The organism is Youxingia wuxianensis, assembly GCF_014385085.1.
GTDB lineage: Bacteria > Bacillota > Clostridia > Oscillospirales > Ruminococcaceae > Youxingia > Youxingia wuxianensis.
Window position 1 is genome coordinate 55,995 of record NZ_JACRTD010000007.1, and the last position, 56,834, is coordinate 112,828.

Below are 56,834 nucleotides of genomic sequence, written 5' to 3' on the forward strand. Positions count from 1 at the left end.
CTGCGAGGATATGCCCAGGGTAATGAAAGGTCTTGGCACTGCCATCCTTTCCACCAATAAGGGCGTTATGACCGACAAGGCCGCGAGAGCTGCCAACGTTGGCGGCGAAGTCCTTGCGTTTATTTGGTAAGGGGGTGCACAGTAGATGAGTAGAATTGGAAGAAAGCCCATCGCTGTCCCGGCCGGCGTTGATGTAAAAATCGACGGCAGCACCGTGACTGTAAAAGGACCAAAAGGGACCCTTAGCAGAACCTTTCATCCTTTGATGAGCATCGCGTTGGAAAATAATGAACTTACTGTTACAAGACCCAGCGACGAAAAGCTTCACAAAAGTCTCCATGGACTTACCAGAACCTTGCTTGCAAACATGGTTCACGGTGTGACCGAGGAGTTTAAGAAAGAGCTTGAAATTAACGGCGTCGGTTACCGTGCGGCCAAGCAGGGCAAACAGCTGGTTATGAACTTGGGATATTCCCATCAGGTGTTCATGAGCGATACCGACGACATCACAATTGACGTACCTGCCCCGAATAAGATTATTATCCATGGCCCTGATAAGCAGAAGGTTGGTCAGTTTGCGGCGGAAGTCCGCGAAAAACGTCCGCCGGAACCTTACAAAGGCAAGGGTATTAAGTATATCGACGAAGTTATCATCCGCAAGGAAGGTAAGGCAGGTAAGGGCAAGAAGTAAACGAAGGAGTGAATTGACATGGTAACTAGGCCTGACAGAAATGCAAACCGTCTGAAACGGCATGTAAGAGTCAGAGCGAAGATCAGCGGCACCCCTGAGTGCCCTCGTCTTAATGTTTTCCGCTCCGCTAAACACATTTACGCCCAGATTATTGACGATGTCAATGGTGTTACACTGTGTGCGGCATCTTCAATGGACAAAGAAATCGAAGGTTTTGGCGGTAACAAGGAAGCAGCAAAAAAAGTCGGCGCAGCGCTTGCAAAGAAAGCTGCCGACAAAGGAATCCAGGCGGTTGTGTTTGACCGCGGCGGATATATTTATCACGGCCGTGTAAAAGAATTGGCAGAAGCGGCTCGTGAAGGCGGCCTCAAATTCTAAAAAGGAGGGATACTTTTGGCTCTTATAGATGCATCGACGCTCGATCTGAAAGAGAGAGTAGTAGCAATTAACCGTGTTTCCAAAACGGTTAAAGGCGGACGTATTTTCAAGTTCGCTGCTCTGGTTGTTGTAGGCGACGGTAACGGAACTGTTGGCTACGGCCTGGGCAAAGCCTCCGAGGTACCCGACGCAATCCGCAAAGGTATTGAGGACGCAAAGAAAAACTTAAAGAAAATTTCCCTGAAGGGAACTACGATTCCCCATGAAGTTATCGGCGTTTACGGCGCGGGCAGAGTTCTGATGAAACCGGCTCCTCAGGGTACCGGCGTTATCGCGGGCGGCCCGGTGCGTGCGGTATTGGAAGTTGCAGGCATCAGAGATATCCGAACAAAATCTCTGCGCTCGAACAATCCATGTAACGTAGTAAGCGCAACCATCAACGGCTTGGCTTCCCTGCGGGATGTAGAGCAGGTTGCCGCGGTTCGCGGGAAATCTGTAACGGATATTTTAGGATAAGGAGATGGCGAACATGGCACAGCTTAAGATTAAACTCGTAAAGAGCCTTGTCGGAAGAAAAGATGACCAGATTGCCACTGTTTATTCTCTGGGCCTGCGCAAAGTGGGTTCTGAGGTTATCCAGCCCGACAATGACGCCACCAAAGGCAAAATCGCAAAGATTTCCCACCTCATTGAGGTTACTGATGCATAAAGCAAGGAGGTGCAGGTAAGATGAAATTGCATGAACTTTCTCCAGCACCCGGCTCTACCAAGGACGTATATCGCAAGGGAAGAGGCGCGGGTTCCGGCAACGGCAAAACCGCCGGCAAGGGACACAAGGGCCAGAAAGCCCGTTCCGGCGGCGGCGTAAGACCGGGATTTGAAGGCGGCCAGATGCCCCTTCAGAGACGTTTGCCGAAAAGAGGATTTGTAAATATCTTCGCTACCAAATATGCTACAATCAACGTTTCCGATCTGGAAAAATTTGAGGATGGCGCGGTAGTAGACGCCCAGGCCATTGTTGACGCGGGACTGCTTAAAAAGACTCTCGATGGCGTGAAGGTTCTCGGCAGAGGTGAAATTACAAAGAAACTTACAGTAAACGTAGCAGCTTTTTCAGCGTCTGCCAAAGAGAAAATCGAGAAAGCAGGCGGAAAGGCTGAGGTGAAATAGGATGTTTGCAACGTTAAAGAACGCATGGCATATTGCGGATATCAGAAAGAAACTTCTGTATACGCTGATGATCCTGGTGCTGTTCAGACTTGGCGCGGCGGTTCCGGTACCGTTTCTTGATACCACCGTTCTGCAGGGTCTGATCTCCCAGGGAGGAAACCTGCTGGGATATTTGGATATCCTCTCCGGCGGTTCCTTCTCCCAAGCGACCGTATTTGCCCTTTCGATCACCCCATACATCACTTCCTCCATTGTGATCCAGCTGCTGACAGTTGCGATCCCGGCGTTGGAAAGGTTGGCAAAAGAGGGCGAGGAAGGAAGAAAGAAAATCAACAAGATCACCCGTTATACTACGGTAGGTCTGGCGTTGGTTCAGGCGTTTGCCTATTACACCATGCTCAAAAACCAGCATGCGGTTTCTTATACCAGCGGCTGGGAAGGCGTATTCGCTGCATTTATCATTGTTTTGACCTTTACGGCAGGCGCCATGCTCATTGTATATTTGGGCGAGCGCATTGACGAAAAGGGCATTGGCAACGGTATTTCCATGATCCTGTTTGCAGGTATCGTATCCAGAGGCCCCGCTGCTATCCGCAAGCTGTGGACTTATATCCAGCTTGCTAACGCAGGGGAAACTCTTTACTACTTTACAGTTCCGCTGGTAGTTGTACTGTTTGTCGCTTTGATTGTGGTGATCATCATCATGACCAACGCGGAACGCCGTATTCCGGTACAGTACGCTAAGAAAGTGGTTGGACGCAAAATGTATGGCGGCCAGTCTACCTTTATTCCCATTAAGGTAAACATGTCCGGCGTGCTGCCGATTATCTTTGCGAGCTCCCTGCTTGCCATTCCGGGTACCATCAAAGCGTTTGTGGATCCTCAGGCAACAGGTACGCTGGGCAAGATTTTAGGCGCATTTGATTACAACCGTCCTTTGTACGCTATTTTATACTTTATACTGATCCTGGCGTTTAACTATTTCTATGTGGCTATTCAGTATAATCCCATTGAAATGGCGAACAATCTGCGCAACAACAGCGGTACGATCCCGGGGATTCGTCCGGGCAGACCAACTTCTGATTTTATTTCAAGAATTATTTCCAAGATTACCCTGTTAGGCGGTATTTTCTTAGCGCTGGTAGCGGTTCTGCCTATTGGCGTAGGCGCTATTACTAAGATGAACATCGCCCTTGGCGGTACTTCTATTATCATCGTTGTCGGCGTGGCGCTTGACACCTTCCGGCAGCTGGAATCCCAGATGATGATGCGCCACTACAAAGGCTTCTTAGAGTAAGAGAGGTAAAGTTTATGAAACTGATACTCCTCGGCGCTCCAGGCGCCGGAAAAGGGACACAGGCAGAGATTATCTGCGGGCATTTGAACATCCCAACAATCAGCACGGGCAATATCATCCGTGAAGCTTTAAAAAACGGCACTGAAATGGGTGTTCGGGCCAAATCCTATATGGATGAGGGGAAACTTGTTCCGGATGATGTGGTGATTGGAATTATCAAAGAGCGTCTTGCCAAAGACGACTGTAAAAACGGGTTTATCCTGGATGGATTTCCCCGTACAGTTCCTCAGGCGCAGGCGCTGGATGATATGGGAGTGATGATCGATAAGGTAATCGATCTGGAGGTTGCCGACGAGGCGATCGAAGGACGGTTAACCGGAAGACGTGTATGCGAAGCGTGCGGCGCCAGCTATCATACGGAGCATAAGCCTGCGAAAACCGAAGGCGTATGCGACAAATGCGGCGGCAGACTGGTGATCCGTAAAGATGACCAGCCGGACACGGTCAAAGGACGTCTAAAAGTATATCATGAGCAGACAGAGCCGCTGAAGGATTACTATGCCAAAACTGGCAAATTAGTAATTGTGCAGGGCCAGGAGAGAATTGAGGAAACCACCAAATTAGTTCTCGCTGCTCTGGAGGCGTAATTGTATGATTGTGCTTAAAACATCAAAAGAGCTTTCCGCCCTGCGGCGGGCAGGTCAAATAACAGCACAAGCACTACAGGTGGGGGGTAAGGCGGTTGTCCCGGGGGCAACCACGGGAGAGATTGACCGCATTATCAAAGAGTTTATTGTTTCAAAGGGCGCCAAACCCTCGTTTTTAGGGTATGATGGTTTTCCGGGAAGCGCGTGTATTTCAGTCAACGACCAGGTAATCCACGGCATTCCTGGCAAGCGTAAAATTGAGGAAGGCGATATCGTAAGCATCGATGTGGGAGCGTTTTTTGACGGTTACCACGGAGACAGCGCCGCGACTTTCGCGGCGGGAAATGCCGACGAAAACGCCAAAGCCTTGATGGAAGCAACCGAAAAAAGCCTGCGGGCGGGTATTGCCGCCGCACAGGCGGGCGCGCGTATCGGTGATATCGGTCACGCGGTGCAGTCGTTGGTAGAGCCTTTGGGCTATGGCGTGGTCAGAGAGTTTGTGGGCCACGGGGTAGGAAAAGATCTCCATGAAGCCCCGGAAGTTCCAAACTACGGACGTGCCGGTCATGGACCAAGGCTGATGCCCGGCATGGTAATCGCAATCGAGCCGATGATCAATGAAAAATCGCCGGCGATCAAGGTGCTGGACGACGGATGGACGGTGGTTACCGCCGATCGCGGGCTGTCCGCTCACTTTGAACACACTATCGCAATTACCGAGACTGGCCCGGTAATTCTTACCTTGCCGTAAGGAGGTGCCAGAAGCCTTGCCGATTGGGATAGGGTGTGTGGTGAAAGCGACCGCCGGACGCGACGCAGATGGGTTTTACGTAGTATGCGGGATAGAAAACGGATTTGTTTTGCTTGCCGACGGCAAGCGAAGGAAACTGGAAAAACCCAAAAAGAAAAACGTAAAACATGTACGGAAAACCAACATGCAGCTGGATTTAAATGTTATTACAACAGATAAAGGTTTAAGAAGGGCGTTGTCCCCCTTAAACGTAAACGAGGGAGGTAATCAGCTTGTCTAAAGAAGATGTAATTGAAATTGAAGGCACCGTAGTAGAAAGTTTGCCCAATGCTCAATTTTTAGTTGAGCTGCCCAATGGACACAGGCTTTTAGCTCATATATCAGGCAAGCTGCGGATGAATTTTATCCGCATTCTGCCGGGAGATAAGGTCACATTGGAGATGTCTCCGTACGACCTGACCAAGGGACGCATTACCTGGCGTTCCAAGTAAACCGATAAGGGATTTTAAGGAGGTAGTTTCAGATGAAAGTAAGACCTTCCGTTAAGCCCATTTGCGAGAAGTGTAAGATCATCAAGCGCAAGGGCCGCATTATGGTGATATGCTCAAACCCAAAGCACAAACAGCGTCAGGGCTAAGTGCAAACCAAGTAATGGAGGTGCAACAGAAGTATGGCTCGTATAGCTGGCGTTGACCTGCCGAGAGAAAAGCGGGTCGAGATTGGACTGACCTATATTTATGGTATAGGCCGCACGACGGCACATCAGATCCTCGAAGCCACCGGCGTAAACCCAGACATCCGCGTCCGGGATTTAACCGAGGACGACGTATCCAAACTGCGTGAATATATCGATCATAACATCCATGTGGAAGGCGATCTTCGCAGAGAAGTAGCGCTGAACATCAAACGTATGGTTGAGATCGGTTGTTACCGGGGCGTGCGTCATAGAAAAGGTCTGCCTGTACGTGGACAGCGCACAAAAACCAACGCGCGCACAAGAAAAGGACCAAAGAAAACCATTGCGAATAAGAAGAAGTAATTAGGGAGGGATATACACGATGGCGAAAGCTACTACAAAAAAGGCCACTCGTAGGCGTCGTGAACGCAAGAATATCGAGCGTGGCGCCGCACATATCCAATCTACCTTTAACAACACCATTGTTACCATTACCGATACCCAGGGTAACGCTCTTTCTTGGGCGTCTGCCGGCGGGTTAGGCTTCAGAGGTTCCAGAAAGAGCACTCCGTTTGCCGCACAGACCGCTGCAGAAACCGCTGCGAAAGCTGCGATGGAGCATGGCCTGAAAATGGTAGAGGTTTATGTTAAAGGTCCGGGTTCCGGACGTGAGGCTGCTATCCGTGCACTGCAGGCAGCAGGACTGGAAGTAAGCATGATTAAAGATGTTACTCCTATCCCGCACAATGGCTGCCGCCCGCCTAAGAGAAGGCGTGTATAATATTCACATTAGGAGGTGCAAGAAATGGCAAGATATACCGGTGCTGTATGCAGACTTTGCCGCAGAGAGAATAAAAAACTGTTCCTCAAGGGCGAAAGATGCTACACCGACAAATGTGCTGTAAGCCGCAGAGCTTCTGCTCCCGGACAGCACGGAAAAGCTCGCAAAAAGGTATCTGAATATGGTATCCAGCTCAGAGCCAAACAGCAGGCCAGACGTTACTATGGCGTACTGGAGAGCCAGTTCGAAAAATACTTCGATATGGCGGAACGCAAATCTGGTATGACTGGTGAAAACCTGCTTCGGATTTTGGAAAGCCGTCTTGATAACGTTGTTTACAGACTGGGCTTCGCTTCTTCCAGAAAAGAGGCCAGACAGCTGGTACGGCATAACCACTTTACTCTCAATGGCAAAAAGGCAAATATTCCGTCTATTCTGCTTAAACCAGGGGATGTGGTTGCAGTTGCCGCGGGCAGCAAGAGCAGCGATAAGTTCAAAGGCGTAGTAGAAGCATTTTCTGCTCGTCCGGTTGCCAAATGGCTGGACTGCGACAAAACTAATATGACTGGACGGGTAATTGAACTTCCCAACCGTGAAGATATCGATCTTGACGTGGAAGAACATCTCATCGTCGAGTTGTACAGCAAATAATGCCGCTGCTGCATTATGTACTTTGGCATTATGGCTGTGCCGGCAGGTAGGATTGCCGGTATGGCGGATCTACAGGGAAACGAGAATGATAGGACAGGCGTTTGCCTGTCAGTGAAGGAGGGTCCATTATGGTTAAAATCATAGAGCCCAAGATAGAAACGGTCGAGCTCAAATCCGACGGAAGTTACGGAAAATTTGTAGCGGAACCGCTGGACAGAGGGTTTGGTACAACCTTGGGAAACAGCCTAAGACGCGTGCTTTTATCCTCTCTTCCTGGTGTTGCGGTCATCTCTGTGAAGATTGACGGCGTTCAACACGAATTCTCGACAATCCCGGGCGTTAAAGAAGATGTAACTGAAATCATCCTCAACATCAAAGGTCTTACAGCGAAACTGTATTGTGATGAACCTAAGACAGTGAGAATCGATGCTCAGGGCGAATGTGAAGTTACCGCGGGAAGCATTGAATGTGATTCCGAGGTAGAAATCCTGGATCCAAGCATGCATATTGCTACCTTGGATACGGGCGCGAAACTCTCCATGGAGATTACCCTGAAAAAAGGCCAGGGCTATGTTTCCGCAGAGCGCAACAAACACAGCGAGCTTGAGAAAGCGCCTGTGGGCACCATTGCGGTGGACAGTATCTACACCCCGGTTCTCAAGGTAAACTACTTTGTGGAAAACACCCGTGTAGAGCAGATAACCGACTATGATAAACTCACGATTGAAGTCTGGACAGACGGGACCATCTCCGCGAAAGAGGCGGTTAGTCTGGCGGCCAAGATCCTCAATAGACAACTCAATCACTTTGTGGATTTATCCGACGAAGTGAGTGCCACTGAAATCATGGACAAGAAAGAGGACACAGGAAAAGATAAACTCCTTGAGATGACCATTGAAGAGCTTGACTTATCTGTTCGTGCATTTAACTGTCTGAAGAGGGCCGGCGTCAATACAGTAAACGACTTGATCAACAAATCCCCGGATGAGATGATGAAAGTGCGTAATCTGGGGAAAAAATCGTTGGAAGAGGTTATCTGGAAGTTACAATCACTGGGATTTGACCTTTCTAAGGACGAAGAATAATTGGGTGCAGACGAAACAGTGTCTGCCACGGCTTCCCCTGCAAATGGGAAGGTGAAACGTGTGCTATAGGTTGGCTATAGCAACTACCTAAAAAGCTAAGGTAAGGAGTGAATTTCGATGCCAGGCACCAGAAAACTCGGCAGGACAACAAGCCATAGAATGGCAATGCTCAGAGCGATGGTAACCTTTTTGCTGGAGAACGGCAAAATTGAAACCACTGTGACCAGAGCGAAAGAGGTTAGGGCAATGGCCGAGAAGATGATTACTACGGCTAAAAATGCTGACCTCCACTCCAAGCGTCAGATTTATTCTTTCATTACGAAAGAAGACGTTGCGAAGAAATTGATCGATGAAATCGGCCCGAAGTACAAAGAAACCAACGGCGGATATACTCGCATCATTAAAATCGGACCTCGTCGCGGCGACGCTGCGGAGATGGCTATCATTGAGCTTGTGTAATTGCTCGATATAATCATTGCAGTAAACCCCGCATCCTGTCTGGGATGCGGGGTTTTTGTACGGAAAGAAAAGTTAACATTTGCAGTGTTGAAAGACGAGGGTATTTCTGATAAACTGCTAACAGAGAAAAGGCAAAGGATGAGATGATGAAAAAAACGCTGGCCATCCTGTTGGCATTAATACTGCTGCTTTCTGCCTGCGGTTCCGGGGACGGAAGCGGGCAGATCATACGATATGACATCCCTGCGGGGGTAAGCAATCTGGACCCCCAGTTTGCTGTAGACGCCACCGCACGGATGATTATTTCCAACACCTTTGAAGGGCTGTTCCGTCAGCTTCCTTCCGGGGAGGTCGTTCCCTGCCTGGCAAAAAGCTATGAGACGTCGCCCGATGGACTGACCTATACTTTTTATCTGCGGGAGGATGCGAAATGGTCCAAGATCAAAGGGGTGTGGGAAGAAGATACTCCGGTGACTGCCCATGACTTTGTATTCGCTATTCGCAGGCTGTTTGACGCTACTGCCAGCAGTCCTTATGCCAGTGACTTCCTTTGTATAAAAAACGCTTCTGCGGTCCTTTCCGGGGCGCTGAAGGCTACTGCTTTGGGGGTAAGCGCACCGGAGGATTATACGCTGCAAATCCAACTAGATACCCCCAACCGGCTGCTGCCGGAACTGTTGGCTTCCACCTCGGCTATGCCCTGCAATGAGGAGTTTTTCCTTTCCACCAAGGCGAGATATGGAATGGACCTAAAAAGCCTGCTGTTCAATGGGCCCTTTTACATAAAAAGCTGGGGGGAAACGGATTATATTACCTTGCGTCAAAACACAAACTATTCGTCCCAGGACCCGGTGATTGCCGGCGGCGTAAATTTTTATATTAACAGGGAAGGTGCAAAATCCTCCTCATCCAGCGCCCAAGAGGGGGATGCCTGGGCGGACACCCCCACCCGGTTTTTACAAGGAAAGGTAGACGCCAGTAAAATTGATTATGAAAATCTTTCCCAAATTACTGACCAGGGCGGAGATTATGACGCATTTGACGATACGGTATGGGTAATTGTATTTAATGGGGAAATGGAATACCTGGCCAATGAGGAAGTGAGGAAGGCGCTCACCTATTCGGTGGACCGGAGCTTATTTTCGGGGTATGTGCCGGGCAATATGATGACTGCCCAGGTGCTGGTTCCGCCGGCGGTCAGCGCTATGGGAGGAAATTACCGGCAGTATGCCGGGCTTATCTCCCCGGTGATCTACTCCCCGGAGATTGCCAAACGGTATTTGGTATCCGCTATGGAGGATCTGGGAATTTCCCAGCTGCCGTTCAATGATCTCTTGGTATGCGATGAAAACAATCTGCCTCTTTTGGCCGGATTTGTACAGCAAAATTGGCAGAGATATTTGTCCTTGTACACAGGCTTGACCGTACTTCCCAGAGAAGAAGTACTGGAGCGGGTGGCCCTGGGAGAGTTTCAGGCGGCGCTTATTCCGTTGAGCGCTTCTTACGCCTCCCCCAGCAGCGTACTGTCGTATTTTAAAACGGGGTCTGTCTTAAATCAGTTTAGTTATTCCAACGAAGAAGTTGACCGGCTTCTGGAGAAAACCGCCTCCTCCGATGGGCAGACGGCCTTTGAGATATATAAGCAGGCGGAAGATGCGGTATTATTGGATGGAGCGGCCATTCCCTTATTCTTTGAAACTACCTATTACGCCATGGCGCCGCAGGTTTCCGGTGTGGAATTTTCTCCCTTTCTCCCGGGAGTTTACTTTAAATATGCGAAAAAATCCGATTGAAAAAGCGGAAGGAGTTTCCTCCTTCCGCTTTTATTAATATACAAGATATTGTGGTCAACATTATTAAAAATACTAAAAAATGTGGTTTTGCCATTGACAGCGCATTGATTTTCCAGTAGAATAATATTTGCAGCAATTTTTAGTTAAAGAGAGAGTTATGGAGGGTCCACCATGATAAGCACCATTGTAAAACGAGATGGAAGATGCGTACTGTTTGACATCGATAAGATTGCCCAGGCGATTTTTAAAGCGGCGCAGGTATTGGGGGGAAAAGACTATGATATGGCATGCAGTCTGGCCCAGCAGGTGGTAGATTACCTGGAAAACGACCTGAAAATTACCAATCCAAGCGTAGAACAAATTCAGGATGCGGTGGAGCATGTGCTTATCGAAAACGGCCATGCCCGTACGGCAAAGGAATTTATCCTTTACCGCTCGGAGCGCACAAAGGTCCGGGAAATGAATACCCGGCTGATGAAAACTTATGAAGATTTGACATATAAGCCCGCGTTGGAAAACGATGTAAAGAGAGAAAACGCCAACATCGACGGGGATACTGCCATGGGGACCATGCTTAAATACGGCTCGGAAGGCGCCAAACAGTTTTATCACATGTTTGTGCTCAACCCAGCCCATTCGAAGGCCCATCTGGCGGGGGATATCCATATTCATGACTTGGATTTCCTTACCCTGACCACGACCTGCTGCCAGATTGATCTGGACAAGCTGTTTACCGGCGGATTTTGTACTGGCCACGGCTTTTTGCGGGAGCCGAATGATATCCAGAGCTATGCTGCTTTGGCATGTATCGCCGTTCAATCCAACCAAAACGACCAGCATGGAGGACAGAGTATTCCCAACTTTGATTATGGGATGGCGAAGGGAGTAGCAAAAACCTACCGCAAACGCTATATTCAAAATGTGGCCAAGGCTCTGGCGCTGTTCGGCGATGTGGATAATTCCGACCAGGTAGCAAAAGAACTGTGTGAAACCATCGAGAGGGTACATCAGGTATCCCCGATTTTAAGCAATGAAAACGATTATTGCAGTTATGAAAAAGAACTGCTCAGTTCCTATGTGGAGGAAGCAGCCGCCGAAAAAATTCAGAAATTTGCATTAAAAGAGGCCTATAAAGAAACCGATCGGGCCACCTATCAGGCGATGGAAGCATTTGTACATAATTTGAATACCATGCATTCCCGCGCAGGGGCGCAGATTCCTTTCAGCTCCATCAACTATGGAATGGATACCTCTCCGGAAGGCCGTATGGTGATGGAAAAGGTGATGCTTGCTACAGAAGCCGGCCTTGGAAATGGGGAAACCGCTATTTTCCCAATTCATATTTTTAAAGTAAAAGAAGGGGTTAATTTTAATCCCGGTGATCCGAACTATGATCTGTTTAAACTGGCCTGCCGGGTATCGGCCAAACGCCTGTTCCCCAACTTTTCTTTTTTGGACGCTCCGTTTAACCTGCAGTATTACAAACCCGGCCGCCCGGAGACAGAAATCGCATATATGGGCTGCCGTACCCGCGTTATCGGAAATGTATATGACCCAGCCAGGGAGATCGTCAATGGCAGAGGAAATTTAAGTTTTACTTCGGTCAATCTGCCCAGAATTGCGATCCGTTCAAAAGGGGATGTGGATTTCTTTTTCGAGGAGCTGGACCGCAAGATTGATATGATAATTGACCAGCTGATGGAACGATATAAAATCCAGGCGAAAAAGAAAGTGCGCAACTACCCGTTCTTAATGGGACAGGGAATTTGGCTGGACAGCGATAAGCTGGGCCCGGACGATGAAGTAGGGGAAGTGCTTAAACACGGTACCTTAACAATGGGCTTTATTGGCTTGGCAGAAACCTTAAAAGCGCTGATCGGCGCACATCATGGACAGTCCCAGCAGGCGCAAAATCTAGGGCTGGAAATTGTAGGACATATGCGCAAACGGATGGACGAAGCCACCAAAGCCACAGGGATGAACTTTTCCCTGATCGCTACTCCGGCAGAAGGCTTATCCGGGCGTTTCGTGCGGCTGGACCGTAAGCTGTACGGGGAAATAGAGGGAGTAACTGATCACGATTTTTATACCAATTCCTTTCATATTCCGGTATATTATAGTATTTCGGCCAGCGAAAAAATTCGGTTGGAAGCGCCTTATCACGCCCTCACCAACGGCGGACATATCACCTATATCGAATTGGACGGAGATCCGCTGAAAAACCTGGAGGCCTTTGAGCAGGTGGTCCGTTATATGAAGGAATGTGGAATCGGCTATGGTTCCATCAACCACCCAGTGGACCGGGATCCGGTGTGCGGTTACACCGGCATTATCGACGAGGTTTGTCCCAGATGCGGCCGCCGGGAAGGGGAAGGAGTCAGCGTGGCCAAGTTGAGAGAATTGGGCTGTTGGAATGAACATGCCGGCAATACCGGCTATTATGGCGACGCGAAAGAAGAGGCCAGCCGGACGGCTAATCCAGTGGACTAAAAATTTTTGAAAGATAGAGGAGGACTTTGGCATGGAAAATGTACATGTGCAGGAAAACGATCGTATGGTAGGCGAAGGTGTGAAATTTGAGCGCATCCGCAGAATTACCGGCTATCTGGTGGGGACGCTCGATCGTTTTAACGACGCCAAACGGGCGGAAGAAAGGGAACGTGTAAAACATAATGTTTCCAAAGAAATTAAAATATGAGCGCCCCTTTGAGACTTTCTGGAGTAATTCCGGAATCGATTGTGGACGGCCCTGGTATGCGGTATGTGGTGTTTGTACAGGGCTGCCCTCATCATTGTCCCGGCTGCCATAACCCTCAAACCCATGACTTTAAGGGAGGATACGATGGGGATATACAGGCGATTGTAAACCAGATCAAGGGGGATCCGCTTCTTTCAGGGGTGACATTTTCCGGAGGCGAGCCGTTTTGTCAGGCAGGGGCTCTGTGTCAGCTTGCGGAAAAAGTGAAGGCGCTTGGAAAGAATATTGTGGTGTATTCGGGTTATACTTTAGGACAGTTAAAAGAGCTGGGGAAAAAGGACCCGGACATTCTGCAGCTGCTGCGGCTGGCGGATACTCTGATCGACGGACCGTATGTAGAAGCTAAACGGGATCTGACATTACAGTACCGGGGCAGTTCCAATCAAAGAATTATCAATTTAAAAGAGGAAGACCTGTAAAAGGTCTTCCTCTTCTTTCTTGTGTTTTCCCAAAAGGGAGAGAAAATATTTATCCGGTCCGCCCTTAGAGAGTCAGCGCGGGCGGTATGTATAGATCTGCAAGGGGGTTGGCGCCTCTTGGCGGAATACAAATTAGACCCGAAGCAGGATATCGGTATAGCTGGGAATGGGCCAGTATTGGTCGTCTGTAATCGTCTCAGCCGCGTCGCAGGCCGTGCGAAGGCTATCCATACGCACCTTCAAAACATCCCGCAAATACAGCGCGTGCTCCCGGATATTCTCAATAGAATGGCTGCGAACATACGCTTCCCGCACTCCTTCGATCTCACTGTCGATCTGGTCGATAATGTCGTTTAGGGAATGAAGGTGTTTTGTGGATGACCAGGCGGAAACCCCAGCGGTTTTCATCTCATTGACCGACCGGGCTACCTCCCCCGCATATCGAACCAAAGCGGGATAAATCTGGCGGCGCACCATTTCCAGCATAGTAGCGGCCTCGATAGAAACCACATGGATATAGTTTTCCAGCAAAATTTCATAGCGGGAGGAACATTCCACCGGGGTGAATACTCCCTGCCGGGAAAACAAATCAATATTTTTTTGATCCAGCAGACATTCAAAGGCATCCAGAGAGGTGTTTAAAATAGGAAGCCCGCGTTTTTTAGCCTCCTCCACCCAAGCCTGAGAATAATTGTTGCCATTAAAAATAATACGGCCATGTTCTTTTACCACGTCGGCGATAATCGCTCTGATTTCATGGCGGATATCCCCAGCCTTTTCCAAACGCTTGCAAAAATCTTCAAACACGTCCGCTAACGCGCAGTTGAGCACAGTATTGGTAAAGGCAATCGACTGAGAAGATCCCAGCATACGAAACTCAAACTTATTACCAGTAAAGGCGAAGGGGGAGGTCCTGTTGCGGTCGGAATCATCTTTGACTAAATCCGGCAGGGTAGAAACGCCGGTTTTCAGCATTTTATGTTCTTCCTTGCCGCATCCGCCCCCATTTCCAGCGGCGCACAGAGACTGGGTAAGATTTTCACCCAGGAAGATAGAAATGATCGCCGGCGGGGCTTCAAATCCGCCAAGGCGGTGGTCGTTGCCCGCGCTGGCGGCAGAAGCACGCAAAAGATCGGCATACTGATCAACTGCGCTGACAAAAGCGGCCAGCATTAAAAGAAAATGCAGATTTTCCTCTGGATCTTTGGAAGAGGCCAACAGGTTTAAACCATCATCGGTACAAAGGGAATAGTTATTATGTTTACCACTTCCGTTGATACCAGCGAACGGCTTTTCATGTAAAAGGCAGGCCAGCCCCTGTTGTTTGGCCACCACCCGCATTACTTCCATCGTCAACTGGTTATGATCACAGGCTACATTGGCGGAATCAAACACCGGCGCCAATTCATGCTGGGCAGGAGCCACTTCATTATGTTTGGTTTTACTGGACACCCCAAGAGACCACAATTCTTCATCCAGAGCGCGCATGTACTCGGCCACCCGCAGGCGGATGCGTCCGCAGTAATGATCATCCAGCTCCTGGCCCTTTGGAGGCCGGGAACCCAAAAGAGTGCGTCCGCAGATTTTTAAATCCAGGCGCTGCTCATAAGCATCCCGGTCGATCAAAAAATATTCCTGTTCTGCGCCTACAGTGGGGGTAACATAGTTGGTTTTTGTATTCCCCAGCAGCCGTAAAAGGCGAAGGCACTGTTTGTTTAACGCCTCCATTGAACGCAGAAGAGGAGTTTTCTGATCCAGCGCTTCCCCTGTATACGAATAAAACGCCGTGGGGATATATAGGGTACCGTCCCTTACAAAGGCCGGAGAAGTGGGGTCCCAGGCGGTATATCCCCGGGCTTCAAAGGTAGCCCGAAGGCCGCCCGAAGGAAAGGAGGAAGCGTCCGGCTCCCCCTTGATCAAGGCCTTTGGGGAAAATTCCAAAATAATTTTTCCGTTGCCAGCAGGTTCAATAAAAGAATCATGTTTGCCGGCGGTAATGTTCGTCAGCGGCTGGAACCAGTGGGTATAATGAGTAGCGCCGTGGGAAACGGCCCAATCTTTCATGCCCTCCGCGACCGCAGCGGCAATATTTTCCTCCAGGGGAAGTCCGGTGTCCTGGGTACGCTTTAGGCTTTCATACACTTCACGGGACAGGTTTTCCCGCATAGCCTCATCACCGAACACCTTGCAGCCAAATAATTTTGTTAAATCCATAGCGGCCTCCTAACGTATTAGATAAACACAAACCCACATAATTATAACAGATGGATTCCTCTTGCTTCACATTGATCGATCATATCCTCCGGCCAGGCAGACGCCTGGACCTCGCCAATATGAGCCTTCTGCAAAAGAGCCATACAAATTCTTGACTGGCCGATACCGCCGCCCATGGTCAGGGGAAGCTCATCGTTTAAAAGCATCTTATGGAAAGGAAGATGTCTGCGCTGCTCGCAGCCAGCAAGGGTCAGCTGTTTTTCCAAAGCGGCGGAATCTACACGAATTCCCATAGAGCTAATCTCAAACGCCCGTTCCAAAATAGGATACCACAAAATGATATCGCCATTTAAACTCCAGTCATCGTAGTCCGGGGCGCGTCCGTCATGAGGCTTTCCGCTGCGCAGCGCTCCGCCGATTTGACGGATAAACACCGCTCCATGTTTTTTGGAGATAGCATCCTCCCGCTGTTTTGGACTGAGCTGCGGATACATATCTTCCAGCTCCTGGCTGGTAATAAAATAAATTTTTTCCGGCAGATACCGTTCCAAAGCGGGGAACTGTCGGGCTAAAATATCCTGGGTTTTACGAAGCACTTCCCAAATAGACACCACCGTATCCTGGAGCACCTGAACCGTGCGTTCCTTAGAGGTAATGACCTTTTCCCAATCCCACTGGTCCACATACACCGAATGCAGGTTATCCAGCACCTCATCCCGGCGGATGGCGTTCATATCCGTATACAGGCCGGTATGGGGACGAAAGCCATAACGCTTTAAAGCCATTCGTTTCCATTTCGCCAGGGAATGAACAATCTGTACCTGGGCGCCGATATCCATAATATCAAACTGGACCGGACGCTCCACCCCGTTTAAATCGTCATTAAGCCCGGTTTCCGGACGGACAAACAAGGGGGCGGAAACGCGGGTCAGAGTTAAAGCGCTGGCAAGCTCCCGTTCAAAGGTATCCTTCGCCAGTTTAATAGCAACTTCTGTTTCCAAAATATCCAATTTGGGGAAATAATGCTCCGGCAGGAGCAGTTGAGCCACAGACATGAATAAACAATCCTTTCAAAAGCCGGTTGCCGGCAGGGAATAAGAACAAAACAAAGCAGAAAAAAGCGCATAAAAAGCCCATCTGCATTACTTGACTATTTTACCATCTCATGGGTAAACTTGCAATACGCATTCCTATACAGAATTAAAATTCCAGTTGACGAAAAAGCTAACAGTTGTTACAATTATAAATAATAAACGGCAGCCCAAAGGAGGTGCTTGCATGCAGAGGAACGTGTGGCTGGCGCTCAGCTATAACGTACCCATAAACCCCTCAAAAATACGGGTCTATGTCTGGCGTAAATTAAAAGAGTTCGGGGCGGAATATTTTAAACAAGGGGTGGCGCTGCTTCCCAACACGCCTCAAAGCATGCAGCAGTTTACCGCTCTTGCCAATAAAATCCGGCAGATGGGAGGGGAAGCGTCCATTGTAGAGCTGCGCTTTACCGACCCTGCGGATGAAATTCAAATGACAGCAAAATTTCAGCTGTCCATTGAAGATGAGTATAAAGAGCTGCTGGCCGATTGCGCCAACGCTTTGGGAGAACTGAAAAAACGCCGGGACAAACAGCAGGTGTCCCAGCAGGAAGCAGAACACCTAAAAAAAATGATCAAACGTTACCGTAAAACCAAGTCCCGGGATTACTTTAAAGCTTCCCAGGTGCGGGAGCTGGAGGAGGATATCTACGAGGTGATCGACAGCGTGCTTGAAGTTGCTGGCGATTTTGGAAAACAGCTGAAAAAACTTATGGAAACATAATAAAAGGCAGGCGCCCGGCGCCTGCCTTTTTCATCTATGATCCTAACAGTTGATTTAGAAATGCCGCCGCTGCCGGACTTAAACGTCCGCCAGCTCACAGATAATCCCGTTGGAGACCAAAAATCCATCCACAGTGAGGCGGATCCTTTCATCATCCATAGTGAGAAGCCCCGCTTTTTCAAATGGACGGGCCTTCTTTCGAAGAAGTTGGAGATCGCTTTGAGGATAACGCTTTGACAGGGTTTTAAACGAAATTCCTTCGCACAGCCGCAGCCGCAGCATAAGATATTCGGACAGATCCCCGCCTGTCCCATCGTCCTGCAAAAGATCCCAGGGATTTGCGGCAGCAAGAAAACCCGCCAGATCCCGGGGAAAATACCGCCGCCGGCCGTCTATAAAGCTGTGGGCGGAGGGTCCTATTCCTAAATAGGGCTGACAGTCCCAATACTTCATATTGTGCCGGGAAATATGCCCGTTTCGGGAAAAATTGCTGATTTCATACTGCTGATACCCGGCGCTCTCCAGCGCCTTTACCGCATATTGATACAGGTCCGCCTGCCGGTCCTCATCGGGGCACAGGGCGGCGGTATTGTTTTTACTAAACGGCGTGCCTTCTTCAATCTTCAGAAGATAGGAGGATACATGCTCCACACCCAGCCTGCTGCACAGGCTTACGGCGGCGTCAATATGAGAAAACTCCTGTCCTGGGGTGGCCAGCATCAAATCCAGGGAAATATGCTCCACTCCAGCCTGCTGCGCCGCCGTTACCGCAGAAGAAACTTCTGCGACGGTGTGGAGCCGGCCTAGAAGCTTGAGATGCTCATCGCTAGCCGACTGCATTCCAAAGGACAGACGGTTCACCCCTGCCGAACGCATAAGCTTGATCTCTTCCTTTAAAGCGGAGTGGGGGTTGCATTCTACAGTGATTTCCGCGCCGGGAAGGATAGGAAAACTCTTGGACGCCCCGTCCAGTATTCGGGCAATCCCCCCTCCGCCCAGCAAGGAAGGCGTACCGCCGCCGAAATAAATCGTATCGACGCTATCCACAAAAAAAGGAACCTGCCTTAGACTCTCCAGCACTGCCCGCGTATAAAGCTCCTGTTGGCCCTGGGCGGGCACTGCCGAATAGAAATCGCAGTAGGGGCATTTACGCTGACAAAAGGGTACATGGATATACAGTCCGATGGGCATGTTCCTTCTCCTTTTTTGGGGAGATTAATCGTCTCCCAGCTTGAGCACCGCCATAAAGGCTTCCTGGGGTACGGAAACCGTACCCAGCTGGCGCATACGTTTTTTTCCTTCCTTTTGCTTTTCCAAAAGTTTTTTCTTACGGGTAATATCGCCCCCGTAACATTTTGCCAATACGTCCTTGCGCATCGCTTTTACTGTTTCACGGGCGATAATTTTTCCGCCTATGGCCGCTTGGATAGGCACTTCAAACATCTGGCGGGGAATATGCTCCTTGAGCCGCTCCGCCATCCGGCGGGCCCGAGGATAGGCGCTGTCAGCGAACACAATAAAGGACAGGGCGTCTACAATATCCCCGTTTAACAGAATGTCCAGTTTAACCAGCTTGGAAGGACGGTAGCCGTCCAGCTCGTAGTCAAAAGAAGCGTATCCTTTGGTGCGGGACTTTAAGCTGTCAAAAAAGTCGTATACAATTTCATTGAGGGGAAGTTCATAATGCAGCTCCACCCGGTCGGTATCCAGATACTTTGTATCCAGATAAATTCCCCGCCGCTCCTGGCAAAGCTCCATAATATTGCCGATATAAGCGCTGGGGGTAAAAATACTGGCCTTTACAAACGGTTCCTCCGCGCTTTGAATCAGCGCCGGATCCGGATAGTTGGTAGGGTTGTCAATGGTGATCTTCTCCCCATTGGTCAAGGTGATGTTATACTCCACGCTAGGCGCGGTCGTGATCAAATCCAGATTATATTCCCGTTCTAAGCGCTCCTGAATAATTTCCATGTGCAGCAGCCCCAAAAAGCCGCAGCGAAAACCGAACCCTAAAGCCACGGAGGTTTCCGGCTGGAAGGAGAGGGAAGCGTCGTTGAGCTGCAATTTTTCCAAAGCGTCCCGCAGGTCAGGATATTTGGCTCCGTCCGCGGGATAAACCCCGGAGAATACCATGGGCTTTACTTCCCGGTAACCGGGCAGAGGCTCCTGCGCCGGACGGGTGGCGTCGGTAACGGTATCGCCTACTTTGGTATCCTTTACGGATTTAATGCTGGCGGCGATATATCCTACCTGTCCCGCGAACAACTCTTTCTGGGGGACCAAGGTGGTGGCTCCTAAAAAGCCGGTTTCCACGACAGTAAACTCCGCCCCAGAGCTCATCATTCGGATGGTCATTCCCGGTTTTACCACCCCATCCATTACCCGCACATAGACAATAACACCCCGGTAGCTGTCATAATAGGAGTCAAAAATCAGTGCTTTGAGGGGGGCGTCCTCCTCTCCTTTGGGAGAAGGAATATCGGTCACAATCCGCTCTAACACCTCATGGATATTAATACCGGTTTTAGCAGAAATACGAGGCGCGTCCATGCAGGGAATACCAATAATATCCTCCACTTCATGGGCAACCCGCTCCGGGTCCGCCGCAGGCAGATCGATTTTGTTAAGCACCGGCGTCACTTCCAGATCGTGTTCGATTGCCAAATAGGTATTGGCCAACGTTTGGGCCTCAATCCCCTGGGAAGCGTCCACCACCAGCACGGCGCCTTCACAGGCCGCCAAAGAGCGGGACACCTCATAATTAAAGTCCACATGGCCTGGGGTATCGATCAGATTAAAAGAATAGGTCTCCCCATCGTCCGCTTTGTAGGTAAGCTGCACCGCCCGGGCTTTGATAGTAATACCCCGTTCCCGTTCGATATCCATATTATCTAAAATCTGATCTTCCATATCCCGTAAACTTACAGTGGAAGTTTGCTCCAATATCCGATCGGCTAACGTACTTTTTCCATGATCGATATGCGCAATAATACAAAAATTGCGTATATTTTTTCTTCTATCTGACATGTTTTGTTACCACCATTTCCTACGATCTCTCAATTAATCCATCATACAATAGTATCAATATAATAATATACCATAATATTGTTAATTTTTGCAATTAAAAAATACCCTTTCTTGAAACGCGGATACCGCTGTGCTAAAATAGGCCCATTGAAACTTTCGCGGAGGTGGGGGATGAAGGTAATAGTTGTAGATTATACTCCCAGTTGGGCGGAAAATATCAGCAGGAAGCCCAAAAATAAGACGGATCCTGGGGGAAAATCTAGCGGAGATTTATCACATAGGAAGCACCGCCGTACCCGGTTTGAAGGCGAAGCCGATTATCGATATTATGCCGGTAGTGTACGACCTTTGCCAGGTGGATCAAAAAAACATAGAATTTGAAAAATTAGGTTACGAGTGCATGGGGGAATTTGGAATTGCGGGCCGAAGATATTTTCGCAAAGGAAAAGAAAACCGCACCCATCAAATTCATGTGTTTGCAGCGGAAAGCGACGCGGATATCCGACGGCATTTAGCCGTGCGGGATTATCTGCGCGCCTTTCAGGAAACGGCGCGGGAGTATGGGCTTCTCAAAGAAAAACTCGCAAAAAAATATCCTCGGGATATTGAAGGGTACTGCGACGGAAAAGACGCGTTTGTTAAAAAACTGGAAAAAGAGGCCCTTTCCTGGTATAAGGACAATTAACAAGCAGGCGGCGCAGGGAAGTTCCCCTTACGCCGCCTGCTTGCTGACTGATTTTTCATAAAGATATTCTTTGTATTGATTTGTAAGGTATCGCCAGGCATAAACCCCGTACGCATATGCCTGCTCCAGCAAAAGCACTTTTCGGGGAGTGACAAGACAAGCGTGATCTTTGCGCCAGCCTTCCAGCTCATCCAGCTGCTGGAGGGTTAAGACATACTGATCTCCTAAAAAGGATACGTCGTAATTCAGGGGATCAATTTGATCAATTGCCAGTGCGGGGTCCAGCTGGCCGTTTTCATAGCGGGAACTGGTGGAATCCACCACTAGAAATCCCGTAAAGGCCCCGAATAAAATCAGCGTAATAAAAAATCCGCCGAAAAACAGCCGTAAATCTTGTTTGGACATCCATTCTCATACCTTTATTTTTATTTTTCCTTCACCGGCGCTAACAGTTTTCCCAAGGACTTTCCAACTAGATTGGCAGTATAAATACTCTCCTCCAGTGTATTGGCATTAGAGCCCACTTCAAACAGCAGGGAACCGGTAGTTAAATCCATATTATATTTCCGATAGCAAAAAAAGATCGGACGGGTGAGAGTGGGATAATCCTGCTCCAGCTGATCCTGGACCGCGGCGGCGAACCGCAAATTTTCCCGCCAATGGGGGATATTCATAGTCCCGTCGTCGCTCCCGGTAATAATCATCAGCTGGGCGGCTTTTTTTCCATCAATCTCTGTAACCGGCTTTACAATTAAATCCTCTTCCCGCTGAATAGCGTCCCGATGAACGTCCAGGCAGACCTTAATTGAAGGATATTTTTCCAGATAGGATTTGATTGTCTCTGCACTTCGTTCATAAGATCCGTTATAGGAGGGGTAATCATGCTGGGTGGTGTCGTGGATCACGCCGATTCCGGCGGCTTTGAGCTGCGCTTCCAAAGCGTTGCCCACAGCTACCATATTATTATTGTTGTCGGTTGTGCGCCAATTATTCCGTGTGTCATAAGTATCGCTGTCATAGGGTTCATAACTTTCTGTCGCATGGGTATGAAAGATCAGCACTTGGGGCTCTGTGGTGTCCTCCAGCTGAATGTTATTGCCTTTTTTCATAATAGTTTCAATTTCCTCATCGGAGAACTCTGTATAATTGCGCAGATAACCGGCGCCGTAAGTAAGCAGGCCTTCCCGGTAACCCGCCATATTCTCCTGGACGATCGTACCCCGGTAGCGCTGGGGGATTACATGGGTGGTATCTGTAGCGGGAGAAGGCGCTTTTGGGACAGCGTTTTTCTCGGAGGCGGAAGAAGAGGACGTTTCTCCTTCCTCTTGGGGCGCAGAGGATTCCATCTGAGGATACGGCATATTATAAGGGGTAATATCCTCCCGGTTTTCCGGCGCTTCGCCGTAATAGCCGTCCTCATAGGCCTCTTTTTCAGAAAGCTTATCCCGGAACCTGTCCTCTAATAAAGCAAGAGAACCTTCCGGCATATTCACCATGGCGGAAACCAGGGCGGTTTTTTCTGCCAGGGAAAGCATATCTACTGTGGATAGCGCATAAAAAGAACAAGGCAGGATGACTGCCGCTGTACAGAGAAGCATGATTATTCTTGCAGTATTTTTTCGTTTACGACCGTTGTGTTTCAGTTTCCTCGCCCCCTACTGTCAATTGCACAGTACCCAGAGCTGTAAAAACCAGCTCTTCGCTTCCTAAAATTTATGCGGGACGCGGCGGATTTATGCTAAAAGGAAAAGGAGACGGCAATAAAAAGATGCGAATTAGGACACCAGATAAGTGATATCCTCCAGGGAAAGCTGAGGCTGCAGAGCTTTATTGATGGCAAGAGATAGATTTTTTGCTCCCCGCTCAATAATTACATCGATGTCTCTGGGAGTAACCATGACTGTCTGGGCTTGTTTTTTCATGGGAAGATTTTCTTTTTCCACAAGGTCCTGAACCAAGGTTGCTCCGTCCACCACAGTGGGGATACCTACGGAAATTACCGGGACGCCAAGGGTTTCACGGCTTAACTCTTTGCGGGAATTAAGCACGCCGGAACCAGGGGAAATTCCGTTGTCTGAGAGCTGGATCGTACGCCCCATCCGTTCCAATGACCGGGCGGCTAAAGCGTCGATGACAACCACCGCCCCAGGATGGATATCCGTTACAATGGAATGAATAATCTCCCCGGTTTCGATCCCGGTTTGTCCTAAAACCCCAGGGGCCAGCGCCGCTACCGGCCGAAGATTTTCAAGTCCGCTTTCTTTTGCCACCTGGTCGGGAATATGGCGGGTGGCAAGAATTTGATGGACAGTCTGAGGCCCCAGGGCGTCGGGAGTGATGTGAATGTTGCCAAGGCCCACCACCAAAACCATCCCCTCTTTGGGAAGCAAAGCGGAAATTTCCTGCGCCAGCAGATGGGTGACGTCGTCGGCAGGCTCTGCCCCGGCAGTGGCCAGAGGAATATCAATAGTAATATATTTTCCTTTGTTTTTGCCGGTGAGCTTTACGCCTTCCTCACTGACAACCTCCACACGGGTAATTTTGAGCCCGGCCTTTTCTTCCTGGGAAAGAGAAAGTCCCTCGGGAAGGTTATTCTTATAAAATTCCGTTTGTTCCATTGCCAGATCGGTACGGACCGCTTGCATCGCAGACGCCTCCTGATTGTTAAATTTTTGTGTTCGGTTGTAAAAACAACCTGGTTGGTGTATATTAATTATACGTATGGAAAACAAGGGCATCCTTTTTTAAAAGGATGAATAGGAGATAAATAAAAATGACAAGAAGAAAATTTGGGCTTCTGATTTTAGGAGCTGGGATAGTCATATTGTTGATCGCTTTGCTGCTTTTATTCAATACCAATTCTGTCTGGGCGCTTATCACTTTGGGCCTGTCGATTGTAATCAATACCACAGGACTGAGTGTGATTATTGCAAAAGACCCGGAGGAGAGGTAACCGAAATTAATCAACGAATGAGAGGACGCTTTGTAAGATGGATTATTTAAGGCGCAGCTGGGCGCAGATTGATCTAGACGCGATAAAAGCCAACTATCACGAACTGAAAAAGCAGGTGAGCGCCGCCTGTAAAACAATGGCGATTGTAAAAGCGGACGCCTACGGCCATGGGGATGGTTATGTTTCCCGGGCGCTTCAGGAGGAAGGAGCCGACTGGTTCGGCGTTTCCAATATCAATGAAGCCGTGTCCCTTCGCCGGCAGGGAATTACCAAGCCAATTTTGATTTTAGGATTTACCCCGCCTGCCTTAGCGGGAAAGCTGGCGGCCCAAAACATTACGCAGACGGTTTACAGCCTGGACTATGCACAAGAGCTGTCAAAAGAGGCGGTAAAGCAGCAGGTGAAGGTGAACTGCCATGTTAAAGTGGATACCGGGATGAGCCGAATCGGCTTTTTTGCCCAGAGCGGCCATGGGGAACAGGCCGCTCAGGAAATCGCGCGTACAGCGCGCCTGCCGGGGCTTTCCTGTACCGGGATTTTTACCCATTTTTCCTGTTCGGATGAAACTGCTGTAAGCTCCCGGGAATTTACCCGGCGCCAGTTTAACATTTTCATGGATACTATCGGCCGGCTGAAAAATCAAGATATTTTGTTTGAACTTCACCACTGCTGCAACAGCGCCGGGGTGATCTGTTACCCTCAGATGCACCTGGATATGGTGCGCCTGGGAAACGCGCTGTACGGGTTGGATCCTTCCGATGACTGCAAGGGAATGATTAAGCTTGTCCCCGCAATGTCCTTGTATACCACAGTGACCATGGTCAAACAGGTGCAGCAGGGGGCCCAGGTAAGCTATGGAAGACGGTATACGGCCCAGGAGGGCGAGGCGGTTGCCTCTTTAGCCATTGGCTACGCCGACGGATACCGGCGCAATCTTTCCAACAAAGGCAGAGTCATCCTTCATGGACAGTACGCCCCTATTATCGGCACGGTATGTATGGACCAGACGATGGTGGATGTTACTGGAATAGAGGGAGTGGCTTCCGGGGATACAGTTACGTTGGTTGGGGAAGAAAATGGGAAAAAAGTCACCTTGGATGATTTTGCAAAGATCAACGGGACGATTAACTATGAGGAGGCCTGCCTGATTGGGCGAAGGGTTCCCAGGGTATACATACAAGGCGGAAAAGAAGTGGCCGCTGTGGATTATATTATTCAAAATTTCTAAAGGAAAAGCAGGGAAACTTTGCGTTTCCCTGCTTTTTTTACATTTTTCCCAAGAGAGGCAAATATATTAAATAGTAAAGGCCCACAACCGACGTAAACTCCCTTGATAATTTTTGGAAAGGCGAATATAATAAAAGGGTTATATTTGTAAGTTTTGCCGGTGGATCATTGGCGCAGCAGATAGATGGAGGCAGGAAAATGGACAGCAGAGTACAGAGATTTTTTGAACAGATCAAAGGGAAAAAAGTTACGGTTATTGGAATTGGAGTCAGTCACTCCGACCTGATCAGCTTACTGGCGGAAAAGGGAGCCAAGGTCACCGCTTGTGACAAGCACACCCGAGAGCAGCTGGGGGAGGCTATTTGCAACAATTTTGAGGCCAGAGGGATTTCCCTGAAGCTGGGGGAGGACTATCTGGAGGGGGTAGACGCGGATATTGTGCTGCGCACCCCGGGGATGAAATATCATCACCCCCTGTTGGATGGCCTGCGGGAAAAGGGCGTAGTTGTTACCAGTGAGATGGAGCTTTTTTTTGACTTGTGCCCTTGTAAGATTATCGCGGTAACCGGTTCAGATGGAAAAACCACCACCACTACCCTGATCGCTGAAATACTCAAAGAATCTGGACATAAGGTTCATTTAGGGGGAAATATCGGCCGGGCGCTTATGCCGATGATTCAGGATATCCGCCCCAATGATTACGCGGTGGTGGAGCTTTCCAGCTTTCAGCTGATTTCTATGAGAAAAAGCCCGGATGTGGCAGTGATCACCAATATCACCCCCAATCATCTGGATATGCATAAGGACATGCAGGAGTATGTGGATGCCAAACTGAATATTATCGCCCACCAGGGGGCGTTTTCCCGCACGGTGCTGGGCGCAGACAACCCGTTGACCGCTTCTTTTACAGACCGCACCAGAGGAGAGACTTTTTTGTTTTCCCGGAAACATCCGGTAAAATCCGGGGCCTTTTTAGGGGAGGATGGGATCGTCTATATGGCGCTTAATGGAAAGAAAACTAAAATTATGCATCAAAGCGAGATTAAACTGCCGGGACTGCATAATGTGGAGAATTATCTGGCGGCGATCAGTGCGGTTTGGGGAGATGCGGACATTCAGGCGATTGCGGATGTGGCCAATGAGTTTGGCGGTGTGGAGCATCGGATTGAGCTGGTGCGGGAGCTGGATGGAGTGAAGTATTACAACGATTCTATCGCGACCACCCCAACCCGGACGATTGCCGGGCTGGATAGCTTTTCACAGAAACTGATCGTCATCGCCGGCGGATACGATAAAAAAATTCCTTTTGAACCCCTAGCGCCTAAGCTTATGGAAAAGAGCAAGGTGCTTATATTGACCGGCGCTACTGCGGATAAGATTGAAACGGCAGTAAAATCTTATGCAGGATACGACCCCAATGAGCTGAAGATACTGCGGGCGAAAGATCTGGCTCAGGCGGTGCAGATTGCCCATGAACAGGCAAGGGCGGGAGATATTGTGTCCTTGTCGCCGGCCTGCGCCAGTTTCGACTGTTATCCCAACTTCGAAGCCAGGGGACGGCATTTTAAGGAATTGGTAAAAGCGCTGTAACTTAGGGAAAGGAAAGAATTTATATGGATACATCAACTATGATTTTAGAGCTGTCTCAAGCCACCGGAATTGTTGGAATGGAAGCCGGGGCGGTAAAGACAGCGGAAAAAATGCTGGAAGGGTGCGGGGACTGTTCGGTGTCTGCTCTGGGATCGCTGATCTGCCGGGTGAAAACCGCCCCGGCGGACAAGCCTCATATAATGCTGACCGCCCATATCGATGAAATCGGATTGGTGGTTACTTATATTGATGAAAAAGGCTTTCTGCGGGTTTCCGGCTGCGGAGGAATCGATCTGGGAATAATTTTGGCCGCGCAGGTGCTGGTTCACACCAAACAGGGAGACCTTCCAGGGGTTGTGTGTACCGTTCCCCCCCATTTGCAGCCGGATGATACAAAGCTTCCAAAGGTGGAAGATATCTGTATCGACGTGGGGCTTTCCCAAGAACAGGCAAAACAAAAAATCGCACTGGGGGACCGGGTTTCTTTTGTGAATAAAGCCGGCAGGATGTTAAACGGGCAGGTAAGCGGAAAAGCAATCGACGACCGGGGCGGCTGCACGTCGGTTATTTTGGCGGCCCGGGAGCTGGCGAAATGCGATTTGGATTGTTCGCTTACGGTTATGCTCTCAACATTGGAAGAGATCGGAAGCCAGGGAGCGAAAACCGCTGCAGAAGAGATTATGCCTACTCATGCGATTGTAGTGGATGTAGCCTTTGGACATACCCCCGACGCCCCAAGACATCAATGCGGCGAACTGGGAAAAGGCGCGATGATAGGAGTCGCTCCTGTTTTGGACAACGATATGAGCCGTCAGCTGGTGGAAACGGCGAAAAAGCATAAGATCCCTTATCAAATGGATGTGCAGGGCGGAAGAACCGGTACAGATTCCGATGAAGTGGCTGTATGCGGCGCCGGTGTGCGCACCGCGCTGGTCTCCATTCCCCAGAAATTTATGCATACCCCCATTGAAACGGTGATGGTTTCAGATGTGGAGGCGGTAGGCAAGTTAATGGCTTTGTATATAAAAGATATCTTTGGAGGTGAACGGTAATGTTTGCTATGTTGGAAAAACTTGCCGGGATCCCTGGCGTTTCTGGTCAGGAAGGCCAGGTTGCCAAAGAAATTTGCCAATTGATCCACGGTTACTGCGACTATCATATAGACGCCTTAGGAAATATTATCGCTTTTAAAAAAGGGCAGAAAACACCGGTGCACAAGCTGATGCTTTCCGCTCATATGGACGAAGTAGGTCTGATCATTGTTTCTGCCGAGGATAACGGGTTGTTAAAATTCGCACCGGTAGGCGGTATTGATAAGCGGGTATTTGTTGGGAAGTCCGTCATGATTGGACAGGTACACGGGGTAATCGGAACCAAAGCGCTGCATATGAAAAAAGGCGACGAAAAAGAGAAAACGCCCGAAATTGACGGGTTGTATATTGATATTGGGGCAAAGGATAAAGAAGAGGCCCTTTCCCATGTGAATCTGGGGGATCGGGCGGTATTTACTTCGGTATACACCCCGTTTGGCGATGGCTTTTTAAGGGGACGGGCGCTGGATGACCGGGCGGGCTGTGTTTTGCTGATCCAGCTTATCCGGGCGCAATTACAGTATGATACTTGGTTTGCCTTTACCGTCCAGGAAGAAACCGGGACCACTGGGGCAAAAACGGCGGCTTATCAAATTGCTCCGGAGCGGGCTATTACAGTAGAGACCACAACTGCTTGTGATATTCCTCAGGTGAAAGAGGACAAACAGGTTTGTGCGCTGGGAAAAGGACCGGTAGTTTCTTTTATGGATAAAGGAACCGTTTATGATATGGACTTGTATACGAAAGCGATGGCCTGCGCTCAACGCAATAACATTCCATGTCAAGCCAAAGCCGGTGTTTACGGCGGGAACGAATCCCGTTCCGTACAGGTAGCGGGGAAAGGATGCCGCGTGCTGGCAGTCTCTGTTCCCTGCCGATATCTGCATACCCCCTCCTGTGTGATCAAAGAGGAGGATATGGAAAATACCCTGCGCTTGCTGGAGGCTCTCTTGGATGAGTTTGGCGCATGATCCAGTATGTTGCGGCAAACAATCAGGGACTGTTTGAGAAAATTTGCGGGACATCAGGTATATTTGGAAGTAAAATATACTTTCAGTATAAACAATATGAAGGGGAAGGCCCCCTGGATTTTTGGGTGGCTTGGGACGAACAATGGCCTGGGGCGGCGGTGGTTTCCATCTGCGAGGGAAACTTTGCCGTAGGCAATACCGCTGATTTTATCAGCGGCACCGCCGCCCCAGGCCCCCAGGAACTGGCATATTTTTTGCAAACGATGGGGTTTGGATCCGTAAGCGGGGAGCTGCCGCTAATAGAGCAGCTGCATGGTTTATTAGGCGGTAAAATGGGATCTTCCTACATTATGAACTATACAGCGCAGCGCACCCCGGGTCGACCAGCGGCTGAAATACGCTCTGCCCAACGGCTAGAAGAAGTGTACCGGCTGTTATGTTTGTGCGATCCGATTTTTCAGGCGTCCTCACGATACGACGCCTGGCTGGTGGACGCTTCTTATAAAATCCGGCATGAATTGGGAAATATATATGCACTATATGTAGAAAATATATTAATATCTACAATTTGTATAAATTTTAGTCCTCTAAAACACGCGATCATTACATCTTTGGCTACCCATCCGGACTTTCGCGGTAAAGGATATGGGAAACAGTTGGTAACCTATGCCACCAGAGAAGTTTTGTCCAGGGGACAGATCCCTACCCTGCTTACAGCCAACGAGAGGCTGGGAGAATTTTATGAACAATGCGGTTATAACATAACCGGCCGATGGGCAAGTATTCTTTCACAGAAAAATAAATAAAGAGAAATAAGAAAAGGAGTAATAACATGATATCCGACTTTTTTAACATTGATCCGTACATACAGGACCTGGCGGTGAAAGCGGAAAAGAAGTGTAAGGAGCCGTTTGAACGAATCGATGAAATAGCGGAATATAATGCATGCAAGGTGCTGGCGTCATTTATTGAAAATGGTGTAAGTGAAAGTCACTTTACAGAGTCTACCGGCTACGGATATGGCGATCGGGGGCGGGAGGTTTTGGATAAGGTGTTCGCCCAGGCAGTAGGGGCACAGGACGCTTTAGTGCGGCATAATTTTGTATGCGGCACCCATGCCATAACTACCGCGCTGTTTGGGCTGCTGCGGCCGGGGGATTTGATGGTTTCTCTTGCAGGGAAGCCGTATGACACCCTGGAAGAAGTGATTGGTATTCGGGAAAGCAGTGGTTCCTTAAGGGAATTTGGCGTAAAATATAAAATGCTTGATCTGCTGCCGGACGCAACGCCGGACTTCGATGGCATCGCCGATGCAGTCCAGGGGGCGAAGGTGGCTCATATCCAACGTTCCAGAGGATATTCCTTGCGGGAATCCTTGTCCATTTCTCAGTTGGAAAAAATGATTAATCTGGCAAAACAGGCAAATCCTGATATTATTGTTTTTGTGGATAACTGCTACGGAGAATTTGTAGAAAAAAAAGAGCCTACGCAAGTAGGCGCAGATATCATGGCGGGTTCCCTGATCAAAAATCCTGGCGGGGGGATTGCGAAAACCGGCGGATACATTGCTGGACGACATGATCTAGTAGAGGAATGCTCCTATCGTTTGACCTGTCCCGGTGCAGGGAGGGAAGTGGGCTGCACCTTGGGAGAAAACAGAAGTATGTTTTTGGGTTTATTCCATGCGCCCACCGTCACAGCCAGTGCAGTAAAAACCGCGGTATTTACTGCGGCATTGTTTGATATGCTGGGATATCCTGTATATCCGGCCTATGATTATCCTCGGACAGATATCATTCAGGCAGTGGAATTAGGTTCCGAAAAAGGACTGACTGCATTTTGCCAAGGAGTACAAAAGGGCGCGCCGATAGACGCTTTCGTTGTCCCGGAAGCTTGGGATATGCCTGGTTATGAAAGCAAAGTGATTATGGCGGCGGGGGCCTTTACCTTGGGAGCCTCTATTGAATTGTCCGCGGATGGGCCGATGCGTCAACCTTATGCGGCCTGGCTTCAGGGGGGAATCACTTACCCCAGTGGAAAAACAGGAGTTGTGTTGGCGGCTCAGTCGATGCTGGAACAAAATTTGATTAAGAAACCATAAGCGCATTGACTCAAGTTGTTAAATAAGGTATAATAAGTAGCGTCGCATTTGCGGCGCTATCTGCGGATATGGCGGAATTGGCAGACGCGCCAGATTTAGGATCTGGTGTCTCAGACGTGCAGGTTCAAGTCCTGTTATCCGCACCACGTCGGAATGGACTGTGCTCCATTCAAAAAGCCCAGCCGTAAGGCTGGGCTTTTCTCATACCGCTCCGTCATTCCTCCTCTTCCGCAAAAGGTCACGCTCGGCTCGCCTGCTCGGTTGTAAACGCCCTCGCAACGGATCCCTGTCGCTGCCAACCTTTTGCGGGCCTGCCTGCGGCGCGAGGCGTCTTTTTTCCCCGGTGGACAAGTGGGAAGCTGCATTTTAGCCTTATAATCAAGGCTGAAATGTAACTTTTCCTTATACAATTTTTCGTGAGGAAACCTCCATGTTATACTGCTCATAAGCGTATGAGCGAAATACATGGAGGTTTTGTCATGTCTAAAAATGTTATAGAGATCCCGCAGAGTAAAGAACCGACATCGATTTGATATCAGCAGCTTCGGGCCCCTTACTGCCGGGTCAGTACCAACCATAAGGAGCAGCAGAGCAGTTTGAAAAATCAAATCGAGTTCTATGCCGAATACATCCAGAGAAACCCTTATTGGCAGTTTGTTGCGGCCTACTACGATATTGTATCCGGTCTGAGAACAAACAATCGTCCCGCTTTTCCTCGGATGCCTCCCGGCAGGCTTCGGCCTTTCCGGCCTCGTTCATACAAAATACTGTGTCACACATCCCGCAGCAAAGGCCGCAGCCAATGCAGGTATCCTGCTCTACGAATGCCTTCATATTTGATGGCTCCTCCCTTATTTAGAACACAACAACCAGCAGCATCTTGAACGCTTCTTCTCCGTATACAGCATGGGGATGTCCGGCGGGCATAACAATAGCTTCCCCTTCATGCAGAAGGTATTCGACGCCGTCGATGGTGATCTTTCCCACACCCTCCAGGCAGGTGACAAAGGCGTCGCCGCCGGATTCGTGGGTACTGATCTCCTCTCCCTTGGCAAAAGAGAATAGGGTGATACTCAGAGCCTCGTTCTGTGCCAGCGTCTTGCTGACTATCTGGCCTTCCTGACAGGTGATCTGATCCTTCAAAACTAAAACCTCGGCCTGGTTGATATTTTTCATTTTCACACTCATAATGGATCCTCCTTGTCCGTATCAAACAGCTTTCGTGCGATCTGATCTCAATCGTTTATGTGCATCCGTCCTGCGTTGGACGTTCAGTCCACGATCTTTCCATCCACAGAAACGGTCACTACCTGCCAGGGAATAAACTTGCCGCTCTCTTGCAGCGCTTTTTTGGCGGCAAGTTCCAGTCCACCACAGCAGGGGACCTCCATGCGCACAATGGTAACACTATGGATATCGTTGTTCCGGATGATCTCGGTCAGTTTTTCACTGTAGTCGATACTGTCCAGCTTGGGACATCCGATCAGAGTGATTTTGCCGCGCATGAACTCCTGATGCAGGTTGGCATAGGCAAAAGCAGTGCAGTCTGCGGCAATGAGCAGCTTGGCTCCGTCGAAATAGGGGGCGTTTACCGGAACCAGCTTGATCTGGCAGGGCCACTGACCAAGCTGAGATGGTCCAGAGCTTTGCGTCGGCGTCTGTGCTGCATCACGCTGGCTGAGCTGTCTCATCCGGCTGCCGGGACAGCCAGTGTGTGCCAGCCTCTGCGTATTCTTCTGATTTTCCAAAACCGCCTGTTCATCGTAGGCCGCCGCCTCACGCTCCACAAAGGTGATGGCGCCGGTCGGGCATGTGGGCAGGCAATCGCCAAGGCCGTCGCAGTAGTCATCCCGAAGCAGTTTTGCTTTCCCGTCCACCATACCAATAGCGCCCTCATGACAGGCCGCGGCACAAGCGCCGCAGCCATTACACTTTTCTTCATTGATCTCAATAATTCTGCGAATCATAGTCCATCCTCCTTAAAACTAACATGCTTGACGTTATGTCTGCATTTTACTATAATGATTTAAAAAAAGATGTTGGAATTCCAACACAAGAGGGCTTTATGAAAAATTATTTTTCTATTCTATCTCAATGCGCTCTGTTTCAGGGCATTAGTCAGGAGGAATTGCAAGAAATGATGGGATGCCTCGGTGCAAAATTGATATCGCTTGCCAAAGGCTCCCCTGTCTTTTTAGAGGGAGACCCTGCGCAGTTTGTGGGTATTGTTCTCTCCGGCGGCGTACAGGTGGTTCGTGATGACTACTATGGGAACAGGAGCGTCTTATCCATTCTGCAGCCCGGAGATTCTTTTGGAGAGGCCTTTTCCTGTGCCGGATTGGAGAATATGCCAGTCAGTGTGCTCGCCGTCAAGGACAGTGAGGTGCTTCTTCTAAACTGCCAGCGGGTACTGACCCTGTGCTCTCATACCTGCCATTTTCACAGTCTGTTGATCCAAAATATACTGCAGGGATTGGCTCAAAAAAATTTAGCGTTCACGCAGAAAATACGGTATATGTCTCAAAAGACCACAAGGGATAAGCTGCTGACTTACCTTTTGGATCAGGCGAAACAGCAAGGAAGCGCAGAATTTGTCATCCCCTGTGACCGGCAAACTTTGGCGGATTATCTGGGAGTTGAACGTACCGCTATGTCGGCGGAGCTGAGCAAATTGAAAAAGTCCGGGCAGCTTGACACCAAGGGATCTTGGTTCCGTCTCTCCCTAATCAATCGAGACAATTGATAGATTGTTAGTATTATGTAATCAAAAGTAAAACTACTCAAATGCACGTCGGAGCAAGCTTTATATCGCTTGCTCCGACTTTTTTCAAAAGTCAGAGTGCGCTCATGCCGCTGCTCCTCCTTTCCGCAAAAGGCCAGGCTCGGCTCGCCTGCTCGGTTGGAAACGCCCTCGCGACGGCTCCCTGCCGCTATCAACCTTTTGCGGGCGCGCTTTATTCATTATTGCCAGCGCTTGACTTTTACCAAATTTATTCTTATAATAAAAATTAGAATAATTCTAAAAATGGGTTGAAGACATATGACAAAGTACGAGAAAAAAATATATGAAATTATCGGCGCCTCCCAGGATCACCTGAATGCGGAACAGATTTTTGAAATGCTGAAGCAGGTTTATCCTACAGTGGTTTTTGCCACTGTGTATAATAATCTTAATAAATTGTGGAAGGCGGGATTGGTCCGTAAAATATCCCTGGAAGGCAAGCCGGATCGATATGACCGAATAGAGAAACATGATCATCTGTTATGTAAGCAATGCGGCAAGCTGTTGGATATCAATCTGGCTGATTTAACCGAACAGCTCCAGCAGCAGATTGATATTCCTCTTCTTTCTTATGATTTAAGGCTGATATATCTTTGCGACGATTGCCAAAGAAAAAGAAAAGGGGAAGAATAAGTCCCGGCGCAGCGGCGCCCCATACCGTTTTTGGGTATAGTATTTCCGATGACTAAAAGATATTCTGAAAGAGCCGGCACGGACGGAAAACAGCGAGATATCGCATAGGTTTACGAGCGGCTTAGCCGTTCTTATTATAAGGCGGTTGAGCGGATTCTCTATATTACAATAGGGAATATGCGGCTGCAAAAACCGTACGATTTATATGAAAGGAGGAAAACGAATGGGGAAATGGATTTGCAGAATTTGCGGCTATGTCTATGATGAAGAAAAGGAGGGAAAACCCTTTGCCGATCTGCCGGATACCTGGGTATGTCCTTTGTGCGGCGCGGACAAGGGTTCTTTTGCTCCCGAAAAAGAAGAGGCTCCCAAGCCGCCTGCGGCTTCGATCCAGATTACCGAGGAGATGAAACAGCTATCCGTAGGAGAGCTGTCTGCTTTATGCTCCAATCTGGCTCGTGGCTGTGAGAAGCAGTATAAGGATCAGGAGGCGGCGTTGTTCCGGCAGCTGGCGGATTTCTTTGATTGCGCTGTCCCTGCCGTCCCCGACGCGGATATAGCGAAATTATCCGCTTTGATTCAGGGAGATCTGGAGGAGGGTTATCCTGCTTTGCGCGGGGCCGCCCAGCAGGTTTCAGACCGGGGAACCCAGCGCATTTGCGTTTGGGGGGAGAAAGTTACCAACATACTCAATTCCCTGGTACAGCGTTATCAAAGAGAGGGCGAAGCATTCTTAGAGAACACCCAGGTCTGGGTCTGTACTGTATGCGGGTTTGTCTATGTGGGAGACAAGTCCCCAGAGCTTTGCCCGGTTTGCAAGGTTCCCGCGTGGAAGTTTGAAAAAATAGAAGGGAGGGGCTGAGCAATGAAACAGATTGCGGTAAGAAATTTACGATTGTGTACCAAGGACTGTTTGTGTCTGTATGTATGTCCAACGGGAGCTACTGACACAGAAAACAGTATTATTGACGTAAAAAAATGTATAGGATGCGGTGTCTGTGCCGACGCCTGTCCCAGCGGCGCTATTTCCATGGTGCCCACAGAATATCCCCCTCAGCAGAAGAAAGAGGAGAATGTGGTTGCTTTGGCCAACGCGATGGCCAAGCGCAAGGCAGCGCAGGAAAAAACAGCGCGCCAACTGGCGGAAGACACAGATCAGGACGGCTTGTACCGGCTGATGACCGCCGTGGGCAAATCCGTGCGCCTGGTTAATGAAGATCTGCTTCGGGAGGCGGGGTATATGCTTCCACAAAGCGGCAATACGCACCGGCTGCTGGAAGGCTGGGTCAAAAATCCGCCGTCCCCCGGCTTCCCTGTGGAGGCGGCGGAAAAACTGCTGAAACTGATCCCATGCAACGATAAAGAAGGAGACAAGAAAAATATGAGTAAATGGAAATGTAAAGTCTGCGGTTACATCTATGAAGGCGAGGAGCTGCCTGCTGATTTCACCTGCCCCATATGCCATCAGCCCGCCTCCTCTTTTGAAAAGATAGAGGAGTCGAAGAGCGGTGGAAAATACGCCGGCACCCAGACGCAAAAAAATCTGGAAGCTGCTTTCGCGGGGGAATCCCAGGCCCGAAATAAGTATACCTATTTTTCTTCCGTAGCCAAAAAAGAGGGGTATGAGCAGATCGCGGCCCTGTTCCTCAAGACCGCAGAGAACGAGCGGGAGCATGCTAAAATGTGGTTTAAGGAGCTAAATGGGATTGGCGATACCAAAGAAAACCTGCTGCATGCCGCTGAGGGAGAGAACTACGAATGGACCGATATGTACGACGGCTTTGCCAAGACCGCGGAAGAGGAAGGCTTTCCTGAGCTGGCCGCCAAATTCCGTTTGGTGGCGGCGATTGAAAAGCACCATGAGGAGCGTTATCGCGCCCTGCTTCACAACATCGAAATGGCGGCGGTCTTTGCTAAGAGCGAGGTCAAGGTATGGGAATGCCGTAATTGCGGCCATATTGTAGTAGGAACCGCCGCGCCCGAAGTTTGCCCGGCCTGCGCCCATCCTCAAAGCTATTTTGAGCTAAATTCTGAAAACTATTAAAAATCAGCAACCGATGTTTGAATGAAGCCCGGTTTTCGAACAATTTTGTTCGAAAACCGGGCTTTTTCTTTTCGAAAAGTTTTGCATATTTAATTTTGGGCCATTTCCTTATCACATTGGGAACACAAACAGGGCGTATTTTGGAAACATCACAGAAACTCTGGAGGTGAAAGGGATGGCCGAATATCAAAACGTATTTGAACGTTATGAGAAAAAATATATGTTGGATCAAGTACAATATAGCCTGTTAAGACAAGCGTTAAAGGAAAAAATGCAGGAAGATCAATACGGACTGCATACGATTGGCAACATCTATTATGATACGGAGGATTATGAACTGATCCGAACCTCTTTGGAAAAGCCGATATATAAAGAAAAACTGCGCTTACGCAGCTACGGGACTCCCCGGAAGGACAGTGTGGTATTTGTGGAGCTGAAAAAGAAATACGCTGGGGTTGTGTATAAACGGCGCACAGGAATGGAGCTGTCTCAGGCGCAGGAGTATTTAAAAAAGGGGATGCGCCCCGATACCCAGGAACCGCAGATTTTAAATGAGATCGACTGGTTTTTAAAACAGCACATGGTCTCTGGGAAGATTTATATTGCATATGACAGGATAGCTCTGGCGGGAAAAGAGGACGCGTCCCTTCGCATCACCTTTGACAGAAACCTGCGGTACCGCAAGACAATGCTGGATTTGTCCCGGGGAGATTGGGGACATGAACTGTTAGAGGAAGGGAAGATCCTAATGGAAGTTAAAATTTCTCAGGCAATGCCCTTATGGCTGAGCCGCCAGTTGAGCAAATTGGAAATTTACCCGGTTTCTTTTTCAAAATATGGGGAGTGTTACCGTAAATATCTAAAATCCGATCTTACTGCCATAGGGGGAATTATTTGTGCTTGACATGCTTTTTGAAAGCGTTACGCAAAATGGGATTTCTGTTCAGGGAGTACTGTTTTGTACAGTCGTTTCATTAGTTTTAGGAATATGCGTAGCTTGTATTTATATGTTTCGAAACAGCTACAGCAAGAGCTTTGTAGTTACTTTAGCTTTGCTGCCGGCCATGGTGCAGATTGTTATTATGCTTGTCAACGGCAATTTGGGCGCCGGAGTAGCAGTAATGGGAGCTTTTGGGCTGGTAAGGTTCCGTTCGGTGCCGGGGACCGCCCGGGAGATCAGCAGCATCTTTTTTGCCATGGCTATTGGCCTGGCTACAGGGATGGGATACTTAGGGTATGCTGGATTGTTTCTGATTATTGTTGGGCTTGCGACCTTGGGACTGTCCATCTCTAATTTTGGCAGGGAGAAGGTCGGAGAAAGGGAACTAAAAATTACCATTCCAGAAAACCTGGATTATGAAGGAATTTTTGACGACCTGTTTCAAAAATACACTTCCCAGGCCCAGCTTATACGGGTGCGCACCACGAATATGGGGAGCCTGTATGAATTACAATATTTGATCCATTTAAAAGGGGAGAATATCAGTAAAGAATTTTTAGATGAGCTTAGATGCCGCAATGGAAACTTGAATATTGTATGCGGGCGGGTATCCACCGCGCGGGACGAACTATGAGGAGAATGACTATGAAATTTTATAAAGGATGGATGGCCGGATTTCTTGCAGCGGCGGCAGGACTGCTCGTTTTGTCTGGCTGTCAAGGGCAGGACGCCGCTGTAGACAACAATACCGGTTCCCAGGCAGGCCAAAATAATGCGGTGCAGATCGTTTTAAAAGAAGGGGATATTGACATCGATGGCAGCGGAGCCAGTGCGTCGGATGGGGTAGTTACCATTACAAAGGCGGGAAACTACCGGATCAGCGGCGTGTTAAACGCAGGGCAGATTCTAGTGGATGCTGGAAAAGAGGATACAGTTGAGCTGATTTTAGGCGGGGTGGATATAACAAATACCGCCGGCGCGCCCCTGTATGTAAAACAGGCAGGGGATGTAACCGTTCGGCTGGAGGAAGGAACAGAGAATATTTTCACCGACGCGGAGAACTATGAATTTGCCGTGGGAGAAGACGAGCCGGATGGAGCCATTTTCAGCAAGGACGATCTAACCATCACCGGCAGCGGAAACCTGAAGGTAAACGCCAGTTATAAGGATGGTATTGTTTCCAAAGACGATTTGACTGTGGAATCAGGAGAAATCCAGATCACTGCCGTAGGGGACGCAATACGCGGAAAAGATTCGGTAACCATCTTGGACGGCGTGTTTACCATTGATGCGGGGGACGACGGGATAAAATCCAGCAACGATACCGAGGCGGAAAAAGGCTGGATTTCTATTAGCGGCGGCAGTTTCTCCATTATTTGCGCAAAGGATGGCGTTCAGGCGCAAACCGATATGGATATTTCCGGCGGGGAATTTGATATTACTGCCGGAGGCGGCGCTGAGACGGTGGATCTGCAAAGTCAGGCCGCTCCCGGCCGGCCAGATCGGCCGGCGGCGGACAGCTTCGCTTTGGAGACAACTGACGAAAGCTGCAAAGGGATAAAGGCCGGCGGCAGCCTGCGGGTAACTGGCGGCAGCTTTACCATTAACAGCGCGGACGACGCAGTTCACTCCAATGGAGATGTGACGATTGAAGACGGCGAGTTTACGATCGCTACAGGAGACGATGGAGTTCATGGGGACGGGGCCCTCACCATTGGCGGCGGTACAATCGTTATCTCCAAAAGCTACGAGGGCCTGGAAGGAGCCACCGTGGATATAAACGGCGGAGAGATTACCCTTTCGGCCAGCGATGATGGAATAAACGCCGCGGGCGGCAGTGATACTGATGAGTTTCAAGGCTGGCCGGGGGCGGACAACTTTGCAGAAAAAAGCAGTTATTATGTACGAATTACTGACGGCAGCCTGAGAATAGACGCTTCTGGGGATGGAATCGATTCCAATGGAAATATCTATTTTGACGGTGGTACGGTTGTTGTGGACGGACCTGCCGGCAGCGGAAACAGCGCTATCGACTATGAGGGGGAATGCCTGATCTCCGGCGGTACCTTGACCGCGGCGGGAAGTGCTGGGATGGCGATGTCTCCCCAGGAAAGCTCCACTCAGAACATTTTGATGATTTACTTTGACTCCCAGCAGCAAGCGGGGGTCAATATCCAGATAAAAAATGAGGCGGGGGATACGATTGCAGAAATGACCCCTGCAAAAGCTTTCCAAAGCATTATATTCAGCACCCCAGAAATTACACAAAGCGAAACCTATTCCCTGTGGGCGGGAGATACCCAGCTGGCCCAGGTAACGCCTTCTTCTGTGCTTACCCGGATTTCGGAGGACGGATCCGCCGTCAGCGCAGAAATGGGAATAGGCGGCGGCCGCGGCGGAATGGGCGGAAGAGCGCCGGAAGGAATGGCGCCGCCTTCTGACGGCTCGGGCCCTGGCGGGCGGACGCCGCCTTCCGATGGAACGGCCCCCGCAGACAGAACGCCGCCCCCAAACAGCACAGATGAGCTGCCGGCGGCGTCTTAAGAAAGCGGCGGAAGCTGAATGTTCTGCTTCCGCCGCTTTTTAAATTGAAGTAAAAATTTACCGTTTAGTTGAAATCCTATATTTCCTACAGTATAATAGGAAATATAGGGGGCGGTAAAATGAAAATTTCTACGAAAGGCAGATATGCTCTGCGTCTGATGCTGGATCTGGCAATGCGGGATACCGGGGAATATATTTCCCTGCGGGATGTGTCCTCCCGCCAGGAAATATCCGCGAAATATCTGGAACAGATTGTTACTCAGCTGGGCCGGGCGGGCTTTGTAAAAAGTACGCGGGGACCGCAGGGCGGCTATAAGTTAGCAAAAGACCCGTCGGAATATACGGTAGGCTCTATTCTGCGCCTGATCGAGGGAAGTCTTGCACCGGTAGCCTGCTTAGAGGGGGAGAACAATGAATGTCCCCGGCAGGACTGCTGTGCTACGCTAGAAGTTTGGAAGCGGCTTAACGATGCGATTAACCAGGTGGTGGATACGATTACGCTGGCGGAGCTGGTACAAATTCAAAAACAAAAGCAGGAGCTGGATTATATTATTTGATAATTTCTATTGACAAAAAGGAAGATCGCGGCTACAATTCATATTAAACACATATGAAATATATGAATATAGAGATGGTTATCTCTCGGTACAAACATAAAAAAACGAGGAGGAATACTTATGTCCAAAATATATACGTCCATAACCCAGCTGGTAGGAAAAACCCCTCTGCTGGAACTGACCAATTATCAACTGGAACACAAGCTGCCGGCCCGGCTGTTCGCAAAGCTGGAATACTTCAATCCTGCGGGAAGCGTGAAAGATCGTATTGCGAAAGCGATGATCGAGGACGCGGAGCAAAAAGGGCTTTTGACCCCTGGCTCCGTGATTATTGAGCCCACCAGCGGAAACACTGGAATTGGGTTGGCGGCCATCGCTGCGGCAAAAGGATATGAGGTAATTCTTATTATGCCGGAAACGATGAGCGTGGAACGCCGAAATTTGTTGAAAGCGTACGGCGCCCGGCTGGAGCTGACGGATGCGGCCAAAGGGATGAAGGGTGCAATTGCCAGAGCGATGGAGCTGGCACAAGAAATTCCAGGCGCATTTATTCCCAGTCAGTTTGAAAATCCGGCAAACCCGGCAGCGCACAAAGAGACCACCGGACCGGAGATTTGGGAGGATATGGACGGCAAAGTGGATATATTTGTGGCGGGGATTGGTACCGGAGGAACGATTACCGGAGTAGGGGAGTACCTTAAATCCCAAAATCCTCAGATAAAAATAATTGCTGTGGAACCGGCTGGATCCCCTCTGCTTTCCAAAGGAATAGCGGGGCCCCATAAAATTCAAGGGATCGGAGCGGGATTTATTCCGGACACTTTGAATACCGCTGTCTATGACCGGATAGTTACAGTGGAAAATGAGGACGCATTTGCGGCTGCACGGCAGATTGCCAAACAGGAAGGAGTATTGGTAGGAATTTCTTCCGGCGCGGCATTATGGGCGGCGGCGCAGGAAGCGGCAAGAGAAGAAAATAACGGGAAAAATATCGTAATAATGTTCCCGGATACAGGAGATAGATATTTTTCCACCGGATTATTTGCGCAGGAATAAAGAAAAGGCCTGGGATGATATAAAATCCCAGGCATTATTATTGAAAAAAAGAAAACGGATGCTATAATGGAAAGGGAAAGGATGTGAGAAACCATGGAGGCCACTTCTATTGGAATTATCGGAGGGGCAGATGGGCCTACCGCGATTTTTACCGCAGGAAGCTTGGGACAGATGACGCTGTCCAGTATTTTGGTGTTGACGGCTGGCGCGCTGATTATGGTTGGATTAGTGGGATTGTTTTTCCTGTGGCGTCGAAAAAAATAAGAATATAAAGACCTGTGTGTCATAAGGCACACAGGTCTTTTCATCAGTCTTTTTTAATAATAATTTGGTTTTCTTCTTCCAAAAGGATTACCTGATCCCCACAAGTGATATTCAGCTCCTGCAGAATATCCGCAGGTAGAACAATCTCTCCATTTTTACTTATCGGAATAATTCGTTTTTTAGAGGGAGAATTAGATGGGTTTTGCACTGTAAATCCTCTCCTTATTTGGATTTTTGTGGTATAATCGGACTGTTAGTCCAATTATACCACAAAAACTTGCATATAATCAAGAAAAAGGTTATAGCAGGTGATTAAATGAAAGGAGAAAAAAACTTAATTGGAGACAGGTTGCGCTTAGCCAGACTTATGGAAAACCCAAAAGCGACACAAAGTGATATCAGCGCGCGTCTGCAGGTGATAGGAATTTCCTTGTCCGCCAGTTCCGTAGGAAAAATAGAAATGGGGCTGCGTCCTGTAACCGATATCCAATTAGTGGCGCTCGCAAAGGCATTAAAGGTATCGACATCTTGGTTATTAGGCGAGAGTTAATAATATTTGCTGAAAACCGCCTGCCAACCTGAATAACCATATACTTTTTCAAAGAATAAAAGTATATGGTTATTTCTTTTGTTTATAAATAGTTTGTGGTAAAATAATCTATATACTTTATAAAGAATGAATAGGAGAAGGAATGTAGAAGGAATGGAATTTTATCAGATATTAGCCGAAGAATTTCATCTATTGGAGGACCATGTAAAAAATATTATTCAATTGATTGACGAAGGAAATACGATTCCCTTTATTGCCCGTTACCGCAAGGAAAAAACAGGCTCCTGTGACGACCAGGTGTTGAGGGAATTAAGCGATCGCCTGGGGTACCTGCGGAATTTGCAAAAGCGCAAAGAAGAGATTATCGCCTCGATTACAGAGCAGGAAAAGATGACCCAGGAGCTGATGGAAGATATCGCCGCGGCTCAAACTCTTGCTCGGCTGGAAGATATCTACCGTCCTTATAAGCAGAAGCGGCGTACTCGGGCCACTATCGCAAAAGAGCGGGGATTGGAGCCTTTGGCGGAAATGATCTTAGCCCAGGATATTCTCTCAGGTACAATAGAGGAGTTAGCCGGCCCTTTTGTAGACGAAGAAAAAGAGGTTTTCAGCATAGAGGATGCGGTTGCCGGCGCCTGCGATATTATTGCGGAACAAGTCTCAGACAGCGCCCAGGGGCGCCAGCTGCTGCGGGAATTGTATAAGAAAAACGGACTGGTGCACAGCACAGCCCTCAAAGAGGAAGATTCGGTTTATTCGATGTATTATGATTACAGCGAACCGGTAGCCAAGATCCCCAGCCATCGAATTTTGGCTATTAACCGGGGAGAGAAGGAAGAGTATCTTAAAGTTGATATTGAAATAAATACTGCCGACGCCCTGGATAAACTGGGAAGCTTGTTTTTAAAGAAGGAAAGCATTACCATGGATACGGTTCGCTTGGCGGTGGAGGACGCCTACAAACGGCTGATACATCCTTCTTTAGAGCGGGAAATCCGCTCGGATTTAACGCAGGCGGCAAGCGAACAGGCAATTAAAATTTTTGGCCTAAATTTGCAGGCCTTGCTGATGCAGCCGCCGATTAAGGGGAAAACTGTCCTTGCTATCGACCCTGCCTATCGGACAGGCTGTAAAATTGCAGTGGTGGACCCTACCTCAAAGGTACTGGATACCACGGTAATCTATCCGACGCCTCCTCAGAATAAAATCGAAGAATCCAAGACTATTTTAAAACGACTGATTAAAAAACATAATGTGAATGTTATTTCTATCGGCAATGGTACCGCCTCCAAGGAATCAGAGATTTTCGCCGCCGGGCTTATTAAAGAAATGGGCGGGGACCTTTCCTATATGGTGGTCAACGAAGCGGGCGCGTCGGTATATTCCGCTTCCAAGCTGGGAGCGCAGGAGTTTCCGGAGTTTGACGTGTCTTTGCGCAGCGCCGTATCTATTGCCCGGCGCCTTCAGGACCCGCTGGCGGAGCTGGTAAAAATTGATCCCAAATCTGTTGGGGTGGGGCAGTATCAGCATGATATGCCTCCGAAGAGGCTGGATGAAACTTTGACGGGCGTGGTGGAAGACTGCGTGAATAAGGTGGGGGTAGATTTGAATACCGCCTCCGCCTCTCTTTTAGGGTATGTGTCCGGGCTTTCGGCAGCGGTGGCGAAAAATGTGGTGGCTTACCGGGAAGAAAACGGGGAGTTTACCTCCCGCGTCCAGCTCAAAAAGGTATCAAAGCTGGGCCCAAAAGCATATGAGCAGTGCGCTGGATTCTTACGCATTCCCAATGGGAAGAATGTGTTGGATAATACTTCTGTCCATCCGGAATCTTACGATGCGGCAAAAAAAATCTTGGGAGAGTTTGGATATACCCTCAGCGATGTTTGCGGCCATAAATTACAGGACCTGCCCGGGAAAATCAAAGCCGCCGGGGAAGGGAAAGTCGCCGAAAGCTGCGGCATAGGGATTCCCACTCTGCGGGACATCACAAACGAGCTGTTAAAGCCTGGACGGGATTTGCGGGACGAGCTTCCGCCGCCGCTGCTTCGCACGGATATTATGGAATTAAAGGATTTAAAACCAGGGATGGAATTAAAGGGAACTGTGCGTAATGTAATTGACTTTGGCGTGTTTGTGGATATCGGCGTCCATCAGGACGGACTGGTGCATATCTCCCAGATTACCGACCGGTATATTAAGCATCCCTCCCAGGTGCTGAAAGTTGGAGATGTGGTAACCGTTTGGGTGCTGGGAGTGGACGTTCCCAAAAAACGAATTTCTCTTACGATGAAAAAACCAAAGTAACGATATTTTTTAAATCGGAGCGAAGAGCTTGACTCCGCAGTCTTTCAGCAGGCGGCTGTTACGCGCCGCTGAAAGAAATGGGATGTCCCCCACTTGCAGGCGGGGGACATCGGCGCAAAGGGATAGGAGGAAGTCAGATGAATTTGCTGTTTGTGGCGGTCAACGCAAAATACAGCCATACCAACCTTGCTGTGCGGTATCTGCATCAGATGGTAAAAGATCTGCCCGGGATAAACAGCAGTTTTTTGGAATTTACTATCAATCAGCAGATTCAGCCGGTGCTTTTTGAGATTCTCCGAAAAAAACCGGACGCGGTACTTTTTTCCTGTTATATTTGGAACATCGAAATGGTGCGCCGCCTGGGGGCGGATATAAAAAAAGTTTATCCCCATATAAAAATTGTTCTGGGCGGACCGGAAGTTTCTTTTCGTGGGGAAGAACTGCTTAAGTCCTATGCGTGGATCGATTATATTGTCTGCGGGGAAGGGGAGGGCGCAGCCCTTTCCCTGGTAAGCCAGCTTACCGGGAAAGGCGCCGCCGAAGGCGGCCGCAGCACACGAAGCGTGCTGGCTGCGCCCCAAACTGCCGATATGGATCAGCTTCCCTTTCCCTACGAAGATTTATCTGAGCTTGACAATCGAATCATTTACTATGAAAGCTCCCGCGGATGCCCTTTTGGATGCAGTTATTGTTTGTCCTGTACCGACCGAAGGACAAGATTTCGTTCCCTTCCTATGGTTTACCAGGATTTACAGAAATTTTTGGATGCTCGGGTAATGCAGGTGAAGTTTGTGGACCGTACCTTTAACTGCGACAGAAAGCGCGCTCTTGCAATATGGAAGTATCTGGCAGAGCACGACAATGGAATTACCGGGTTCCATTTTGAGATCGGCGGGGACCTGTTGGAAGAAGAACAGCTGGACTTTCTTTCCACTGTGCGTGCGCAGCTGTTTCAATTTGAAATCGGAGTACAGACTACAAACAAAGCGACTCTTGGGGAAATCTGCCGAAAAACCGATATGGACAAGCTGCGGTATAATGTAACACGTGTGCATCAGGCGGGGAATATCCACCAGCATTTGGATTTAATTGCCGGCCTGCCTCTGGAGGGGTTTGAGCGATTCGCCCAGAGCTTTGACGAAGTATTTGCTCTTCGGCCCCAGCAGCTGCAGCTGGGATTTCTAAAACTGCTCAAAGGAACTGTGCTTTATCAAGAGCGGGAAAAATACGGTCTTGTCCACTCGGAATATCCTCCTTATGAAGTGCTTCGGACCGGACATATGTCCTATGAAGAACTGTCCCGGCTGAAACTGGTAGAGGAAATGACCGAAGCATATTATAATAAAGGATGTTTTGATGTTCAGCTTTCTTATTTATTGGAATATTTCTCCTCTCCCTTTATGCTGTTTTTAAAACTGGGGGAATATTTCTCCCAAAGAAACGGCGGCCTGCGGTCTTTGGGGAAATATGAATATTATGACCTTCTCCATGAATTTTTTCAAAAGGAGGTACAAGGGGACGATATTCTCTGGCAATGGCTGAGCAAATATGATTTGATCCTTCGTGAAAAGCCCAAAAAACTTCCCTCCTGGCTTATCCAGGACGAAACGCTGCCTTTGCGCCGTCAGATTTTAGCTTTTTACGAAAATGAAGAAAATTTGAAAAGATATCTACCTTCTCTGTTAGGGAAAGATCCAAAATATATTTATAAGACCGCCCACATGGAACGCTTCCCCTTTGATGTAACTGATCCCAAACGTCCCCCTGAGCCGGTGATGATCTTATGCGATTATTCCCGGCGCACAGCACAAGGAAACGCGGTATCCTATAAGGTGACCTTGGAATAAAAAAACGCCTGGTAACTGTTTTTCGTTACCAGGCGTTTTTTATTCATCAATCACTGTCATAGAATAACTAATTTTAAAGCACTCACCAGGGTTAACAAACTTTACATACGGCTTATCTTCAAAGTTTCCAGTTTCATTTTCATAAGCCGGCAAACCGCACCAAGGTTCCAAGCAGACATAGTCCGCGTTTTTCTTAGGCGCGGACCAAACGCCCAGAGCGTCAAATTTCGGGAAAGAAAATTCCAGTCCCTTACCGGTAGAAGGATTGATCAGCTTTACCCGGCGGGATTTGGGATTAGCGAAAATCAAAGCGTCCCGGTCGTCGAACAGATCGTGACTTAAAGGAAGAGTATCCTTGCCCGCCAGCTGAGGAAGGATTTCCGTTCCAGTAATCACATATCCGTTGGGGGCCAGAGAGTTTACCCCATCCTCCACACACTCGAACTTCAAAACATAATCGGTAAATTTTTCCCCCTCATAAATAGGGCATTTAAATCCAGGGTGACCGCCGATACACATAGGCATTCTCTCCCCTGATTTATTTTCTACCAAATATGTAGTGGTAAATCCATCTTCAAAGATCGTATGGGTAGCATGGATAATAAAATGGAAAGGATAAGTTTTAAAAAGGGCTTCATCCGACTCCAAATACATTTCAATAAAGTCGTCCCCATGTTTGCCTACCTGAAATTCCAGCTTTCTTAAATTGCCATGTTTGTTCATTGAATAAGGTTTTCCATTGATTTTCACCTGGGAATCCTTGATAGAACCAACAATGGGGAAAAGTACCGGGGATTGGCTTCCCCAAACCTGGGGATCCACCTGATACATATATTCCCGGCCGTTGGCGGGAATATAGGATGAAAACTCCCCGCCGGTGCTGTTGACCTTAGCGGTAGCCTTACCGCATTTTAACGTGTACTGCGCCATAGTAACCCTCCTATATAGTAAAATTATTTATTTAAAAAAGTATCCACAATATAACGGGGACGATGTTTGACTTCCTTATATACTTTGCCGATATATTCCCCAATGATTCCCAGGCAAAGCAGCTGAATGCCTCCCAGCGCCCAGATAGAACCCATTACCGTTGTCCAGCCGGCAACGGTCCAGCCCATCAGTTTAATTATCAAAAGATACAACAGTGCCAGCACGCTGACCAAAAAGATGATTACACCTAAGGTGGTGATCAAACGAATGGGTTTCACGCTGAAGGAGGTAATTCCATCCATGGCCAAAGCCAGCATCTTTTTCAGCGGGTATTTGGATTCTCCGGCAAACCGCTCATGCCGCTCATATTCCACTACCGAGGTGCGAAATCCAATCAAAGGCACAATCCCTCTTAAAAACAGATTGACCTCATCATAGCGGGCCAGCGCTTCCAGAGCGCGTTTGCTCATCAGACGGTAATCCGCGTGATTTTCCACAATCTCCACGCCCATCAGTTTAAGAAACCGGTAATACCCCACAGCGGTTGTACGTTTAAACACCGTGTCTGTAGCCCGGGAAGAGCGGACCCCATAAACGATATCACATCCATTATAGTATTCCGCAATAAATTTGTCTATAGCGTCTGTGTCGTCCTGCAAATCCGCATCTAAGGAGATGGTGATGTCCGCGTGCTCCTTAGCTTGCATCAGCCCGGCTACCAAAGCATTCTGATGTCCCTGATTGTGCGCCAGCTTCAATCCGGAAAACAGCGGATCCTGTTCATGATACTTGCTGATCAGCTCCCATGTGCTGTCCCGGCTTCCGTCGTCTACAAACAGCACCCGGCTGTCGGGGGAGATCAGCCCGCTTTGTATCATTCCGGACATCTTAGCCTTTAAACGGGAGGAGGTTTCAGGAAGAACCTCCTGCTCGTTATAACAAGGAATGACTAAATATAAAATTTCGTTCAATTTTACTCCTCCTTCGGCTCTTCGCCGTCGCTTGGACAGTTTTGCTCTCCCTCAGGCGAACGGATGCTGTCAAAGCGGTCCTGTGTTTGCGCTTGGCCGCCCGGCAGGTCAAGACATTTTGTTTCCTCAGGGTCAGAAAGGCAGGTCTGCTCCGGCACAGGAATAGGCGCCTGCCCAAATTTTTTCCACAGCAGCAGATAAACTATAAGCAGCAGCAGCCCCGCGCAGCTAATCAGCGCCCCCGGCAATAATCCGGGAGTATGATATTCAAATCGGATAGTATTCTCTCCCGCCGGGGCCCGCACCGCCATAAATCCGATGTTTACCTTTTCGATTTGGGCGGGTTGTCCATTTATAAAGGCGGTCCAGCCGTCGTCATAAGGCACCGAATAAAACACCAGGTTTTCCCTGGAAAGATTGATTTTAGAGGTAAACCCCCGGTTATCAATTACAAAACTATACCCGGCGGTATTGCGTCGGTTTTGGGCATCCTGGTAGAAATCCTGCGTTCCTAAATCGGAGTAATAATCCGCCGGCATTTCTTCTAAAATATCCGAATGTTCGAGGGAAGCCTCTTCTTCCAAAACCAAGGCGCGAAGCATCACAGAGCTCCGTTTTTCTTCTTCCAGGGAATCCAGCTGACTGCGGGAAATATAATAATCATAGGTAAATCCCATAGGAATAAAGTTTTCATTTTCATAGATCTGATACCCCAGCTCTTTTGCGTACAGCCGGTATCCTGGCATTGGCGCGGCAGTGTTTTCTTCTTTGTCCGGAACAAACAGCCAACGTACGGAAAGCAGGGAACGAAGCTGAGGAAACTTCGTTTCCGGTTTAGAAGAAACGTCCCGTTTCACTCCAACTTCCGGATAAAATTCCATAATGGAAACCGGTACAATGGAATGAAACGCCTGAATATTAGGAAGATGCCAGTACATCCCCAGATTATCCATGCTTTTATACACATCCGAACGGGCAAAGGTTTCATTTGGCAAATTTAAATGGTACCTGCCCTGCAAGGCGATGTTGCGGATAAATTCCGGATCGTCCGAATGGGATTTTCCCATAGCGATAAACACAATAGAATAGAAAGCGCTGACACAGCACAGCATAATCGCCGTTACCCGGACAAATACTTTTGTTCCTTGATATCGTTTCACCAACATATAGGTAATCACAAGCCCCATTAAGGCGATCACCGAAATAGCGGCAAAGCGTTCAGGATACTTCGTCAATCCCAATTCCAGACTATTTCCATTTGCAGGAAGGGAGGTAGGGGTTAAAGCTAAAATACAAATGATGAGCGCCGTGTATACCCCGGTCCATTTCAATCCTTTGAAGATAGGGATAGAGCGGTTTTCCAGCGCTAATACACTGGCCATCGCCATCAACAAAATCGGCATATAGTACCATCTGGCATAGTAAGAATTATTAAACAGGATAAACATACTGTTCAGTCCTGGGATAAGAGCGCATACCAAACTGACTATTAGGATTTTACGCAGCCAGGTTTTTTTGGAACTTACATACGCCAGCACCCCGGACATGCTGACCATAGGAAGCCAGGCGGAAAGAGAAGCCCATTTGGCTCCCCGGTCTGGGAACAGGTTGGGGCGGGAAGGCAGATCAGGAGGGAAAAACATGCTGCTCACAATCGCCGGAAGAAGCTGATTATGCCAATACACCCAAAATCCCCAGCCAGTAAGAAGCTCTCCTGCACCGGTACGAGGGTTGCCTAAAATAGCCAGCACCGAAGGCAAAAACAAAAGCATCGCTAAAAGCATCCCAAGGACTGCTTCAAACGCCACCCAGAAAAATCTTTTGACGGTCATTTTCCAATCCGGCGCGCCGCAGCGGATAACAAAATAGAGCAATACAAAAACAACTTCGCCGATAAAAAACCAATAGTTTATCATTGCGTTAATAGCTACCGTCACAGCAAAGACGCCCCGGCGGTTATTTACCACAAGCTCCTCCATACCGATCAGGAGCAGCGGAAAGAATACAATCACTTCATGGAAGTGGTTAAAAAAGATATTATAAACTGCAAAGCCGGAAAAAGCGTACAACAAACCGCCCAGCACCGCATAATCTTTATTTTTTACAAACCGCTGAATATAGAGATATCCTGTCAAACTGGCACAGGAATGTTTTAAAATGAGCAAAGGCGCCATCAGATGGGGAAGAAATTCCGTAGGAAAGGGAAGGGTCAGCCAAAAAAATGGGCTGCCCAAAAGATAAAAACTATACGAACCGATAAAATTCGCACCCAGATCAGTATACCAATTCCAAAAGAAATCCCCGGATTTCACCGCTTCATGGGCCAGTTTATAAAAAGGGATTTGCTGTACATTAAAATCCCCAAAAAAGAAAAAATAACCTTTATCATAGATTACAAAAGGTAAAAAGATTACGGCCGCTGTAATCAGAGCATATAAAAATGCCTTTAAAGCATATCGCTTTTTAGGCGCCTGCGCAGCAATACTCATGACAATCCCCCCGTGTAGATAGGATGGCGCCAAACAAAGAAAATTATACAAATTTAGAAAATGACGCCCTATATTTCTGGATTATTATACCATTCGTTTTGTATTATACCATAAAAAAAGAAAAATAGTAGCTTGTACTTTAAATAAGGTGGGATTTCCTGTATAATTTAATTTATAGAAAAGGAGAGAATACCGATGAAAAGATACAGTTTTTTTGCCATGTTGTCTCGAATGAAATATATTACCCGCTGGGGACTTATGCGCAATTCCCGGCAGGAAAATTTAAGTGAGCATACCCTGGAAGTAGCCTATATCGCCCATGCTTTGGCGGTGCTCCATGGAAAAGTTGATCCGGCTCGGGTGATTATGTGCGCCTTATACCATGATTGCAGTGAAATTTTAACCGGGGATATGCCTACCCCAGTAAAATATTATAATCCAAAGATAAAACAGAGCTATAAAGAAATCGAGGCGGCCGCTAATCAGCGGCTGCTGGGGCTGCTGCCTGAACCAATGGCAAAGACATACCAAAAAAGCTTTTTTGAAGAAGATCCTCAAGTAATATCCCTGGTAAAGGCGGCGGATAAATTATCCGCTTTGATAAAATGTATCGAGGAACTGCGCATGGGAAACGACGACTTTCGTCAGGCCAAAAATGCGCAGCTTGAAAGCCTGCACGCCATGAATTTGCCGGAGGTGGAGCAGTTTATGGAAGAGTTCTTACCGGCATATGAATTGACGTTGGATGAGATGCAGAACATAACTTGATTAACTATTGACAAAGTATACCATACGAGTATAATTAGGAGCGGAAGGACGCCTCTGGGCGTTTTGTCCAAATTTACCTGCAAGGTGTGAACGACATGTCAAATAAATCGTCAATGGAAAAAACAAAATGGATTACCCGTACCGCCCTGTGCACCGCTTTGGTGCTTTTAGCTCAGGTGGTGGGAAAGTACTTGCTTCCTGCCGGTCTGCCCATCTATGGGCCGTTTACTTTAAACCAGCTGGTGACCGGTTCTTTGGTAAATTTGATACTGATATTGTCGGCCGCGAATATCGGCCTGGTTTCAGGGATTACCGTAGGCATAATTTCGTCCCTTTTAGCGACCCTATTGGGAATTACCGCCATCCCATTTTTAACTCCGGCAATTGCTTTGGGCAATGCTATTATCGCAGCGATTGCCTGGTTTTTCTTGGGGAAATTCACAGCCAAAGGAATGCATGCCGCTGGTGTGATTTTAGGAGCCGGGGCAAAATGCGCCTTTTTATGGGTGAGTGTTCCGTTTATTCTAAGCCTTCTTCCCAATATCAAAGAACAGCAGACAGCGGCGATGACAATCATGTTCTCTTGGCCTCAGTTTGTGACAGCGGTTATCGGTGGAATTATTGCCTTGGTGGTGTACAATCCTCTGAAAAAAGCGATTTCCAGATAGGGGAAAGCAACCGGTAGACTTTTACAGCGAGTATGCTATAATGATGAAAAACAGGGGCAAAACTATGTTTTGCCACCCGGACTGTGTCCGGGGAGTGGTTTCCGCTTTTGGGAAACCACGGCGGTTCCTTTTGCAGCCCGCGCCCTAAAACGCAGAGCGTTTTCCGCGCACCGCGGGTGCAAATCTCCGATTTGCCGGGCGCTGCTATAAATATTTTTGAGGGGGTTTTTTATGCAAGAATTTATTGCAATGTGGCAAAACTATGCGAATTTTGGGGGAAGGACTTCTGTCAGAGGGTATTGGATGGCATTTTTATTTAATGTGATCGCCTCTTTCGTTGTTGGTATTGTAGCGGGAATTTTGAGCTTGTTTATCTCTCCTTTGGCTTATTTAAGCTCTCTTTATTCTCTGGCTGCGCTTATCCCTGGACTTGCTCTTACGGTAAGACGTCTTCATGACACGGGAAAATCCTGGGTTTATATTCTGATCGGCCTGATCCCATTGGTAGGAACCATTCTCTTGATCGTATGGCTGTGCGGCGCCAGCGTTCCGGGAGCGAATGAATTTGGCGATATTTCAGAACAGGTATAATTTTACATAGGGAAAAAGCGTCCTGCCTATTGGCAGGACGCTTTTTTTCATATAAAAAACCATCTCACGTCTTTTTATGATCAAAAGACGGGAGAATATGAATTAGACTTTAAAGCTGTCTTTCAAGGTTACGATGCGGTTAAAAGCATTGGTATTTTTGCTGTCTTTGCAAAAATACCCCATTCGTACAAACTGGAATTTATCGCCTGGTTTTGCATCTTTCAGAGAAGGCTCCAGCTTACAGTCTTTCAAAACAGTCAAACTGTTCGGATTTAAGAAATCCAAATAGTTTTTACCCTCTGGGATATCGTTTACATTCTCCAAAGTGAACAAATTATCATACAGCATAACCGAAGCATCCACCGCATATTTGGCGCTTACCCAGTGGATGGTGCCCTTTACTTTGCGCCCATCCAGCGGCATTGCGTTTTTCGCCTCCAGGTCGCAGGTGCAGCGAAGCTCGATAATTTCGTTATTTGCGTCCTTAATTACCTCATTGCACTTAATGATATAAGAGCCCATCAGCCGCACTTCCCCGCCCAATTTCAGCCGTTGGAACTTGGGCGGCGGCACCTCGGCAAAATCGGATTTTTCAATGTACAATTCCCGGGTGAAGGGAACCTCTCGAACGCCGCTTTGAGGGTCCACCGGATTATTGGAAATGGAAAAATACTCCTCTTGATCTTGCGGATAATTGGTGATCACCACTTTAAGCGGTTCCGTGACCGCCATACGCCGCGGCGCCGCAGCGTTAAGCTCTTCCCGGATACAATACTCTAAAAGCTTTAGATCCACCAGGCTGTTGGATTTGGCAACGCCTGCGCGCTTGACAAATTCCAGAATAGAAGCGGGAGTATATCCTCTTCTGCGCAGAGCGCACAAAGTGGGCATACGGGGATCGTCCCAACCATCCACCCGGCCGGTTTCTACCAGTTCCCGCAGATACCGTTTGCTCATCACAGTATGGGTGATATTCAGCCGGGCAAATTCATACTGATGAGGTTTTTTCTCAAAATCGATATTATTCACTACCCAGTCGTATAGAGGGCGGTGATTTTCAAATTCCAGGGAACACAAGGAATGGGTAATCCCCTCAATGGCATCCTGGATAGGATGCGCGAAGTCGTACAGAGGATAGATACACCACTTATCCCCCTGACGGTGGTGGTGAGCCCGCACGATACGATAGATGGCAGGGTCGCGCATGTTCATATTCGGGGACGCCATATCAATCTTTGCCCGCAAAGTTTTGCTGCCGTCGGGAAATTCGCCGTTTTTCATCCGTTCAAACAAATCCAAGTTTTCTTCCACACAACGGTTGCGATAGGGACTTTCTTTTCCCGGCTGAGTCAAGGTGCCCCGGTACTCCCGAAGCTCGTCCGGACTTAGATCGCATACATAAGCTTTGCTGTCTTTAATCAGTTTAACCGCATATTCATAACACTGATCAAAATAATCGGAGCCATAATAGATGCCGCCGTTGGGAATAGCGCCCAGCCAAGTTAAATCCTCTTCAATGGATTTAACATATTCGTCGTCCTCCCGTACCGGATTGGTATCGTCATAACGAAGATTAAACAGGCCGCCATATTTCATAGCGGTGCTGTAGTTTATCCAAATGGCCTTGGCGCTGCCAATATGAAGATAGCCGTTAGGCTCCGGGGGAAAGCGGGTATGAATGCGTTCTTTTAATCCCCCCGCAATATCCTCGTCGATAATATCATGTATAAAATTAGATATTGTTTCGCTCACAATTCTTCCTCCTCCTTCCCTTTTTTTAAAAAAGGGAAGCCAAAAAATTTCTCCCGCTTTTTAAAAAAGATGCGGGTCAAAAAATACCGATAGATCCTGCAGCGCTTTTACAGGAAATCTGCAGGTTCGAAGTTTCGGCTGATTTTACCAAAGTCTCCCGTGGGAACAAACCCTCCAGGAAGGGCGACCCCCAGTTTAAGGGAACGGGGAGAGGGCGTCAAACGATTCCTTTTGCCAGACGTTCTTTTACTCGCCGCGCACCCAACACCTGCATTACCTCGTACATATCCGGGGAATTGGTGCGTCCGGTAACAGCTACACGGATCACCATGCTAACGTCCCCTACATGGCCCTTATACGCGTCCGGATCCTTTTTATAATCCTTCGTGTTTCCAGCAAACCCCAATTCCTGGGAAATGGTTTTAATTTTATCAAACCACTGGTTGTTGTCATCCGCCGGATCATATGCCAAAGAAAACTTTTCCAAAATGGCCCTGCGGTCCGCCGCGGATACATTTTCCGGATAATCTTCCTCCTGCTGGAAAAGCTCGTCGAAGAAAAAGCTCATATATGCCTTGGCCTCACTCCAGACAGCGATATCCTTTCTGGGCTTGGGGCACTCCCGGCCGATGGCTAAAATTTGTTTCGTATAGGCTTCATCCCTGGTAAGCAGGGCATAAAACTCTTCGTCGAACTGTTTGGCCCACTCTGTAAGCAGGCAGTATACGGTTTCTGTTTTCATTCGGGAAATCACATTTTTGGAGATATCCCGCAGTTTGTCAATATCGAACAGAGAACCGGACACGCTCATTTTTTTAGTGGTAAAATTAAACTTTTGGATATCTTCCTGGGGATTAGCAATCCGCCATTCCTCAAAGTTGGAATTTAACAGAGTCATGATATATTCGATTACTGCCGCAACGGAATATCCTTGTGCCTTATAGTAGTCCAGCGCCAATTCCGGGTCCTTACGCTTGGAAAGCTTGCGTTTGGAACCGCCGTCCATCTTCATCAGCTGGGCGGTATGCACATATTTAGGCGGTTTCCAGCCCATCGCCTGGAACAGCTGCAAATGAATGGGCAGGGTAGCCAGCCATTCTTCTCCCCGCACAACATGGGTAGTGCGCATTAAGTGATCGTCCACCACATGGGCAAAATGATAGGTAGGAATACCGTCGGACTTGAGCAGCACCACATCCTGATCATTTTCCGGAAACTCCATCTGACCCTTTACCAGGTCGGTAAATTTCACTCTGCGCTCTAAGTTGCCCTCGCTGCGAAAACGCAGTACAAACGGGACGCCCCCATCCAATTTAGCTTTAATTTCATCCAAAGGCATGTTCCGATGAACCGCCCATTCTCCGTAATAACCAAAATTAGCTTTTTGGGCCGCCTGTTTTTCCCGGATAGCGGCCAATTCTTCCTCGGTGCAGAAACAAGGATACGCTTTTCCCTGCTGGGTAAGCCATTTGGCAAAGGTTTGATAAATCTCCGCACGCTGTCGCTGTCGGTAAGGGCCATAGTTGCCACAGTCCTCCTGAAGGCCGGCGCCCTCATCAAAATTCAGACCATAATCACTGAATACGTTCAGGATGGTTTCCACCCCGCCGGGAACTTCCCTTTTTTGATCGGTGTCCTCAATACGAAGATAAAATACGCCGCCGCTTTGATGAGCCAGCCGTTCGTCCGCCACCGCGCCGAACAGATTGCCCAGATGCATAAATCCTGTAGGGCTGGGAGCGATACGGGTGACTTTTGCCCCTTGGGGAAGCTCTCTTTCTGGATAGCGGGCTTCTATCTCCTCAGGGGTTGTGTGGATATTGGGAAAAAGTAGGTCAGCCAAATTATTACAGTCCATTTTGATCCTCCGCTAAATTATCAAATAGGTAAAACATATTTTACACTATTTTTCTA

59 protein-coding genes, 1 tRNA gene and 4 pseudogenes (1 of these 64 only partly in view) are annotated in these 56,834 nt (G+C 48.5%); 48 read left to right on the forward strand and 16 right to left on the reverse strand.

Annotated features, from left to right (window positions below; all coding sequences use genetic code 11):
• The 21 genes and pseudogenes from rpsH to nrdG all read left to right on the forward strand — a co-directional run.
• Nucleotides 1-130: the 3' end of a 30S ribosomal protein S8 gene (gene rpsH / locus H8705_RS10165; RefSeq protein WP_262395661.1), read on the forward strand. Its footprint begins 269 nt before the window's first position; only the last 130 of its 399 coding nucleotides appear in the window; its start codon lies off the left edge, out of view; the stop codon is at nucleotides 128-130.
• A 15-nt stretch (nucleotides 131-145) separates the two neighbouring features.
• On the forward strand, nucleotides 146-691 hold the full coding sequence (gene rplF, locus H8705_RS10170; RefSeq protein ID WP_262395662.1) for a 50S ribosomal protein L6: 546 nt from the start codon (nucleotides 146-148) through the stop codon (nucleotides 689-691).
• A gap of 18 nt (nucleotides 692-709) precedes the next feature.
• Nucleotides 710-1,069: a 50S ribosomal protein L18 gene (gene rplR / locus H8705_RS10175; RefSeq protein WP_262395663.1), complete on the forward strand. Its 360-nt coding sequence runs from the start codon at nucleotides 710-712 to the stop codon at nucleotides 1,067-1,069.
• A gap of 15 nt (nucleotides 1,070-1,084) precedes the next feature.
• Nucleotides 1,085-1,585 carry a 30S ribosomal protein S5 gene (rpsE, locus tag H8705_RS10180; RefSeq protein WP_262395664.1) on the forward strand — a complete coding sequence of 167 codons (501 nt, stop codon included), beginning with the start codon at nucleotides 1,085-1,087 and terminating at the stop codon, nucleotides 1,583-1,585.
• Nucleotides 1,586-1,598: 13 nt separating this feature from the next.
• Entirely contained in the window at nucleotides 1,599-1,778 is a 180-nt protein-coding gene (gene rpmD / locus H8705_RS10185) for a 50S ribosomal protein L30 (RefSeq protein ID WP_262395665.1), read from the forward strand.
• 20 nt (nucleotides 1,779-1,798) lie between these two features.
• A complete protein-coding gene (gene rplO / locus H8705_RS10190) occupies nucleotides 1,799-2,239 on the forward strand; it encodes a 50S ribosomal protein L15 (RefSeq protein WP_262395666.1) in 441 nt (146 codons plus the stop codon).
• A gap of 1 nt (nucleotide 2,240) precedes the next feature.
• Entirely contained in the window at nucleotides 2,241-3,536 is a 1,296-nt protein-coding gene (gene secY, locus H8705_RS10195; protein WP_262395667.1) for a preprotein translocase subunit SecY, read from the forward strand.
• A 14-nt stretch (nucleotides 3,537-3,550) separates the two neighbouring features.
• Nucleotides 3,551-4,183, forward strand: a complete 633-nt coding sequence (locus H8705_RS10200) for an adenylate kinase (protein ID WP_262395668.1) — start codon at nucleotides 3,551-3,553, stop codon at nucleotides 4,181-4,183.
• Nucleotides 4,184-4,187: 4 nt separating this feature from the next.
• Nucleotides 4,188-4,934: a type I methionyl aminopeptidase gene (map, locus tag H8705_RS10205; protein ID WP_262395669.1), complete on the forward strand. Its 747-nt coding sequence runs from the start codon at nucleotides 4,188-4,190 to the stop codon at nucleotides 4,932-4,934.
• A 16-nt stretch (nucleotides 4,935-4,950) separates the two neighbouring features.
• Nucleotides 4,951-5,214 carry a KOW domain-containing RNA-binding protein gene (locus tag H8705_RS10210; protein ID WP_262395670.1) on the forward strand — a complete coding sequence of 88 codons (264 nt, stop codon included), beginning with the start codon at nucleotides 4,951-4,953 and terminating at the stop codon, nucleotides 5,212-5,214.
• Entirely contained in the window at nucleotides 5,207-5,425 is a 219-nt protein-coding gene (gene infA, locus H8705_RS10215; RefSeq protein WP_262395672.1) for a translation initiation factor IF-1, read from the forward strand. The genes H8705_RS10210 and infA overlap by 8 nt, the downstream gene beginning before the upstream one ends.
• A gap of 32 nt (nucleotides 5,426-5,457) precedes the next feature.
• Nucleotides 5,458-5,571: a 50S ribosomal protein L36 gene (rpmJ, locus tag H8705_RS10220; protein WP_024729495.1), complete on the forward strand. Its 114-nt coding sequence runs from the start codon at nucleotides 5,458-5,460 to the stop codon at nucleotides 5,569-5,571.
• Between the two features lie 33 nt (nucleotides 5,572-5,604).
• Entirely contained in the window at nucleotides 5,605-5,973 is a 369-nt protein-coding gene (rpsM, locus tag H8705_RS10225; protein ID WP_262395676.1) for a 30S ribosomal protein S13, read from the forward strand.
• 19 nt (nucleotides 5,974-5,992) lie between these two features.
• The gene (gene rpsK / locus H8705_RS10230) at nucleotides 5,993-6,391 is read left to right on the forward strand and encodes a 30S ribosomal protein S11 (protein WP_262395677.1); all 399 of its coding nucleotides are present in this window, start codon (nucleotides 5,993-5,995) and stop codon (nucleotides 6,389-6,391) included.
• A 24-nt stretch (nucleotides 6,392-6,415) separates the two neighbouring features.
• Nucleotides 6,416-7,042, forward strand: a complete 627-nt coding sequence (rpsD, locus tag H8705_RS10235; RefSeq protein ID WP_262395678.1) for a 30S ribosomal protein S4 — start codon at nucleotides 6,416-6,418, stop codon at nucleotides 7,040-7,042.
• 128 nt (nucleotides 7,043-7,170) lie between these two features.
• Nucleotides 7,171-8,127, forward strand: coding sequence for a DNA-directed RNA polymerase subunit alpha (locus tag H8705_RS10240; protein WP_262395679.1), 957 nt, complete (start codon nucleotides 7,171-7,173; stop codon nucleotides 8,125-8,127).
• Nucleotides 8,128-8,244: 117 nt separating this feature from the next.
• Nucleotides 8,245-8,586 (forward strand): 50S ribosomal protein L17, encoded by a 342-nt coding sequence (rplQ, locus tag H8705_RS10245; protein ID WP_262395680.1) that lies wholly within the window; start codon nucleotides 8,245-8,247, stop codon nucleotides 8,584-8,586.
• 143 nt (nucleotides 8,587-8,729) lie between these two features.
• Nucleotides 8,730-10,379 carry a peptide ABC transporter substrate-binding protein gene (locus H8705_RS10250; RefSeq protein WP_262395681.1) on the forward strand — a complete coding sequence of 550 codons (1,650 nt, stop codon included), beginning with the start codon at nucleotides 8,730-8,732 and terminating at the stop codon, nucleotides 10,377-10,379.
• Between the two features lie 171 nt (nucleotides 10,380-10,550).
• Nucleotides 10,551-12,869 carry an anaerobic ribonucleoside triphosphate reductase gene (locus H8705_RS10255; protein WP_262395683.1) on the forward strand — a complete coding sequence of 773 codons (2,319 nt, stop codon included), beginning with the start codon at nucleotides 10,551-10,553 and terminating at the stop codon, nucleotides 12,867-12,869.
• A gap of 82 nt (nucleotides 12,870-12,951) precedes the next feature.
• Nucleotides 12,952-13,077: pseudogene (gene nrdD, locus H8705_RS10260) on the forward strand (anaerobic ribonucleoside-triphosphate reductase); the annotation flags it as partial.
• Nucleotides 13,074-13,556, forward strand: a complete 483-nt coding sequence (nrdG, locus tag H8705_RS10265) for an anaerobic ribonucleoside-triphosphate reductase activating protein (RefSeq protein WP_262395686.1) — start codon at nucleotides 13,074-13,076, stop codon at nucleotides 13,554-13,556. The pseudogene nrdD and the gene nrdG, both read left to right, overlap by 4 nt.
• Nucleotides 13,557-13,688: 132 nt before the next feature.
• Here the strand turns inward: nrdG and H8705_RS10270 are convergent, their stop codons facing one another.
• The gene (locus H8705_RS10270) at nucleotides 13,689-15,770 is read right to left on the reverse strand and encodes a glutamine synthetase III family protein (protein WP_262395687.1); all 2,082 of its coding nucleotides are present in this window, start codon (nucleotides 15,768-15,770) and stop codon (nucleotides 13,689-13,691) included.
• Between the two features lie 41 nt (nucleotides 15,771-15,811).
• A complete protein-coding gene (asnA, locus tag H8705_RS10275; RefSeq protein WP_262395689.1) occupies nucleotides 15,812-16,825 on the reverse strand; it encodes an aspartate--ammonia ligase in 1,014 nt (337 codons plus the stop codon).
• Nucleotides 16,826-17,048: 223 nt separating this feature from the next.
• Between asnA and H8705_RS10280 the strand changes: the two genes are divergently transcribed.
• Nucleotides 17,049-17,585, forward strand: coding sequence for a Chromate resistance protein ChrB (locus H8705_RS10280; protein WP_262395690.1), 537 nt, complete (start codon nucleotides 17,049-17,051; stop codon nucleotides 17,583-17,585).
• Nucleotides 17,586-17,663: 78 nt separating this feature from the next.
• On the opposite strand, the gene hemW is transcribed toward H8705_RS10280, so the two are convergent.
• Both hemW and lepA read right to left on the reverse strand, forming a co-directional pair.
• The gene (gene hemW / locus H8705_RS10285) at nucleotides 17,664-18,776 is read right to left on the reverse strand and encodes a radical SAM family heme chaperone HemW (protein WP_262395691.1); all 1,113 of its coding nucleotides are present in this window, start codon (nucleotides 18,774-18,776) and stop codon (nucleotides 17,664-17,666) included.
• Nucleotides 18,777-18,800: 24 nt separating this feature from the next.
• Complete coding sequence (gene lepA / locus H8705_RS10290; RefSeq protein WP_262395692.1) at nucleotides 18,801-20,612, reverse strand: translation elongation factor 4; 1,812 nt, start codon at nucleotides 20,610-20,612, stop codon at nucleotides 18,801-18,803.
• A 171-nt stretch (nucleotides 20,613-20,783) separates the two neighbouring features.
• Here lepA and H8705_RS10295 point away from each other — a divergent pair.
• Nucleotides 20,784-21,297: pseudogene (locus H8705_RS10295) on the forward strand (GrpB family protein).
• Nucleotides 21,298-21,324: 27 nt separating this feature from the next.
• Here the strand turns inward: H8705_RS10295 and H8705_RS10300 are convergent.
• The 3 genes from H8705_RS10300 to gpr all read right to left on the reverse strand — a co-directional run bounded on the left by H8705_RS10300 (nucleotide 21,325) and on the right by gpr (nucleotide 23,942).
• A complete protein-coding gene (locus tag H8705_RS10300) occupies nucleotides 21,325-21,702 on the reverse strand; it encodes a hypothetical protein (protein ID WP_262395693.1) in 378 nt (125 codons plus the stop codon).
• A gap of 20 nt (nucleotides 21,703-21,722) precedes the next feature.
• Nucleotides 21,723-22,895 (reverse strand): stage II sporulation protein P, encoded by a 1,173-nt coding sequence (gene spoIIP, locus H8705_RS10305; protein ID WP_262395694.1) that lies wholly within the window; start codon nucleotides 22,893-22,895, stop codon nucleotides 21,723-21,725.
• A gap of 177 nt (nucleotides 22,896-23,072) precedes the next feature.
• Entirely contained in the window at nucleotides 23,073-23,942 is an 870-nt protein-coding gene (gene gpr, locus H8705_RS10310) for a GPR endopeptidase (protein ID WP_262395695.1), read from the reverse strand.
• Nucleotides 23,943-24,070: 128 nt separating this feature from the next.
• Between gpr and H8705_RS10315 the strand changes: the two genes are divergently transcribed.
• The 9 genes and pseudogenes from H8705_RS10315 to H8705_RS13710 all read left to right on the forward strand — a co-directional run.
• Entirely contained in the window at nucleotides 24,071-24,250 is a 180-nt protein-coding gene (locus H8705_RS10315) for a hypothetical protein (protein WP_262395696.1), read from the forward strand.
• Nucleotides 24,251-24,287: 37 nt separating this feature from the next.
• Nucleotides 24,288-25,478, forward strand: a complete 1,191-nt coding sequence (alr, locus tag H8705_RS10320; RefSeq protein ID WP_262395697.1) for an alanine racemase — start codon at nucleotides 24,288-24,290, stop codon at nucleotides 25,476-25,478.
• 197 nt (nucleotides 25,479-25,675) lie between these two features.
• A complete protein-coding gene (gene murD, locus H8705_RS10325) occupies nucleotides 25,676-27,067 on the forward strand; it encodes a UDP-N-acetylmuramoyl-L-alanine--D-glutamate ligase (protein WP_262395698.1) in 1,392 nt (463 codons plus the stop codon).
• Nucleotides 27,068-27,090: 23 nt separating this feature from the next.
• Nucleotides 27,091-28,119, forward strand: a complete 1,029-nt coding sequence (locus H8705_RS10330) for a M42 family metallopeptidase (protein ID WP_262395699.1) — start codon at nucleotides 27,091-27,093, stop codon at nucleotides 28,117-28,119.
• Nucleotides 28,119-29,129, forward strand: a complete 1,011-nt coding sequence (locus H8705_RS10335; RefSeq protein WP_262395700.1) for a M42 family metallopeptidase — start codon at nucleotides 28,119-28,121, stop codon at nucleotides 29,127-29,129. The genes H8705_RS10330 and H8705_RS10335 overlap by 1 nt, the downstream gene beginning before the upstream one ends.
• On the forward strand, nucleotides 29,126-29,935 hold the full coding sequence (locus H8705_RS10340; protein WP_262395701.1) for a GNAT family N-acetyltransferase: 810 nt from the start codon (nucleotides 29,126-29,128) through the stop codon (nucleotides 29,933-29,935). The genes H8705_RS10335 and H8705_RS10340 overlap by 4 nt, the downstream gene beginning before the upstream one ends.
• A 26-nt stretch (nucleotides 29,936-29,961) precedes the next feature.
• On the forward strand, nucleotides 29,962-31,230 hold the full coding sequence (locus H8705_RS10345) for a methionine gamma-lyase family protein (RefSeq protein ID WP_262395702.1): 1,269 nt from the start codon (nucleotides 29,962-29,964) through the stop codon (nucleotides 31,228-31,230).
• 62 nt (nucleotides 31,231-31,292) lie between these two features.
• Nucleotides 31,293-31,376: transfer RNA gene (locus tag H8705_RS10350), tRNA-Leu, on the forward strand.
• 450 nt (nucleotides 31,377-31,826) lie between these two features.
• A pseudogene (locus tag H8705_RS13710) lies at nucleotides 31,827-31,892 on the forward strand (hypothetical protein); the annotation flags it as partial.
• Nucleotides 31,893-31,926: 34 nt separating this feature from the next.
• On the opposite strand, the pseudogene H8705_RS13715 reads toward H8705_RS13710, so the two are convergent.
• From H8705_RS13715 to H8705_RS10365, 3 genes and pseudogenes are all read right to left on the reverse strand, one after another.
• Nucleotides 31,927-32,064: pseudogene (locus tag H8705_RS13715) on the reverse strand (ferredoxin); the annotation flags it as partial.
• 21 nt (nucleotides 32,065-32,085) lie between these two features.
• Complete coding sequence (locus H8705_RS10360; RefSeq protein ID WP_262395705.1) at nucleotides 32,086-32,418, reverse strand: cupin domain-containing protein; 333 nt, start codon at nucleotides 32,416-32,418, stop codon at nucleotides 32,086-32,088.
• 83 nt (nucleotides 32,419-32,501) lie between these two features.
• Entirely contained in the window at nucleotides 32,502-33,197 is a 696-nt protein-coding gene (locus H8705_RS10365; protein WP_262395706.1) for an ATP-binding protein, read from the reverse strand.
• Between the two features lie 98 nt (nucleotides 33,198-33,295).
• Here H8705_RS10365 and H8705_RS10370 point away from each other — a divergent pair, with 98 nt between their 5' ends.
• The 10 genes from H8705_RS10370 to H8705_RS10420 all read left to right on the forward strand — a co-directional run bounded on the left by H8705_RS10370 (nucleotide 33,296) and on the right by H8705_RS10420 (nucleotide 42,050).
• A complete protein-coding gene (locus H8705_RS10370; RefSeq protein WP_262395707.1) occupies nucleotides 33,296-33,973 on the forward strand; it encodes a Crp/Fnr family transcriptional regulator in 678 nt (225 codons plus the stop codon).
• A gap of 297 nt (nucleotides 33,974-34,270) precedes the next feature.
• Nucleotides 34,271-34,645 (forward strand): Fur family transcriptional regulator, encoded by a 375-nt coding sequence (locus H8705_RS10375; RefSeq protein ID WP_262395708.1) that lies wholly within the window; start codon nucleotides 34,271-34,273, stop codon nucleotides 34,643-34,645.
• Between the two features lie 223 nt (nucleotides 34,646-34,868).
• Entirely contained in the window at nucleotides 34,869-35,507 is a 639-nt protein-coding gene (locus tag H8705_RS10380; RefSeq protein WP_262395709.1) for a rubredoxin-like domain-containing protein, read from the forward strand.
• Between the two features lie 3 nt (nucleotides 35,508-35,510).
• Entirely contained in the window at nucleotides 35,511-36,689 is a 1,179-nt protein-coding gene (rbr, locus tag H8705_RS13675) for a rubrerythrin (RefSeq protein WP_316248654.1), read from the forward strand.
• A gap of 175 nt (nucleotides 36,690-36,864) precedes the next feature.
• Nucleotides 36,865-37,593: a polyphosphate polymerase domain-containing protein gene (locus H8705_RS10395; protein ID WP_262395710.1), complete on the forward strand. Its 729-nt coding sequence runs from the start codon at nucleotides 36,865-36,867 to the stop codon at nucleotides 37,591-37,593.
• A complete protein-coding gene (locus H8705_RS10400) occupies nucleotides 37,586-38,263 on the forward strand; it encodes a DUF4956 domain-containing protein (RefSeq protein WP_392392083.1) in 678 nt (225 codons plus the stop codon). The genes H8705_RS10395 and H8705_RS10400 overlap by 8 nt, the downstream gene beginning before the upstream one ends.
• Before the next feature lie 11 nt (nucleotides 38,264-38,274).
• Nucleotides 38,275-40,173, forward strand: coding sequence for a carbohydrate-binding domain-containing protein (locus tag H8705_RS10405; RefSeq protein WP_262395711.1), 1,899 nt, complete (start codon nucleotides 38,275-38,277; stop codon nucleotides 40,171-40,173).
• Between the two features lie 119 nt (nucleotides 40,174-40,292).
• The gene (locus H8705_RS10410; RefSeq protein WP_262395712.1) at nucleotides 40,293-40,730 is read left to right on the forward strand and encodes an RrF2 family transcriptional regulator; all 438 of its coding nucleotides are present in this window, start codon (nucleotides 40,293-40,295) and stop codon (nucleotides 40,728-40,730) included.
• Between the two features lie 120 nt (nucleotides 40,731-40,850).
• Nucleotides 40,851-41,786, forward strand: a complete 936-nt coding sequence (cysK, locus tag H8705_RS10415) for a cysteine synthase A (RefSeq protein ID WP_262395713.1) — start codon at nucleotides 40,851-40,853, stop codon at nucleotides 41,784-41,786.
• Between the two features lie 93 nt (nucleotides 41,787-41,879).
• Nucleotides 41,880-42,050, forward strand: a complete 171-nt coding sequence (locus H8705_RS10420; protein ID WP_262395714.1) for a sodium ion-translocating decarboxylase subunit beta — start codon at nucleotides 41,880-41,882, stop codon at nucleotides 42,048-42,050.
• A gap of 43 nt (nucleotides 42,051-42,093) precedes the next feature.
• Here H8705_RS10420 and H8705_RS10425 read toward each other — a convergent pair whose 3' ends face one another.
• Nucleotides 42,094-42,258 (reverse strand): AbrB/MazE/SpoVT family DNA-binding domain-containing protein, encoded by a 165-nt coding sequence (locus tag H8705_RS10425; RefSeq protein WP_262395715.1) that lies wholly within the window; start codon nucleotides 42,256-42,258, stop codon nucleotides 42,094-42,096.
• Nucleotides 42,259-42,366: 108 nt separating this feature from the next.
• Between H8705_RS10425 and H8705_RS10430 the strand changes: the two genes are divergently transcribed.
• The 3 genes from H8705_RS10430 (at nucleotide 42,367) to H8705_RS10440 (ending at nucleotide 46,751) form a co-directional block, all read left to right on the forward strand.
• Nucleotides 42,367-42,600, forward strand: a complete 234-nt coding sequence (locus H8705_RS10430; RefSeq protein ID WP_262395716.1) for a helix-turn-helix domain-containing protein — start codon at nucleotides 42,367-42,369, stop codon at nucleotides 42,598-42,600.
• A 153-nt stretch (nucleotides 42,601-42,753) separates the two neighbouring features.
• Nucleotides 42,754-44,904, forward strand: coding sequence for a Tex family protein (locus H8705_RS10435; RefSeq protein WP_262395717.1), 2,151 nt, complete (start codon nucleotides 42,754-42,756; stop codon nucleotides 44,902-44,904).
• A 137-nt stretch (nucleotides 44,905-45,041) separates the two neighbouring features.
• On the forward strand, nucleotides 45,042-46,751 hold the full coding sequence (locus H8705_RS10440; protein WP_262395718.1) for a B12-binding domain-containing radical SAM protein: 1,710 nt from the start codon (nucleotides 45,042-45,044) through the stop codon (nucleotides 46,749-46,751).
• A gap of 39 nt (nucleotides 46,752-46,790) precedes the next feature.
• Here H8705_RS10440 and H8705_RS10445 read toward each other — a convergent pair whose 3' ends face one another.
• From H8705_RS10445 to H8705_RS10455, 3 genes are read right to left on the reverse strand one after another with little or no spacing between them, the layout of a single operon-like run.
• A complete protein-coding gene (locus H8705_RS10445; RefSeq protein WP_262395720.1) occupies nucleotides 46,791-47,681 on the reverse strand; it encodes an aldose 1-epimerase family protein in 891 nt (296 codons plus the stop codon).
• A 23-nt stretch (nucleotides 47,682-47,704) separates the two neighbouring features.
• Nucleotides 47,705-48,652: a glycosyltransferase family 2 protein gene (locus H8705_RS10450; protein WP_262395721.1), complete on the reverse strand. Its 948-nt coding sequence runs from the start codon at nucleotides 48,650-48,652 to the stop codon at nucleotides 47,705-47,707.
• A gap of 2 nt (nucleotides 48,653-48,654) precedes the next feature.
• A complete protein-coding gene (locus H8705_RS10455; protein WP_262395722.1) occupies nucleotides 48,655-51,141 on the reverse strand; it encodes a YfhO family protein in 2,487 nt (828 codons plus the stop codon).
• A 195-nt stretch (nucleotides 51,142-51,336) separates the two neighbouring features.
• On the opposite strand from H8705_RS10455, the gene yfbR reads away from it, so the two are divergent.
• From yfbR to H8705_RS10470, 3 genes are all read left to right on the forward strand, one after another.
• Entirely contained in the window at nucleotides 51,337-51,909 is a 573-nt protein-coding gene (gene yfbR / locus H8705_RS10460) for a 5'-deoxynucleotidase (RefSeq protein ID WP_262395723.1), read from the forward strand.
• 95 nt (nucleotides 51,910-52,004) lie between these two features.
• Nucleotides 52,005-52,577, forward strand: coding sequence for an ECF transporter S component (locus H8705_RS10465; RefSeq protein ID WP_262395725.1), 573 nt, complete (start codon nucleotides 52,005-52,007; stop codon nucleotides 52,575-52,577).
• A gap of 231 nt (nucleotides 52,578-52,808) precedes the next feature.
• On the forward strand, nucleotides 52,809-53,168 hold the full coding sequence (locus tag H8705_RS10470; protein ID WP_262395726.1) for a DUF805 domain-containing protein: 360 nt from the start codon (nucleotides 52,809-52,811) through the stop codon (nucleotides 53,166-53,168).
• A gap of 102 nt (nucleotides 53,169-53,270) precedes the next feature.
• On the opposite strand, the gene H8705_RS10475 is transcribed toward H8705_RS10470, so the two are convergent.
• Entirely contained in the window at nucleotides 53,271-54,923 is a 1,653-nt protein-coding gene (locus H8705_RS10475) for a glutamine--tRNA ligase/YqeY domain fusion protein (protein ID WP_392392085.1), read from the reverse strand.
• Between the two features lie 214 nt (nucleotides 54,924-55,137).
• On the reverse strand, nucleotides 55,138-56,778 hold the full coding sequence (gene gltX / locus H8705_RS10480; protein WP_262395728.1) for a glutamate--tRNA ligase: 1,641 nt from the start codon (nucleotides 56,776-56,778) through the stop codon (nucleotides 55,138-55,140).
• Nucleotides 56,779-56,834 lie beyond the last annotated feature (56 nt).

Coding starts and splice junctions, on each gene's coding strand:
- rplF (WP_262395662.1), top strand. CDS start 146: ATGAGTAGAATTGGAAGAAAGCCCATCGCTGTCCCGGCCGGCGTTGAT.
- rplR (WP_262395663.1), top strand. CDS start 710: ATGGTAACTAGGCCTGACAGAAATGCAAACCGTCTGAAACGGCATGTA.
- rpmD (WP_262395665.1), top strand. CDS start 1,599: ATGGCACAGCTTAAGATTAAACTCGTAAAGAGCCTTGTCGGAAGAAAA.
- rplO (WP_262395666.1), top strand. CDS start 1,799: ATGAAATTGCATGAACTTTCTCCAGCACCCGGCTCTACCAAGGACGTA.
- secY (WP_262395667.1), top strand. CDS start 2,241: ATGTTTGCAACGTTAAAGAACGCATGGCATATTGCGGATATCAGAAAG.
- H8705_RS10200 (WP_262395668.1), top strand. CDS start 3,551: ATGAAACTGATACTCCTCGGCGCTCCAGGCGCCGGAAAAGGGACACAG.
- map (WP_262395669.1), top strand. CDS start 4,188: ATGATTGTGCTTAAAACATCAAAAGAGCTTTCCGCCCTGCGGCGGGCA.
- rpmJ (WP_024729495.1), top strand. CDS start 5,458: ATGAAAGTAAGACCTTCCGTTAAGCCCATTTGCGAGAAGTGTAAGATC.
- rpsM (WP_262395676.1), top strand. CDS start 5,605: ATGGCTCGTATAGCTGGCGTTGACCTGCCGAGAGAAAAGCGGGTCGAG.
- rpsK (WP_262395677.1), top strand. CDS start 5,993: ATGGCGAAAGCTACTACAAAAAAGGCCACTCGTAGGCGTCGTGAACGC.
- rpsD (WP_262395678.1), top strand. CDS start 6,416: ATGGCAAGATATACCGGTGCTGTATGCAGACTTTGCCGCAGAGAGAAT.
- H8705_RS10240 (WP_262395679.1), top strand. CDS start 7,171: ATGGTTAAAATCATAGAGCCCAAGATAGAAACGGTCGAGCTCAAATCC.
- rplQ (WP_262395680.1), top strand. CDS start 8,245: ATGCCAGGCACCAGAAAACTCGGCAGGACAACAAGCCATAGAATGGCA.
- H8705_RS10250 (WP_262395681.1), top strand. CDS start 8,730: ATGATGAAAAAAACGCTGGCCATCCTGTTGGCATTAATACTGCTGCTT.
- H8705_RS10255 (WP_262395683.1), top strand. CDS start 10,551: ATGATAAGCACCATTGTAAAACGAGATGGAAGATGCGTACTGTTTGAC.
- nrdG (WP_262395686.1), top strand. CDS start 13,074: ATGAGCGCCCCTTTGAGACTTTCTGGAGTAATTCCGGAATCGATTGTG.
- H8705_RS10270 (WP_262395687.1), bottom strand. CDS start 15,770: ATGGATTTAACAAAATTATTTGGCTGCAAGGTGTTCGGTGATGAGGCT.
- asnA (WP_262395689.1), bottom strand. CDS start 16,825: ATGTCTGTGGCTCAACTGCTCCTGCCGGAGCATTATTTCCCCAAATTG.
- H8705_RS10280 (WP_262395690.1), top strand. CDS start 17,049: ATGCAGAGGAACGTGTGGCTGGCGCTCAGCTATAACGTACCCATAAAC.
- hemW (WP_262395691.1), bottom strand. CDS start 18,776: ATGCCCATCGGACTGTATATCCATGTACCCTTTTGTCAGCGTAAATGC.
- lepA (WP_262395692.1), bottom strand. CDS start 20,612: ATGTCAGATAGAAGAAAAAATATACGCAATTTTTGTATTATTGCGCAT.
- H8705_RS10300 (WP_262395693.1), bottom strand. CDS start 21,702: ATGTCCAAACAAGATTTACGGCTGTTTTTCGGCGGATTTTTTATTACG.
- spoIIP (WP_262395694.1), bottom strand. CDS start 22,895: ATGCTTCTCTGTACAGCGGCAGTCATCCTGCCTTGTTCTTTTTATGCG.
- gpr (WP_262395695.1), bottom strand. CDS start 23,942: ATGCAAGCGGTCCGTACCGATCTGGCAATGGAACAAACGGAATTTTAT.
- H8705_RS10315 (WP_262395696.1), top strand. CDS start 24,071: ATGACAAGAAGAAAATTTGGGCTTCTGATTTTAGGAGCTGGGATAGTC.
- alr (WP_262395697.1), top strand. CDS start 24,288: ATGGATTATTTAAGGCGCAGCTGGGCGCAGATTGATCTAGACGCGATA.
- murD (WP_262395698.1), top strand. CDS start 25,676: ATGGACAGCAGAGTACAGAGATTTTTTGAACAGATCAAAGGGAAAAAA.
- H8705_RS10330 (WP_262395699.1), top strand. CDS start 27,091: ATGGATACATCAACTATGATTTTAGAGCTGTCTCAAGCCACCGGAATT.
- H8705_RS10335 (WP_262395700.1), top strand. CDS start 28,119: ATGTTTGCTATGTTGGAAAAACTTGCCGGGATCCCTGGCGTTTCTGGT.
- H8705_RS10340 (WP_262395701.1), top strand. CDS start 29,126: ATGATCCAGTATGTTGCGGCAAACAATCAGGGACTGTTTGAGAAAATT.
- H8705_RS10345 (WP_262395702.1), top strand. CDS start 29,962: ATGATATCCGACTTTTTTAACATTGATCCGTACATACAGGACCTGGCG.
- H8705_RS10360 (WP_262395705.1), bottom strand. CDS start 32,418: ATGAGTGTGAAAATGAAAAATATCAACCAGGCCGAGGTTTTAGTTTTG.
- H8705_RS10365 (WP_262395706.1), bottom strand. CDS start 33,197: ATGATTCGCAGAATTATTGAGATCAATGAAGAAAAGTGTAATGGCTGC.
- H8705_RS10370 (WP_262395707.1), top strand. CDS start 33,296: ATGAAAAATTATTTTTCTATTCTATCTCAATGCGCTCTGTTTCAGGGC.
- H8705_RS10375 (WP_262395708.1), top strand. CDS start 34,271: ATGACAAAGTACGAGAAAAAAATATATGAAATTATCGGCGCCTCCCAG.
- H8705_RS10380 (WP_262395709.1), top strand. CDS start 34,869: ATGGGGAAATGGATTTGCAGAATTTGCGGCTATGTCTATGATGAAGAA.
- rbr (WP_316248654.1), top strand. CDS start 35,511: ATGAAACAGATTGCGGTAAGAAATTTACGATTGTGTACCAAGGACTGT.
- H8705_RS10395 (WP_262395710.1), top strand. CDS start 36,865: ATGGCCGAATATCAAAACGTATTTGAACGTTATGAGAAAAAATATATG.
- H8705_RS10405 (WP_262395711.1), top strand. CDS start 38,275: ATGAAATTTTATAAAGGATGGATGGCCGGATTTCTTGCAGCGGCGGCA.
- H8705_RS10410 (WP_262395712.1), top strand. CDS start 40,293: ATGAAAATTTCTACGAAAGGCAGATATGCTCTGCGTCTGATGCTGGAT.
- cysK (WP_262395713.1), top strand. CDS start 40,851: ATGTCCAAAATATATACGTCCATAACCCAGCTGGTAGGAAAAACCCCT.
- H8705_RS10420 (WP_262395714.1), top strand. CDS start 41,880: ATGGAGGCCACTTCTATTGGAATTATCGGAGGGGCAGATGGGCCTACC.
- H8705_RS10430 (WP_262395716.1), top strand. CDS start 42,367: ATGAAAGGAGAAAAAAACTTAATTGGAGACAGGTTGCGCTTAGCCAGA.
- H8705_RS10435 (WP_262395717.1), top strand. CDS start 42,754: ATGGAATTTTATCAGATATTAGCCGAAGAATTTCATCTATTGGAGGAC.
- H8705_RS10440 (WP_262395718.1), top strand. CDS start 45,042: ATGAATTTGCTGTTTGTGGCGGTCAACGCAAAATACAGCCATACCAAC.
- H8705_RS10445 (WP_262395720.1), bottom strand. CDS start 47,681: ATGGCGCAGTACACGTTAAAATGCGGTAAGGCTACCGCTAAGGTCAAC.
- H8705_RS10455 (WP_262395722.1), bottom strand. CDS start 51,141: ATGAGTATTGCTGCGCAGGCGCCTAAAAAGCGATATGCTTTAAAGGCA.
- yfbR (WP_262395723.1), top strand. CDS start 51,337: ATGAAAAGATACAGTTTTTTTGCCATGTTGTCTCGAATGAAATATATT.
- H8705_RS10465 (WP_262395725.1), top strand. CDS start 52,005: ATGTCAAATAAATCGTCAATGGAAAAAACAAAATGGATTACCCGTACC.
- H8705_RS10470 (WP_262395726.1), top strand. CDS start 52,809: ATGCAAGAATTTATTGCAATGTGGCAAAACTATGCGAATTTTGGGGGA.
- gltX (WP_262395728.1), bottom strand. CDS start 56,778: ATGGACTGTAATAATTTGGCTGACCTACTTTTTCCCAATATCCACACA.